Annotated in this window: 42 protein-coding genes, 3 pseudogenes and 1 riboswitch (1 of these 46 running past the window's edge); of the genes and pseudogenes, 14 read left to right on the top strand and 31 right to left on the bottom strand. The window is 71.6% G+C overall.

Annotated features, from left to right (window positions below):
* Positions 1 to 323 precede the first annotated feature (323 nt).
* The 3 genes from add to ACFC79_RS18500 are packed head-to-tail and all read right to left on the bottom strand — an operon-like array spanning position 324 to position 4,682.
* Entirely contained in the window at positions 324 to 1,355 is a 1,032-nt protein-coding gene (gene add, locus ACFC79_RS18510) for an adenosine deaminase (RefSeq protein ID WP_376241306.1), read from the bottom strand.
* Positions 1,356 to 1,379: 24 nt separating this feature from the next.
* Positions 1,380 to 3,152 (bottom strand): adenine deaminase C-terminal domain-containing protein, encoded by a 1,773-nt coding sequence (locus ACFC79_RS18505; RefSeq protein ID WP_376241304.1) that lies wholly within the window; start codon positions 3,150 to 3,152, stop codon positions 1,380 to 1,382.
* 60 nt (positions 3,153 to 3,212) lie between these two features.
* Positions 3,213 to 4,682, bottom strand: coding sequence for a purine-cytosine permease family protein (locus tag ACFC79_RS18500; RefSeq protein WP_376241302.1), 1,470 nt, complete (start codon positions 4,680 to 4,682; stop codon positions 3,213 to 3,215).
* A gap of 235 nt (positions 4,683 to 4,917) precedes the next feature.
* Here ACFC79_RS18500 and ACFC79_RS18495 point away from each other — a divergent pair, with 235 nt between their 5' ends.
* On the top strand, positions 4,918 to 6,015 hold the full coding sequence (locus tag ACFC79_RS18495; protein ID WP_376241300.1) for a LacI family DNA-binding transcriptional regulator: 1,098 nt from the start codon (positions 4,918 to 4,920) through the stop codon (positions 6,013 to 6,015).
* Between the two features lie 52 nt (positions 6,016 to 6,067).
* Here ACFC79_RS18495 and ACFC79_RS18490 read toward each other — a convergent pair whose 3' ends face one another.
* From ACFC79_RS18490 to ACFC79_RS18425, 14 genes and pseudogenes are all read right to left on the bottom strand, one after another.
* Complete coding sequence (locus tag ACFC79_RS18490; RefSeq protein ID WP_376241331.1) at positions 6,068 to 6,844, bottom strand: zinc ribbon domain-containing protein; 777 nt, start codon at positions 6,842 to 6,844, stop codon at positions 6,068 to 6,070.
* A 402-nt stretch (positions 6,845 to 7,246) separates the two neighbouring features.
* Positions 7,247 to 7,309: pseudogene (locus ACFC79_RS18485) on the bottom strand (zinc ribbon domain-containing protein); the annotation flags it as partial.
* A gap of 3 nt (positions 7,310 to 7,312) precedes the next feature.
* Positions 7,313 to 7,876 carry a phage tail protein gene (locus ACFC79_RS18480; RefSeq protein WP_376241298.1) on the bottom strand — a complete coding sequence of 188 codons (564 nt, stop codon included), beginning with the start codon at positions 7,874 to 7,876 and terminating at the stop codon, positions 7,313 to 7,315.
* On the bottom strand, positions 7,873 to 9,828 hold the full coding sequence (locus ACFC79_RS18475) for a putative baseplate assembly protein (RefSeq protein ID WP_376241297.1): 1,956 nt from the start codon (positions 9,826 to 9,828) through the stop codon (positions 7,873 to 7,875). The genes ACFC79_RS18480 and ACFC79_RS18475 overlap by 4 nt, the downstream gene beginning before the upstream one ends.
* Entirely contained in the window at positions 9,828 to 10,250 is a 423-nt protein-coding gene (locus ACFC79_RS18470) for a GPW/gp25 family protein (protein ID WP_376241295.1), read from the bottom strand. The genes ACFC79_RS18475 and ACFC79_RS18470 overlap by 1 nt, the downstream gene beginning before the upstream one ends.
* Positions 10,251 to 10,422: 172 nt before the next feature.
* Entirely contained in the window at positions 10,423 to 12,189 is a 1,767-nt protein-coding gene (locus ACFC79_RS18465; RefSeq protein WP_376241293.1) for a VgrG-related protein, read from the bottom strand.
* On the bottom strand, positions 12,186 to 12,908 hold the full coding sequence (locus ACFC79_RS18460; protein WP_376241292.1) for a peptidase M23: 723 nt from the start codon (positions 12,906 to 12,908) through the stop codon (positions 12,186 to 12,188). The genes ACFC79_RS18465 and ACFC79_RS18460 overlap by 4 nt, the downstream gene beginning before the upstream one ends.
* A gap of 67 nt (positions 12,909 to 12,975) precedes the next feature.
* Positions 12,976 to 13,401, bottom strand: a complete 426-nt coding sequence (locus tag ACFC79_RS18455; RefSeq protein ID WP_376241290.1) for a phage tail protein — start codon at positions 13,399 to 13,401, stop codon at positions 12,976 to 12,978.
* A gap of 50 nt (positions 13,402 to 13,451) precedes the next feature.
* Entirely contained in the window at positions 13,452 to 13,655 is a 204-nt protein-coding gene (locus tag ACFC79_RS18450; RefSeq protein ID WP_376241288.1) for a hypothetical protein, read from the bottom strand.
* Between the two features lie 2,932 nt (positions 13,656 to 16,587).
* The gene (locus ACFC79_RS18445) at positions 16,588 to 16,746 is read right to left on the bottom strand and encodes a DUF6760 family protein (RefSeq protein ID WP_266430796.1); all 159 of its coding nucleotides are present in this window, start codon (positions 16,744 to 16,746) and stop codon (positions 16,588 to 16,590) included.
* Entirely contained in the window at positions 16,743 to 17,237 is a 495-nt protein-coding gene (locus ACFC79_RS18440; protein ID WP_376241286.1) for a hypothetical protein, read from the bottom strand. Before ACFC79_RS18440 ends, ACFC79_RS18445 begins: the two co-directional genes overlap by 4 nt.
* Positions 17,234 to 17,674: a phage tail protein gene (locus ACFC79_RS18435; RefSeq protein WP_376241284.1), complete on the bottom strand. Its 441-nt coding sequence runs from the start codon at positions 17,672 to 17,674 to the stop codon at positions 17,234 to 17,236. The genes ACFC79_RS18440 and ACFC79_RS18435 overlap by 4 nt, the downstream gene beginning before the upstream one ends.
* 39 nt (positions 17,675 to 17,713) lie before the next feature.
* Positions 17,714 to 19,234, bottom strand: coding sequence for a phage tail sheath family protein (locus ACFC79_RS18430; protein ID WP_376241282.1), 1,521 nt, complete (start codon positions 19,232 to 19,234; stop codon positions 17,714 to 17,716).
* 703 nt (positions 19,235 to 19,937) lie between these two features.
* Positions 19,938 to 21,221, bottom strand: coding sequence for a hydrolytic protein (locus ACFC79_RS18425; RefSeq protein WP_376241329.1), 1,284 nt, complete (start codon positions 21,219 to 21,221; stop codon positions 19,938 to 19,940).
* 225 nt (positions 21,222 to 21,446) lie between these two features.
* Here ACFC79_RS18425 and ACFC79_RS18420 point away from each other — a divergent pair, with 225 nt between their 5' ends.
* From ACFC79_RS18420 to ACFC79_RS18405, 4 genes are all read left to right on the top strand, one after another.
* On the top strand, positions 21,447 to 22,175 hold the full coding sequence (locus ACFC79_RS18420; RefSeq protein ID WP_376241280.1) for a response regulator transcription factor: 729 nt from the start codon (positions 21,447 to 21,449) through the stop codon (positions 22,173 to 22,175).
* Positions 22,176 to 22,380: 205 nt separating this feature from the next.
* On the top strand, positions 22,381 to 22,935 hold the full coding sequence (locus tag ACFC79_RS18415) for a hypothetical protein (RefSeq protein WP_376241278.1): 555 nt from the start codon (positions 22,381 to 22,383) through the stop codon (positions 22,933 to 22,935).
* Entirely contained in the window at positions 22,932 to 23,633 is a 702-nt protein-coding gene (locus tag ACFC79_RS18410; RefSeq protein WP_376241276.1) for a DUF4255 domain-containing protein, read from the top strand. The genes ACFC79_RS18415 and ACFC79_RS18410 overlap by 4 nt, the downstream gene beginning before the upstream one ends.
* Positions 23,630 to 25,807, top strand: coding sequence for an ATP-binding protein (locus ACFC79_RS18405; RefSeq protein ID WP_376241274.1), 2,178 nt, complete (start codon positions 23,630 to 23,632; stop codon positions 25,805 to 25,807). Before ACFC79_RS18410 ends, ACFC79_RS18405 begins: the two co-directional genes overlap by 4 nt.
* Positions 25,808 to 25,991: 184 nt before the next feature.
* Here ACFC79_RS18405 and ACFC79_RS18400 read toward each other — a convergent pair whose 3' ends face one another.
* Genes ACFC79_RS18400 through ACFC79_RS18390 form a run of 3 tightly spaced genes read right to left on the bottom strand, consistent with a single transcriptional unit; the run spans position 25,992 to position 30,034 of the window.
* Positions 25,992 to 27,782 carry a glycoside hydrolase family 3 protein gene (locus tag ACFC79_RS18400; protein ID WP_376241272.1) on the bottom strand — a complete coding sequence of 597 codons (1,791 nt, stop codon included), beginning with the start codon at positions 27,780 to 27,782 and terminating at the stop codon, positions 25,992 to 25,994.
* Positions 27,783 to 27,823: 41 nt separating this feature from the next.
* Positions 27,824 to 29,158, bottom strand: a complete 1,335-nt coding sequence (locus tag ACFC79_RS18395) for an MFS transporter (protein WP_376241270.1) — start codon at positions 29,156 to 29,158, stop codon at positions 27,824 to 27,826.
* 54 nt (positions 29,159 to 29,212) lie between these two features.
* Positions 29,213 to 30,034 (bottom strand): tyrosine-protein phosphatase, encoded by an 822-nt coding sequence (locus ACFC79_RS18390; protein ID WP_376241268.1) that lies wholly within the window; start codon positions 30,032 to 30,034, stop codon positions 29,213 to 29,215.
* A 186-nt stretch (positions 30,035 to 30,220) separates the two neighbouring features.
* On the opposite strand from ACFC79_RS18390, the gene ACFC79_RS18385 reads away from it, so the two are divergent.
* Complete coding sequence (locus ACFC79_RS18385; RefSeq protein WP_376241266.1) at positions 30,221 to 31,069, top strand: GntR family transcriptional regulator; 849 nt, start codon at positions 30,221 to 30,223, stop codon at positions 31,067 to 31,069.
* Positions 31,070 to 31,141: 72 nt separating this feature from the next.
* Here the strand turns inward: ACFC79_RS18385 and ACFC79_RS18380 are convergent, their stop codons facing one another.
* The 4 genes from ACFC79_RS18380 to ACFC79_RS18365 form a co-directional block, all read right to left on the bottom strand.
* The gene (locus tag ACFC79_RS18380; protein WP_376241264.1) at positions 31,142 to 32,731 is read right to left on the bottom strand and encodes an ABC transporter substrate-binding protein; all 1,590 of its coding nucleotides are present in this window, start codon (positions 32,729 to 32,731) and stop codon (positions 31,142 to 31,144) included.
* Positions 32,732 to 33,163: 432 nt separating this feature from the next.
* Entirely contained in the window at positions 33,164 to 33,937 is a 774-nt protein-coding gene (locus ACFC79_RS18375) for an ABC transporter ATP-binding protein (RefSeq protein WP_376241262.1), read from the bottom strand.
* Positions 33,934 to 34,986, bottom strand: coding sequence for a FecCD family ABC transporter permease (locus tag ACFC79_RS18370; protein WP_376241327.1), 1,053 nt, complete (start codon positions 34,984 to 34,986; stop codon positions 33,934 to 33,936). Before ACFC79_RS18370 ends, ACFC79_RS18375 begins: the two co-directional genes overlap by 4 nt.
* 62 nt (positions 34,987 to 35,048) lie before the next feature.
* Positions 35,049 to 36,095, bottom strand: a complete 1,047-nt coding sequence (locus ACFC79_RS18365; RefSeq protein ID WP_376241260.1) for an ABC transporter substrate-binding protein — start codon at positions 36,093 to 36,095, stop codon at positions 35,049 to 35,051.
* A 30-nt stretch (positions 36,096 to 36,125) separates the two neighbouring features.
* Positions 36,126 to 36,312, bottom strand: a riboswitch (cobalamin riboswitch).
* 231 nt (positions 36,313 to 36,543) lie between these two features.
* On the opposite strand from ACFC79_RS18365, the gene ACFC79_RS18360 reads away from it, so the two are divergent.
* The 5 genes and pseudogenes from ACFC79_RS18360 to ACFC79_RS18340 form a co-directional block, all read left to right on the top strand.
* Positions 36,544 to 37,686 (top strand): alpha/beta hydrolase, encoded by a 1,143-nt coding sequence (locus ACFC79_RS18360; RefSeq protein WP_376241325.1) that lies wholly within the window; start codon positions 36,544 to 36,546, stop codon positions 37,684 to 37,686.
* A 186-nt stretch (positions 37,687 to 37,872) separates the two neighbouring features.
* Positions 37,873 to 39,111, top strand: a complete 1,239-nt coding sequence (locus ACFC79_RS18355) for a sensor histidine kinase (RefSeq protein WP_376241258.1) — start codon at positions 37,873 to 37,875, stop codon at positions 39,109 to 39,111.
* Entirely contained in the window at positions 39,083 to 39,778 is a 696-nt protein-coding gene (locus ACFC79_RS18350; protein ID WP_376241256.1) for a response regulator, read from the top strand. Before ACFC79_RS18355 ends, ACFC79_RS18350 begins: the two co-directional genes overlap by 29 nt.
* 791 nt (positions 39,779 to 40,569) lie before the next feature.
* Complete coding sequence (locus ACFC79_RS18345) at positions 40,570 to 40,932, top strand: hypothetical protein (RefSeq protein ID WP_376241255.1); 363 nt, start codon at positions 40,570 to 40,572, stop codon at positions 40,930 to 40,932.
* 95 nt (positions 40,933 to 41,027) lie between these two features.
* Positions 41,028 to 42,329: pseudogene (locus tag ACFC79_RS18340) on the top strand (ATP-binding cassette domain-containing protein); the annotation flags it as partial.
* Between the two features lie 143 nt (positions 42,330 to 42,472).
* On the opposite strand, the gene ACFC79_RS18335 reads toward ACFC79_RS18340, so the two are convergent.
* Together ACFC79_RS18335 and ACFC79_RS18330 are read right to left on the bottom strand one after the other, a co-directional pair.
* Positions 42,473 to 43,426: an aldo/keto reductase gene (locus ACFC79_RS18335; RefSeq protein WP_376241253.1), complete on the bottom strand. Its 954-nt coding sequence runs from the start codon at positions 43,424 to 43,426 to the stop codon at positions 42,473 to 42,475.
* Entirely contained in the window at positions 43,423 to 45,321 is a 1,899-nt protein-coding gene (locus tag ACFC79_RS18330; RefSeq protein ID WP_376241251.1) for a hypothetical protein, read from the bottom strand. The genes ACFC79_RS18335 and ACFC79_RS18330 overlap by 4 nt, the downstream gene beginning before the upstream one ends.
* A gap of 153 nt (positions 45,322 to 45,474) precedes the next feature.
* On the opposite strand from ACFC79_RS18330, the gene ACFC79_RS18325 reads away from it, so the two are divergent.
* The 3 genes from ACFC79_RS18325 (at position 45,475) to ACFC79_RS18315 (ending at position 48,227) form a co-directional block, all read left to right on the top strand.
* Positions 45,475 to 46,302, top strand: coding sequence for an amidohydrolase family protein (locus ACFC79_RS18325; RefSeq protein ID WP_376241249.1), 828 nt, complete (start codon positions 45,475 to 45,477; stop codon positions 46,300 to 46,302).
* Positions 46,303 to 46,399: 97 nt separating this feature from the next.
* Positions 46,400 to 47,386: an acetylxylan esterase gene (locus ACFC79_RS18320; protein ID WP_376241247.1), complete on the top strand. Its 987-nt coding sequence runs from the start codon at positions 46,400 to 46,402 to the stop codon at positions 47,384 to 47,386.
* A gap of 106 nt (positions 47,387 to 47,492) precedes the next feature.
* Positions 47,493 to 48,227, top strand: a complete 735-nt coding sequence (locus tag ACFC79_RS18315; protein WP_376241245.1) for a GntR family transcriptional regulator — start codon at positions 47,493 to 47,495, stop codon at positions 48,225 to 48,227.
* A gap of 195 nt (positions 48,228 to 48,422) precedes the next feature.
* Here ACFC79_RS18315 and ACFC79_RS18310 read toward each other — a convergent pair whose 3' ends face one another.
* From ACFC79_RS18310 to ACFC79_RS18290, 5 genes and pseudogenes are all read right to left on the bottom strand, one after another.
* Entirely contained in the window at positions 48,423 to 50,408 is a 1,986-nt protein-coding gene (locus ACFC79_RS18310) for a right-handed parallel beta-helix repeat-containing protein (RefSeq protein WP_376241243.1), read from the bottom strand.
* 47 nt (positions 50,409 to 50,455) lie between these two features.
* Positions 50,456 to 51,367, bottom strand: coding sequence for a carbohydrate ABC transporter permease (locus ACFC79_RS18305; RefSeq protein WP_376241241.1), 912 nt, complete (start codon positions 51,365 to 51,367; stop codon positions 50,456 to 50,458).
* 9 nt (positions 51,368 to 51,376) lie between these two features.
* A complete protein-coding gene (locus ACFC79_RS18300; RefSeq protein ID WP_376241239.1) occupies positions 51,377 to 52,303 on the bottom strand; it encodes a carbohydrate ABC transporter permease in 927 nt (308 codons plus the stop codon).
* Positions 52,282 to 53,526: an ABC transporter substrate-binding protein gene (locus ACFC79_RS18295; protein WP_376241237.1), complete on the bottom strand. Its 1,245-nt coding sequence runs from the start codon at positions 53,524 to 53,526 to the stop codon at positions 52,282 to 52,284. The genes ACFC79_RS18300 and ACFC79_RS18295 overlap by 22 nt, the downstream gene beginning before the upstream one ends.
* A gap of 443 nt (positions 53,527 to 53,969) precedes the next feature.
* Positions 53,970 to 55,128, bottom strand: a pseudogene (locus tag ACFC79_RS18290) (alpha-L-fucosidase); its annotated part runs 110 nt beyond the window's last position; the annotation flags it as partial.

Below are 55,128 nucleotides of genomic sequence, written 5' to 3'. Positions count from 1 at the left end.
CGGGGGGCTGGGGCGGGGGGGGGTCGCCCGCGGGGGCCGGCGGGCGCACGACCACGCGACCTACCGGAGGTTCGAGCAGTGGTACACGCTCGCGTTGATCACCGCGATTGTCGTGTTGTGAGGGCGGTGACCGTCCGGGCGGCGGAGAGGGAACGGTCCGCAACCGGCCTGTCGAGGGACGGGGCGGCCGGGCGGACCGTCCGGTCCCGATCGGGCCGGGAACGCGCCGGGCGGTGCGATCGGTCGTCGGTCCGGTGGCGTAGCGGCGGGGGGGGGGGTGTGCCGCGCGAAGCACCGCGGCACACCCCCCACCGGACGACCCGTCAGGCGCTGTCGCGCGCCGCGTAGGCCGCCAGCTCCGCCAGGAACTCCTCGCGCACGGCCGGCGCCGCCCAGGAGATCTCGATCGCGTTGCGCTGGAGGCGCACCAGGTCGGCGTCGGACAGCGCGGCGGGCCCGCGCAGGGCGGCCAGGTTCTCCGCAACGTAGCCCGGGAAGTAGGCCGGATCGTCGGAGTTGACCGTCACCTTCACGTCCTGGTCGAGCAGGGCGCGGATCTCGGCGGCCTTCATGCCGTCGGTGACGTGCGCGTTGGAGATCGGGCACACGGTGAGGCCGAGGCCGCGCTCGCGGATCCGCTCGATCAGGGACGGGTCCTCCAGGGCGTTCACCCCGTGGTCGATGCGGTCGACCCCGATCTCCTCGATGACCTGGCGGATGTGCTCCGTCGAGTTCTTCTGGTCGACGTCGCAGTGCATGGTCAGCCGGAAGCCCTCGGCGCGCGCCCGGGCGAAGACCTCGCGGAACTTGACCGGCGGATTGCCCGCCTCGTCCGAGTCCAGGCCGACACCGGTGATCCACTCCTTGTAGGGAAGTGCCTGCACCAGCGTGGTCATCGCGAACTCGGCCTGGAAGTCGCGCAGGAAGCACATCACCAGACGGCCCTTGAACCCGGTGGCGCGTTCGGCGTCGTCGAGCGCGCGGGTCAGGCCCCGGATCACGGTGTCGAAGGCGACTCCGCGGGCGGTGTGCGCCTGCGGGTCGAAGAAGATCTCCGCGTATCGCACGTTCTGCGCGTGCGCCTTGGCCGCGTAGGCCGCCGCGAGGTCGTAGAAGTCCTGCTCGGTGCGGAGCACGGTCATTCCCTCGTAGTAGACCGTGAGGAAGCCGGGCAGGTCGTCGAAGTCGTACGCGGCGCGCAGTGCGGCCTCGTCGGCGTACGGCAGCTCGATGCCGTTGCGCCGGGCCAGCGTGAACTTCAGGTCGGGTTCGAGGGTGCCCTCGATGTGCAGGTGCAGTTCGCACTTGGGCAGGCCGGCGATGAACGCGTCCACGGTCACGGGTGCGGTGGTCATGGGTGAACTCCTCGGTGGACGAAGTCAGTTGGCGGCCGGGTTCAGGATGTCGACGACGTCCTGGGTGTGGTAGTTGACGACACCCAGGTCGGTGACGGCGTACTCGGGGATGGCGGTGATCTCCAGGAAGATCAGGTACCCGAAGGCGGAGGGCAGCGCGCAGCCGAGCGCACGGGCGGCGGCCTCCAGGCGGTCCTCCGCCGCGGCCATCTCCTCCGGGGCGAGGTCGGCGACGATGCCGGCCACCGGGAGGGGCAGGAACTCCTTGATCTCGCCGCCGTCCACGACGACCTGGCCGCCGCCCCGCTCGGCGAGGTGGTTCACGGCGAGGGCCATGTCGGCGCGGTCGGCACCGACGCAGACGATGTTGTTGTCGTCGGGGGCGGCGGAGGACGCGATCGCGCCGGAGCGCAGGCCGAAGCCGTTGATCATCGCGGTGACCGTGCCGCCGCCGGTCTTCCCGTAGCGCTCGGAGACGGTGACGTAGAGGGCGTCCCGGTCGAGGTCGGCGCGGACCGTGCCGCCCACCACCGGCAGCGTCATCTCGACGCCCTTGCGCACGAACGGCACGGTGCGGTCCATCTCGACGACCAGCACGCGGGCCTCGTCGCCATCGGCCGCGACGCCGATCGAGCCCGCGGCCAGCGGGGCGACCTCGAAGGCGGGGGAGAGTGCGGCGGAACGCTCGGGGGCCTTCGGCGCCTCGACGGTCCGGCCGTCCCGGGCGACCAGCCGGCCGCGCGAGAACACCCGCTCGACCTGGAACGACTCGGGGGAGTCGACGATCAGCACGTCCGCGTAGCGACCCGGCGTGAGGGAACCGACGAGGTGGTCGATGCGGTACATCTCGGCGCAGTTGAGCGTCGCCATCTGGATCGCCTCGACCGGCCGCACGCCTGCCGCGATCGCCATCCGCACCAGCTTGTCGAGGTGCCCCTCGCGCAGGATGTCGGCGACGTGCATGTCGTCCGTGCAGAAGCCGACGCGGCGCGACTGGGCGCCGAACTCGGTGACGGTGCGCACGTTCTCGTTCATGAAGTGCGCCACCGACGACTCACGGATCAGCAGCGACATGCCCGCGCGCAGCTTCTCCAGGGCCTCCTCGGCGGTGTAGCTCTCGTGGTCGAGCCGGACACCGGCGGCGGACAGGGCGTTGATCGTGGTCGTCGCGGCCATGGGCGCGCAACCGAAGATCGGCAGACGGTTGCGGTGGGCGAGTTCGAGGGCGCGCAGCACCTTCTCGTCGCGGTTGAGGACGAACTCGGCGACGGTCTCCCACACCCCGAAGCACTCCGCCCACCCCTGCGTCTCCGCGTGCTCGTCGGGCCCGAAGGCGAAGCCGACGGTCGTCTCGGGCAGGGTGTACGGCGTCTTGAACGGCGCACCCCAGAAGATCTTCATCGGGCTCGCGTCGGCCTCGCGCAGCGCCTCGCGCACCCCGTCCAGGCCGGCGACCACGAGGAACTGGTCGAGCCCGGAGACGACCGAGGTGGTGCCGTACCGGACCACGGCGTCGGCGAACATCGTCACCGACAGCTTCGAGCACTCCAGGTGCAGGTGCCCGTCGATGAGCCCCGGCGTCAGGTATTTGCCGGTCGCGTCGACGATCTCGGTGTCCGGACCCTCGTACGCCGCCACGTCACCGGTCGCGGCGATCCGGTCGCCGGTGATGGCGACGTCGGCGGGGTAGATCTCGCCGGTGCAGACGTTGACGAGCTGCCCGCCCCGGATGATCCGGTCGGCCTTGACGACGCCCTCGGAGGCGTCGATGAGTGCGCGGAGGCTGGGGTGGTTCATGGGGTTCGGCTCCAGAAGCTGGTACGGGACGGAGAGACGGAACGAAGCGGAGGGCGCGGATCAGGCGGGGGGCGCGAGCGCGGCCTCGGCGCGGACGGTGCGGCGGGCGAGCAGCCAGTACACGACCCCGGCGACGAGCGCGCCCGCGAACACCGAGAGGTCCAGGCCGCCGGCGGCATCGGACAGCGGGCCGACGAACACCGAGGAGTTGACCCAGAGGATGGCGGCGGCGAAGCCGAGCAGCACCGCGAGCAGACCGGCGGGACGGACACCGCCCCGGTGCCAGTAGATGCCCTTGCGGCCGGTCTCCTCGGGGAACAGCGACGGCACGTCGTAGCGGCCCCGGCGCAGGGCCCAGTCGGTGAGGTAGACGGCGGCCCACGGACCGAGCCACAGCACGATCAGGCTCAGGAAGTTCGACAGCAGGGTGTAGAAGTCGGCGGAGAACACCGCCCACAGCGTGATGGCGGTGCACAGCGACAGATCGATGAACACGACCATCCAACGCTTGATCGGCAGGCCCACGGCCAGCAGGTTCAGGCCCGAGGAGTACATGTCCGTGGTGTTCACGGCGAGCAGCGAGACGATCGCGAGCAGCAGGTACGGGGTGGTGAACCAGCCGGGCAGGATCTCCGGCAGGCCGGAGATGGGGTCGGTGGCGTTGGTGGTCGCGGTGGCGACGGCCGCGCCCAGGATCTGCAGGAGGATGTTGGGCACCATGCCGCCGAGCGCGGCGCACGCGAACACCTTGCGGGGCGCGGAGTCGGCGGGCAGGTAGCGGGAGTAGTCACTGCCCATGTCGGCCCAGGACAGGCCGCCCGACGCGGTGACCATGGCGAGGACCAGGGAGACGGTCACCAGGGACGGGGCCCCGCCGTGACTGCCGAAGTCGGCCTTGGGCACGACGAGGAACGCCATGACCGCGAACATCGCGGCGAAGATCCAGGCGAAGTGCTTCTGCACCTTCATGATCAGGTGGTACCCGGACAGCGGCAGGAGCATCTGGAGGCCCGCCGCGACGGCGATGACCAGCAGCTTCACCGGCGTACCGGTGGTGACGCCGGCCTGGTCGAGCAGCGCCAGGCCCGCGAGCACGATCAGCACCATGCCGCCCGCCTCGAACCCGACGAGCATCACCCAGCTCAGCAGCGCCGGGAGCCGCCCTCCGCGCGGCCCGAAGGCGGCCCGGGAGACGGAGTGCGTGGAGGTGCCGGTGCGCGGGCCCTGGAGGCTGGTCAGACCGGTGACGGCGAAGCCCAGCACGTTGCCGGCGACGATCAGCGCGACCGCGTACCAGAAGGACAGGCCGAAGGAGACGACGAGCGCTCCGTAGACGACCGTGAAGACGGTGGTGTTGGTTCCGGCCCAGAGACCCAGCAGCCGGGTCGGTCCGCCCTGGCGCTCCTCGGCGGGTACGGCGTCGATGCCGCGCTGTTCGACCGTGAAGACGGACGCGGGGGACGCGTCGGACACGGCGGATGGGGCGGGTCCGGTGGATCCGGGCGGGGCGGCGGTGGTGGCCTCGGCCATGGTCGGCAGGCGTCCTTTGCGGACTCGCGTCCCGGCCCGGAGGGGGACGGGGCGGCTGGTGTACGGGGAGGTCCGGCGGGGCCGGAACGAGAGGTGCACGACGGTGTGCGAGGGGGTGGCCGCCCGCAGGGGCACGTCCCCGGGAAGGTCCGCGGGAAAGGTGCCCAAACGTTTTGGCAACGTTGCGGACGGTACTGCCTAAACGTTTTGGCAGTCAACCGGTAGGCTCACCGTCATGTCAGACGTCACAGAGCCGACGGGCCGTGCCGCCCCGCGGGGAGCGCGTTCCGCCCCACGCGCGCCGGGCGCGGCCAAGGGCAGCGGCGGGCTGCGCGAGGTCGCCCGCCGGGCCGGTGTCTCCGTCACCACCGCCTCGCACGCGCTCAACGGGGTGGGCCGGGTCGGCGCCGCGACCCGCGAGCGCGTCCTCGCCGTCGCCGCGGAGCTCGGCTACCGCGCCAACCCCAACGCGCGCGGGCTGCGCGGTGCCCGCACCGGGTTGCTCGGCCTGACCCACCGCACCGCCGTCGAGGGCGGCATCACGGACATCGAGTACTTCGTCAAGATCGTGAACGCGGCCACCTGGACGGCGATGGCACACGACTACTCGCTGGTGCTCGTCCCGCCGTCGCTGGACGGACGCCCCTTCGAGTCGCTGCCGCTGGACGGCACGATCGTCATCGACCCGCTGACCGAGGACCCGCTGCTGGGCCGTCTCGCCGGCATGGGCGTCCCCGTCGTCACCACCGGCCGCGACCTGTCGCGCAAGGACTCCTTTCCCTGGGTCGACAACGAACTGTCCACCTGTGCCGTCGCCGCCCTGGATCATCTCGCCGCCACCGGCGCCCGCCGCATCGGGCTGCTCACCGGCTCGACCGGCCAGTCCTACGACGAGGACGCGGCGAGCGCCTACCGCGACTGGTGCGAGCGCACCGGACGCCCGGTGCTCATGGACCGTGCCGAGTCCGGGACCGACTCCACCGCCGCCGCGCGCCGCCTGCTCACCCGGCCCGACCGGCCGGACGCGCTGTATGTCGTGATGGAGAAGTTCGGCTTCGCCACCCTCGCGGTCTGCCGCGAACTCGGCCTCGGCGTGCCCGACGACGTGCAGATCGTGGTGGGTGCCGACGGCGAGTTCGCGCGCAGCGCCCGACCCGCGCTCACCGCACTCGACCTGGCGCCCGAGGAGATCGGCAGGCAGGCGGCCGAGCTGCTGATCGACGTGATACGGCGGCCGCCGGAGGCCGGAGCGGGACCCGAGCACCGTCTTGTCCCCGCGACGTTGCTGCCGCGTGCCTCCACCCGGCCGGTACGGGCGGGGAAGGGGAACTGAGGACGGACCGGGGGCGCCCGGCCGCGATCCGTGCGCGGCCGGGCGTCCGGCCTCAGGTGCGCTTGAAGAACTCGACGTCCCCGACCGCGATGGGCCGCCCCTCGCCCTGGCCGGACGCCGCGCGCAGCACGAACTCGACGGAGACGACATCGCTGATGCCCAACCGCTCGGTGTGCGGTTCGGGCTTGTCGGTGAACGTCAGCTCCCTCTTGTGGACATCACCGTCCGCCGTGGTGACGATCATGTCCGCCCGGGTGGGCCGTGCTCCTTGTCGGAACTCCTGGGGCTCCTTCGACACCCCGGTGTACACGGTGACGCCCACCAGCCGGAACGGCTTGTCGAAGAAGCAGGTCAGCGACGCGCCGAGCGCGGGCGCTCCCCAGTACGTGTTGGTCACCCCGTCGATGGCCGCGGTCGCCGGATGGCCGCGGGTCGCGGAGCTCGCGGTGGCCCTCACCGGGCTGATGCCCTCGGTTCCGCCTCTTTTGTCCCGCACGTCCTCGATGAGGAGGCGCCCGGCCGGCAGGAGCAGGTAGCCCACGAACAGCAGCCCGACGATCAACAGCACCAGCAGGGACCGCCGCAGCACCCGGCCCGTTCCGCCGCCCCGCACCCGGCGGCGCAACGGCCACATCGTGCGCCACCAGGGCAGTGGCTTCGGCCCTTCCCGGGCCTGCAGCGGCGCGGCGCAGCGACGGCAGAACCGGCGTTCCGGCAGGTTCGGGGTGCCACATGCCGGGCACGGTGGCCCGTCGGGCTCCTCGTCGGTGTCCACGGGCCTGACGACGGGACGCCGGGCGATCGGCGCGGCGGGCTGCACGGCGCCCACGGGCGCGTCCGGGGCAGGCGGCACCGGGGCCGGTGCGGGACGGCCGATGGGCGGTTCTGCAGGTTCCGGGGTGCCGGGGCGCACGGGCTCGACCGGAGGAACAGGACGTGGGGCGGGCGGGGTCCGGGACGGGGAACCGGTGCTTGCCGGGGCGGCCCCGTTCGCCGGAGCGGCCGGAGCGGCCGGGGCGGCCGGGGCGGCCGGAGGGGCCGGAGCGGCCGGGGCGGCCGGAGGGGTTGAAGGAGACGGAGCGGCGGCTGCCGGCGTCGTCGCCGGACCGGCCGGTGCCGCGGGTTCCGTCGGACCGGCGGGTTCCGTACGCTCCGTGCGTTCCGCCGGGGCGTCGGGTTCCGCCCCGGCCGGAGGCTGCGACGGCCGGGATGACCAGCCCAGGTAGGAACCGCAGTTCCCGCAGAATTCGTCGTCCTCGCGGTTGGACGCACCGCACGCCGGACACGGGCGCATGGCTCAGCCTCCTGTCTCTTCCGGCGGGCCCGGCAGGATCTCCACCCGGCACCCGAGGTGTACGGGGCACGAGGCCGTGACGACGTCCAGGACGCGGTTCGCGTCCACCGGCCGGTCGTGCGCCGGCCAGACCCGCACCAACAGCTCACCGGTCGGCGCCGGGGGCAGATCGGTTCCGGGCGCCGACGACCACGCGACACCGCCGCCGTCCCGGATGTCGGCGTGGACGTCGAAACACAGCCGGAGGTGCTCGACCAGCCCGCGGCGGGTGCCGCGCCACCGGTGCAGTTCGACGGCACGGGCGACGACGGCCCGCCGCAGTTCCTCGGGCAGGGCCGGATCGAGGTCGGCGCCCACCCAGGACGCCAGCCAGGGCAGGAAGTCGGCAGGGGCAAGTGCCGGATCCACGTACGCGGGAAGGTTGTCCAGGGTGGACAGGACGGGCGCCAGAACGGTGTCCAGACCTGCGGTGAACCGCTGGGCCAGATCGTCGTCCGCGTACAGCGCGGGCAGCAGCCCGCCGATCGGATAGCGGCTGGGAAGTCCCGGCACCGCGGCCCTGGTCATGAGCCGTCACCGGCCGCGGTGACCACGACCTGGTGCTGGTGCGAGAAGACCAGGGCGCCCGGGGCGACGTCGATCCGCTCCTGCGCCGACCCGCGCCGGCCGGTGATCGGGTCGGCCGGGAAGAGCCGCACCTCCTCCACCAGACCCACCCCCGGCACGCCCTGGAGCACCGCGAAGACCTCGCCGTACTGCACCGCCCTGCCGAACGGCCACCCCGCCCCGTCCGCCCCGCCCCGCAGCGGGTCGATGTGGCGGAACAGCGCCGCGAGCGCCTCGTTGCGCACCCGGTCCACGTCGCGACCGCCCGCCACCAGCCTGGCGACCACGGTCACGCCCTGGTACGCGGGCGGCTCCACCACCAACCGGGTCCCGACCAGCCGCCGTTCGTCGAGCCGGGCCGCGACCGCCGAGAGCACCGAATCCGGCGGGATCAGCTGCTCGAACCGCAGGTGGCCGCCCTCGTCGGGGACGGCGTCGGGCACCACCAGGACCCGCACCGCGCCGCCCTCGCCCGCGACGGCGGGCAGGCACCGGACCCTGCGCAGGGAGGGGGCGGCCTCGCGGGCGATGATCTCGTGGTCCGCGGCGGTGACCGCCCGCTCCTGCACCCGCAGGATGTTGGGCGCCCGCACCTTGGCGTTCGCCACCGTCTCGCCGTCGACACCGCCCCTGGCCGCCTCGCGGTTGTCCACGCTCGCCACGTACGGCACCGAGCTGCGCAGCACGTTGATGGCGCCCCGGGCGACGTTCCCGGCCGCCCCGCCGCCCGTGCGGTAGCGGGGGACCCGCAACTGCGCGCCCTTCTCGGGCACGGCACCGCAGGCACGTATCGTCCCGTCCGGTTCGCGCACCTCGGGCGGGAACGCGAACTCCCCGGCGACCGCGTCGATCCGCACGTGCCGGTCGTCCGGCCGGGAGGCACCGAAGTGCTCCACGACGCTCCACACCTGCCAGCCCTCCCCGGAGGACACCTGGACGACCGGCGGCTCCCCGTCCAGCAGCAACGGCGCCCTGTTCACGGTGAAGCGCTGCCCGGCGACGCCCTCGGAGACGCCGAGCGGAACGTCCAGGACGGTCTCCGCGTGTTCGACGTCCGCGGTGCCGCCGACGGTGAACACCTCGGCCTCCCGGATCGTCGGCGACTCGGAGTAGAACGGCTGGCCCGGCTCCGGCGCGGTGACCCGGCAGCGCAGCCATCCCGCCCTGGTTCCCGCCGCCACCGAGGCGGTGTGCCCGGCGGGGACGAACACGGTGACCTCGCCGGGCCTGTTCAGCCCGCCGGTGCTGTCGGTGCCGGTCCGGCACGTCACCCAACGGGCACCGTCCCACGCCTCCCACACCAACGGCGGCTGCCGCGGATCGACGCCCACGCCCTCCACGCGGCTGTCCAGGCGCACGGCGACGATGCACCGGGGGACGGCGGCGGGCAGCCCGAACAGCACTGCGTCGCCCGGCTCGGGCCGGGACTGGAAGCAGGGAATGTCCTGACCGGCGCCGAGCGGGGCGCTGCGATCGGTCTGCTCGCCCGACGCCGGCGCGGTCACCAGCCGGACCAGCGAACTCGGCACGATCGGCAGGTCGTCGAAGGTCGAGAACACCACCGCCTCCTCGGCCTCGCCGCGCGAGGTGGCGACCTCCGTGCCCGCCGGGAGCAGCACGGTCTCCGGCTGCGGCGCGGACAGCCAGAAGTCCACCTCCGCCCGTGCGGCCGTCGGTGGGAACAGTGTGACGCCCAGCAGGTCGAGGAAGGCCGAGTAGTTCTTGTCCGGCACCCGGTTCAGCCGGTACAGCAGCTGGTCGACCATGTACGCGAAGGTCTCGATGAGGGTGACCCCGGGATCCGACACGTTGTGATCGGTCCATTCGGGGGAGCGTTGCTGGACGTAGCGCTTGGCCTCGTCGACGAGTTGCTGGAAGCGCCGGTCGTCCAGGTTGGGCGAGGGCAGGGCCATCAGCGCACCCCCGCTTCCGCGGAGCCCTCGGAGGACGGAATGGTGTAGAAGGGGAAGACCAGGTTGCGCAGGTCGTTGGTGGCCCGTACGGAGTAGTGCACGTCGATGTACAGGGTGCCCTCATCGACGGCGTCGAACGCGATGACCACGTCGGTCACCTCGATGCGCGGCTCCCAGCGCTCCAGCGACGTACGGACCTCCTGCGCGATGCGCCCGGCGGTGGCGCCGTCACCGGGGGCGAAGACGTAGTCGTGAATGCCGCAGCCGAACTCCGGGCGCATCGGACGCTCGCCCGGGGCCGTGCCGAGGATCAGGCCGATCGCCTCCTCGATCTCCTGGTCCCGCTCGACCATGCCGATGCCGCCCGTGGGGCCGACCCGCAGCGGGAAGCCCCAGCCGCGTCCGATGAATCCGCCGCTCACACCGGGCCTCCGATCGGCGCGGCGGCGGCCGCCGCCGCCGGGGCGCCCGGTGGCGGGGCGGCGGGGAGACCGCGGTGAACGGTGGTGCCGCCGGTGCGGGTTGCAGGGGGCATGGTGGCTGTTCTCCTTGCTGCGAAAGGGACGTCGGCCGCCGCACCGGCGGCGTGGGGTGTCAGTTGATCCGGATGAGCCTTGCCTTGAGGACTGCGAGCAGTCCCCCGTCCACGGTCACTCCCGTCCTGCCGTTGACGGTCACCGAGCGTCCCTTCACGTTCACGTCGCCCGTACCGGCGTCGATCGTGATGCCGGACGCGGAGAGGGTCACGGAGCTCAGCACCCGGGTGCCGCCGCGGGCGAACACCTTCAGCGCGATCTCGTTCCGCCGCTCGTCCAATGTGACGTCGAGTCGTCTGTCGCCGCTGGCCAGCCGGACGCCCGAGGTCCCGCGCGGACTGTCCAGCAGCTCCAGCCGGTGTCCGGAACGGGAGACCAGGGAACGGCGGTTGACCTTGCCGCTGGTCGGGTCGACCAGCGGCACGTCGTGGGGCGACGGCTTGTCGACCCCGTTGTAGAGGCCACCCAGCACGTAGGGACTGTCCAGCAGACCCTGCTCGAAGCCGACCAGCACCTCGTCGTTGACCTCGGGACTGAAGACCCCGCCGCCGCCCTGACCGCCCCACTGGACGGTACGGACCCAGTCCGTCACATAGGTGTCGTCGAGCCAGGGGAACTTCAGCCGGACCCAGCCGCGTTCGCCCTTGCCCTCGCGGATGTCGGTGACCACGCCGATGGCGAGACCCGGCATGCGCGGTCCGCGCGAGGGCGCGTCCGAGCCCCCGGTCATTCCCGCCAGGGAACGATCGGGGGCCGCGCTCACCAGTACGGTCGTGCGGTAGCCGCCGTCGGGTTCCAGGACGTGGTGTGCGGCGGTGGCCGTGTAGCGGCCGGAGAACGCGGGTCCGACATTGCCGAGGGTCACCGGCTCGCCCGCCCGCAGACGGGGGTTTCCCTCGGCGACCGCCTCGATCTCCCCGAACCCGGAGCTCACCGAGGCGGCCACCGAACCGGCCACGGCCCTCGCCTCGGCCTGGGTCCGGTACGGGGTGTCGGCGACCGTCATCAGGGCGTTGGGGCCGAACGCCCCGGCCGCCGCCGACGGGCTCAGCCCGGGGGACACGGTGTCGCTGCGCACCGACTGCTCGCGGGCCACCAGCCGTCTCTTGGTCTCGACGCTCCAGCCGCGCACCTCCACACTGTCCGCCCCGTCCGCACCGGTCAGCACCGCCCGCAGGGCCAGCAGATTGCGCCCGTACTCGAGGACCATCGGGTTCCGGGTGGCGGAGGTGGCGGGGGAGGGCGCCGACGCGGCGGGCCGCGGCTTCACGAACTGCAGCAACCCCCGATCGTCCACCCGCACGTGCGCACCGCTCTCCGCCGCGAGGTACTGGAGGAACTCCCAGTCGGAGACATTGGGTTGGGTGAGCTGCTTGTACGTGACGGGTGCGGCCTCGATCCGCCCGCAGGCGAGCCCGGCGCCCGCGGCGACCTTGCGGACGATGTCCGCGGTCCTCATGTTGCGGTAGGCCACCACCTTCCGTCCGCGCTGGAGCCGGTGGGCCCGGGAATAGGCCCGGACGACGGTGAACGAACCGGTGGTGTCGCTGTCCAGCTCCACGGCAGTGACCTCGCCGGTGAACAACCGCTCGCGCGCCCGTTCCCGCACAGTGGTCACGGAGATCTTCAGGGGGGTACCGATGGTCATCCCGGTGGCGGTGAGCAGCTTGTGATCGGGATCCCGGTACATCAGCACGGCGGTGTCCGGCAGGCCGACGTTCTCGTCGACCACGCAGCTCACCAGCTGGGCCGCCCAGACGGCGGGCAGTTCGCCCGGGGCCTCGACGATGGGATCCGCGGCGAAGGAACGTCCGGACGCGCTCACCGGCCGCTCCTCGCGGCGTGTTCGTCCGGTCCGGGCACGACCAGCTCCCTGCCGGGGACCAGTTGCATCGGGTCGTCGATGTCGTTGGCGTGCGCGATCGTGCGCCACGCGGTGGCATCGCCGTACTCCCGCCAGGCCAGCAGCGGCAGACTGTCACCGACGACGACCCGGTGGGTACGCCGTGCCTCCCGCGAGCCCGACGTCGGGTTCTGACCGAGCGTCTCGCTGCTGGCCTCCTCGATCGACAGCGAGCAGGTGGCGCGCAACGGCTTCCCGTCGATGTCGAACAGCGTGTACGAGATGGACAGGCTGGACATCACACCGTCGAACGAGGTCGTCCTCGACGTACCCCAGTCGAAGCGCACCCATGGGCTGGCGGGTGTCTTGCGGGCCAGGCTCTTCGGTGAGGGCGCGCAGGCCAGCATCAGCTGTTCCACCGCCTTCTCCACCGAATTGTCGTGGGTGGCCGTGGCGTCGAGGAACACCTCCATGGACAAGGTCCGGGGCCCACTTCCCACGAACTCCGGCATCGCCGACTCCTCGGCCATCCGGGACGGTGTGCGCCGCCACTCGGTGCTCTTGGTCAGCGACAGCTGCGCGGGGTTGAACTGCAGGGTGATCCGGGCGAGGTTCCCGCCCGGCTTGGCCCCGATGTCCGCCGGTGGTTCCATGATGGTCAGCTGGGCGCGAGCACGGCTCGTGCGGGCAGCGGGTGACATCGCGTTCCTCCTTCCGGTTCTGCACTCTCGCCGGGTCGACGGGCCCGTAAAGAAAATTGACGTTATGTCAGGAAGGTTCCAGGCCCTCGTGCGCGATCTCCAGCGTCTCGATCGCGGGTTGGGAGCTGGCGGGGTCGAAGGAGGGGCCCTCCCAGCGAACCGGCACGATGCCCTGGACCTGCCAGCTGATGATGCGGCTGAGGTCGGGGCGGAGCGCGACGATCTCGCCGTCCTTGCGCTCGACCCGCCGCATCGTGTCGTTCAGCCACCGTGCGATCTTGAGCGTGTCGGCGGTGACCGGACGGGTCAGTGTGATGTTGGTCCAGTTGATCCGTCCCGGCAGCTGCCAGGTGAAACCGTTGTTGCCGCCCTCGGCGTACTGTTCCAGCTCGACCTCGGCGCCCAGGCCCGAGCAGGTGTGGAAGGCCCCCAGATCGCTGCCTGCGATCACCAGCTTGAAGAACACACTCGTCGCGAAGATGTTGTCCGCCATGCTCTCTTCTTCTCTGCAGTTTCCGTGTGCTGTGCCGGGCAGCACCGATGTCAGCGGCGACCGTCGTGCAATCGTCCGGAGCGTTCCCGGCCCCGGCGCAGGTCGGCGCGGATCAGCCGGCTCACCGGGTCGAGCAGACGACGCGCCAGTTCCTCGATGTCCGCCGCGGTCACCCGGGGCGGGGGCGCGGCCTCCGGGCCGGACGGCCCGGTCCGTCCCGCGGAGCCGGAGGTCTTCACGGGGGCCGCTCGCACCGGTACACCGGTGATTCCGGCGCGGGCCGCCGCACGTTGAAGGGCTTGCGCCGCGCCGTGCGAGTCGTCGGCCCCCGCGGTCGGAGCAGGGGTGGGACGCGCAGACCGCGGGACGCGCACCGAGAGGGCCGGTGGCCCGGTGGGCGGAGCGCCCGTCCCGCCCTGCGGGCCGGGCGCCGCCGGCCCGACGGATTCGGGCACCACGGGCATCGCCATGCGCTGCACGGGTACGGCGGCCGGTGTCTGTTGGGCATCCGAGGGCGGATGCGGGCGTACGACCGGAACCGGGGGAGCGGCGGACGGCACGGCACCCGCGACGGGGGACACGGACGCGTATGGGCCGGGCGTCGCGGCTCGTGGTGCGGGGGACGGAGCATCCGGCCGCCGGACCGGACGCCGCCGCACGGGTTCCTGCACCGGTGGGCGGGCGTCGGACCGAGGCGGCGCCGCCCCCGGTCCGCCACGGCCCGAACGCCGCACGAGCCGCAGAAGGGAGCCGCCGACCGTCGGCCCCCGGCCCGCCCGAGCGTTTCCGGAACCGGTCCTCGCCACGCCCGCGCCCGCGGACGCCGGAGCGGGACCGGGGCCACCCGGGGCCGCCCGGTCCGCGGACACCCCACCGGGCGCGGCGCCCGGTACGGGGTTTCCCGGCACGAGGCGTTGAACGATCCCGCCGGGCGTCGCTCCCCGGGGTGCTCGTCCGCCGGGCGCCGGTCCTTCGGGCGCCGGTCCCGCGAGTTCCGGTGCCCGGCTGCTCGCACGGGGCCGGTGCGGCGGCGCGGCTTCGGCCGGACGGCTGCGCGGGTGCGGTGCCGTGTGCCGGGGCGCCGTGCCGGCCGAAGTCCGGAGTTCCCCGGGTGGCGCTCCGCCGGGCTCCGGCGGAGCGGCGGATCTCGACTGCGGTGCGTCACGGCGCCAGGTCGCTGCCACGACCGGCCGGGCCGTACCGCCTGTCGGGGCCGTGGGCGCAGAGAAGCCCTCGGCGGAGCCGGTGCTCACCTCCAGGGCCCTGCGCGGCAACAGCGCCCGCGATCGCTGGACGGCGGGTGCCTGTCCCGTACCGACGAGTCCGGGCGCCGTCCCGGCCACCCCCGCTGGGGCGATCCTGCGGATCCGCACCGGCCCGGTGGGCGAGGAGGGCGCGGGTGCGGCGAGTGTACGCGGAGGCGCGAGTGAGGTGTCCACCGCGCGACGGCCGGCCGGGACGTCCGGCCCGGACGCGGCGGGGCGCTCGGAAGCCGGGAGCGAGCGCAGCGGCATCCCGGGGGGCATGCCCCGCGCCGTCGTCGGTGCGGGGCCGACCGGTGCGGACGGCGAAGGCGCCGCGGGGTCCGCTGCCGACGGCACGCCCCGGTGGGCGTCGGCGGTTCCGCGGTGCGTCCGACGCCGGTCACCGAGCAGCGGAGCGTCGCCCCGGAGTTCGGCCGTCGACGGGAGCGAGGGGAGGGGCGAGCCGATTCCGCTCGGCGGACGAGCCCGTGAACCGGCTCCGTCGGGGTGTGGTGACGACGGGGACCCGGGGCCGCCCGGGGACCGGGGCACTTCGTGCCCGTCGGTGGGCCGGGCCCGTTCCGGTCCGGACGGCGACCGCTGTACCTGTGTCTGTGTCTGTGCCTGCTCCCGCCTCCGCCGCTGTGCCTGTGCCTGCGCTCCCGTCCGTGCCGGAGCCGACGGGAGGGGCGGGGCGGACCGGGGTGTCCGGGGCGGCTCCCGGTGTCCGGCCCGCGGCGTCGGCGGTCGACCCGCCGATGGTTCGGCCGTTCCGGTCGCGCCCGGTGGCACCGGGGCGATCGGGGCGTCCGGCACCTGACGTCGCAGTACCGGCATGCCCGGCTCCTGCTGTCCCGCCGGACCGGACGGCGCGACCGTGCCATGCCCCGCCGGACCGGACGGCACGGCCCCGGAGGGAAGTTCCCGCAGCGGCTTGCCCAGGGCGGGCCGTACCGGTGCGGAGGCGGGTGCGCCGGTGCCGCGGTTCGGTGGCGGTGCGGTGCCGGGCGCAGCGGCGGGCACCTCCCGGCCGGAGACACCCTGCGGATCGGACACGGTCCGCCTGGTGCCGGTGCCGGTGCCGGTGGCGGCGCGGGAACCGGTCGCGGACGGTGCGGGCGAAGCGGCCGGCGGGAGGCCGACGATCCGGCGCAGCGGCATCGCCGGTCGCCGGGCGACGATCAACGGCGGTGCGGTCCGGCGCGGGCGTACCGCGGCGGGGCGGGCCTGCCGCGGTGCCGCCGATGCCCGCACGGCCTCCGCGGACCGCGGTGACGCCGGTGGGGTTGCCGGGCCGGGTTCCGGTTTTGGACCGACGGCCGCCGCGGGGCCGATCACCGGGGCCGCCCCCGCGGTGGCTCCCGGAGAGGCCGTGCCGCTGCCACGAGTCGTCCGCCCCGGCTCGTCGCGTCCGGAGGGGGCGGGAGGCGCCGAGGCGCGCGACCGCTGGACGGCCGTCGGAGTCCGCCCCGAACCAGCCGTGCCGCGGTTGCCCGTGCCGCCCGCCGCAACGGGCGCCGGGCCCGTCGCGGGGCCCTCTTCCCCGTCCGTCCCGGTCCGCGCGGCACGCAGCAGCAGCGGCCCACCGGAGGACACCGGGTGCGCACCCCCGGGGCGGGCGACGCCGTGGATGAGGCCCACCGGTGCGGTCGGCAGCACGGCATGGCCGAGTTCGCCGCCGAACGCGACGTTCTGCCAGGAGGCGAGTCCGGACCTGAACCGCAGTCCGTCGCTCACCCCGATCGACGACCGGGCGACGGTCACCGCAGGCGGTGCCACCTGCCGCCAGCCGCCGTCCCAGTCGCGGCTGTGCCGACCGACCGGGCCACCGTCCACAACGGCCTCCGGCACCGGAGCGCCACCGGTACCGTCCGCCTCGCGGGAGGCCGCGTCGGGCCGCGACCGGTCCGCGCGCCGGAACCAGTTCCCGAACCCCACACGATCACCCGCCTTCGTTGACGCGGGTGTTGATCCGCGCTATCTCCCGGACCCACTCCTGACGTTCGCCGTGGGTGAGGTCGAGAATGTCCTCGCGTTGCCAATGGAAGTGGTAGGCGACGTACGCGATCTCCTCCCGCAGGCGGGGAAGCGCGTACGTCACGATTCCCCCAGGCGCCCACCCGAGAGGTCCACCTCGAACGACCCGTGGCACAACGGACACGTCACCGCGGCATGGGTGTGGCCCTCGCTGTTGATCCGCCGGTAGAAGTCCTGGAGGAACGCCACATCCGTGGCGTACATCCGCTCGACCACCCCGGCGTGCACATCGGTGATGGAGCCGAGCCGGGTGATCACCTGACTCAACAGCACCACGCTCAGATACGCCGGGTTCTCCTTCACCCGCAGGTCGATCTGCGGGCGCAGTTCGTCCCGCGCGGTCGCCAGCCGCATCGAGCCCTGCCGGTGCACCCGGCCCTCGTCGTCGACATAGCCGCGCGGCAGCTCGAACGCGAACTCCGTGCGCATGTCCTGCTGTTCCTGCTGCCGCCCCGGAGGCGTCGGGGCGGCCTCGTCGCGTGCGGCGGGCGCGAGGGCGTCGAGGGCGTCTTCGAGTCCGCCCGATGTACCCGACGTGACGGTCCTGCGCCTCATTCGACCACGATCTCCTCGAAGGTGATGGTGACCGTCTCGGTCGCCGCACTGGACTCGCCGGCCTTCAGCGACGGGCCCTCCCACTTGCTGGCCCAGCCCTGCATCAGCTGGATGCGCCGGACCGTGTCGCCCTTCGAGTCCTTGATCTCGATGGTGAGGTTCTGGCGCGCGGCGTCGACGGCCCCCTTGTTGAGGGTCTCCTTGATCCATTTGGTGAATTCGCTGCTCTTGTCGATCCCGCGGGTGATGGTCACCTCGCCCGCCTGGCGCGCGCCGGGCTGCTTGCGGATGATCTGTTTGCCCTCGGCGGTCACCTGACGGACCTCGACGACTTCCTCCTCGACGGTCAGACCGCTGACCTCCTGGATCGACTCGACGAGATAGCCGCCGAGCTGCACGCCGAAGACGTGGGTGGAAAGAGCGTCGCCCTCTGCCATGACTCTGTGTCACCTGTTCCGCTAGCGGACCCCGCGGGGTCACTCGTTGACGAGGCTGGTGCTGTCGGAGAACTGCGAGAGGCGGAAGACCACGAACTCCGCGGGCTTCACCGGCGCCACGCCGATCTCGCACACGACCTGGCCGAGGTCGATCGACTCCTGCGGGTTGTTGTCGCGGTCGCACTTGACGTAGAACGCCTCTTCGGCCGTGCGGCCGAAGAGGGCTCCCCGGCGCCATTCCTCGGTGAGGAAGGCGGTCACATTGCGGCGGATGCTCGACCACAGCCGGTCGTCGTTCGGCTCGAACACCACCCACTGGGTGCCCAGGAGGATCGACTCCTCCAAGTAGTTGAAGAGGCGACGCACGTTGAGGTAGCGCCAGGCCGGGTCGGACGACAGCGTCCGTGCACCCCAGATGCGGATGCCGCGCCCGGGAAAGGCGCGCACGCAGTTGACACCGATCGGGTTCAGCAGATCCTGCTCACCCTTGCTGAGCCGGAGCTCCAGGTCCAGCGCACCGCGGATGACCTCGTTGGCGGGTGCCTTGTGCACACCGCGCTCGCCGTCGCTGCGCGCCCAGACACCGGCGATGTGTCCGCTCGGCGGCATCAGGGAGTTGTGGCCGCTCGCGGGGTCGAAGACCTTGATCCAGGGGTAGTACACGGTCGCGTAGCGCGAATCGAAGCCGGCGTCGTCATTGCGCCAGGCCCGGACTCGCTGCGCGGTCATGCCCGGTGGAGTGTCCAGCACGGCGACCCGGTCGCCCATCTGCTCGCAGTGCGAGATCAGCGCCGACTGGACGGATTTGACGCCCTCGGCGTCGATGTCCCCGCGCTGGTGGGCACGCATCAGATCGGGAACGGCGACCATGGTGATCTCGTCGATCGCTTCGAGGCCCGATATCCCCGTGCGCTCCGAGGCGTCCCCGATGAATTCGGCAGGGCTGACGCGTGCGGTGCCGGCCCCCGGCGCCGCGGCGGGTGAGAGTGGGAGAACCTGGTTCTCGGGACGGCTCTGGGCCGTGCCGGGCTGCTCGGTGACCTCGATGAGCGCGGACTGGCGGGCCTGGGTGACCAGATAGCCCTTGACGCTCTTGCGGGTCGAGACGTCGTAGGTCTCCACCACTTTGCCGGCCTGTCGCACCAGGAGCCGGAACCGGTCCTCCGGGGGGTTCTCGCCCTCGGCGTCGGCGATTTCCACCGAGAGATCGCCACTCGCGCCGGGCCGTGCGGATACCTGGAACCCACCGAGGGCGGCGGACGGTGCCACCGCGGCTCCCGGCGTCGAGTCCTGCGCGGGACCGCCGACGCGCACGATGTGGGCAGCGCCGCCGCCGTTGGCGAAGTAGCCGTGGACCGCGAGCGTCAGGTAGGTGTCGGGCGCGAAGGTGCCGAAGGTCTGGACGTACTGGTCCCAACTGGTGACCAGCGTCGGTTGGTGGAAGGGGCCCGCCGCCGCGAAACCGACGAAGGCGGCGACCGCGGTGCCGACTCCCTCGATGGGCCGCGCTCCGGACTGCACCTCCTCCACGTATACACCGGGGGTGAGGTACGACGGCATGCTCGCTCCTTCGGGTGGCCATCCGTTCGCCGCTCAGTCTTGCCGGGCCGCACCGGCGGGCAGTAGGCCTCAAAGTCCTGGGCACGGGGCAAGGACGCTGCCTTCCCGGGCACCCGTGCGGCGGGGAATTCTTCCCCGTGCGGACGTGGGCGACAGGCCGCCCGTTCCCCGCCCGGCGGTCTTCGTACCGGGTGTGCACGTCGGGACGCACGCGGGATGCACGGGACGTGAACACCGTTTCACCGGTGGACGGTTCGCCGTGATGTGAATGCCCGGACCCGGGGGAGGAGAGGCGCGGGCGGCCGCCTCATGTCCCGGGGCTCGTGCGGCTCCGGCGAGCGTTCGCGCCGGTCCGAGGCATCGTACCGGTGTGATGACCATCGGCCGGAACGCGCCGCGTGCGACCGGCCGAACGGACGGGTTCCCGCGGCGGCGGAGCCCCGGGCCCCACCGGCCCGCTCTCGTGGCCCGCGTCCCCGGGCCGACGGAACCGGCCGCGCGGGGACGACGGACGCGCGTGGAGCGGATGCTCTTCGCCCGCCAGGGATTGCGGGACAGCCCTGGGGCGGTGTTCCACAGATCCGCATCGTCGGGGCGTGCGGGGGGAAGGGATGCGCCAACGAGCGGCAAGCCGGGTTTCCCCCGGTCGCTGTTTCTGCTGTTCTCGTCGCGTATGGGGAAGCGAGAGGCCCGGTGCTGTGTTCTACGGTGCGAGATCCTTCAGTGTGCCGCTGACGTTGAGTACCTGGTGGCACTTAGAAGCTTGGGTTCCGGTTGCTGGGGTGCCGGGTTTGGCGCAGGTCACGGTGGCTTTGACGGTGGCGTTCTCCGGAACCTGGATGGGGGTGACCCAGTGGTAGTCCTGATTGCGGAAGGTCTCCAGGGCGATCGTGGTGATTGTCCGGTTCCCGAGCGTGATGGTCAGTACGCCCTCGTCGCCCTGGAAGTTCGCCACCACGATGTCCGTGGCATTGAAGACCTTGCCCCGGGGAACCTTGTAGCTGCCGTGGTTCTCGGTGCCGGCCCCGGTCTGCACATCGATCGTCTCCGAGATCTGCTGACCTCCCGCGCCCGTCGTCGAGCCGGGACCGCCCGTGGCGGAGTCCCCCGGCCCGGCGGACCGACTGGGGTTGGCCGCGGGCCCCTGGCCCCCCGAGGGATCGCCCGAGCCCCCCGTCGAGTCCGCGCCCTGTTGCCCGCCGCCCGCCCTCTCCTTCTGCACGGCCTTGGCCGCCGCCTGTTCGGCGGTGTTCTTCACCGCCGGGCGGAAGAGGGTGAGCCACGCGAGCACCAGTGCGAGGAGCGCGGCCAGGACAATCAGCAACCACTGGGGCAGCACGGGGAGTTGCACGAATTCGCCGTCCGACGTCTCCGGCCCGTCGGGCCGTTCGCCGTCGGAACCGGGTTGGGCCCGCTCGGCGGCCTCGACCTCGAACGGCCAGGTGGTCGGCTTGCCGAACCAGATCGGCTTCCGGGTTCGCACGCGCAGACGCATGTCGGCGGACTCGCCCGGTTCCAGGCGGCGTTGGCCCGGGGAGAAGGCAAGGCGGAGTTCCTCCCCGGCCTGCGTTCCGGTGAGCGCGACATCGACCGGTGTGTTCCCCTTGTTCTGTACCGCGGCCTGGAAACGAGCCCCCAGCCAGCCCCGGCGTCGGCGCGGCTCCAACTGTGCCCGGAGCTCGTGAAAGGGCTCGACGACCACCAGGGCCTCGGGCACCGCCACCGACTCGGGACGTTCCGCGGGCAGTACGCGGACGCCCAGGGGGGTCTCCCCGGCCCGTACCTCGTGCGACCGGGGCGGCGCGAGCCGCACGGTCACCACCTCGGACGTGCCCGGATAGAGCGAGACGCGCGCCGGCTCCACGGTGCTCCACGCGGCGCAGTCGCCGACCACTTCGAGCGTGTAGGCCTCGACGATGTCGCCGTCGTTGCGCACGGTCAGTGTCGTCGTAGCCTCGGCGCCGGGCGACACAGTCACCGTGGACATTGCGAATTCGGCAGTTGTGGTCACGATGCGACGTTAAGCCGCCACGGCGGTGGAGCAGCAGAGACCCGAGGGCAACGAGCGGGCAGGGCCGGTGCCCCGAAGGCCCAACGCCATCGCGTCCCCCAGCCCCCTCCCCGGGCCCGCTCCCCCTGTCGAACACCGCGTGATCGAGAACGGAAGGCAACACATCGGGCAGAAATACCTGAGGAAGACGATCACGGAACCATGACGACGACAGACGTGAACAACGGAACGACAACGGCACGCGATCGGTTCCGCAGGCCCAACGCCTCGGAGCGCTCCGCCCGGCACGGTGCGAGAAGGGCCCCGATGGGCAGGGTCTCCGTGGCGGTGTACGCGGAGGACCTGATCCTCCAGACCGGAATGATCCACCAGTTGCGCCCGCGTCCCGAGATTGAACTGGTGGCGGAGGCCGAGGCCGACGGGGCCCAAGTCTCCTTAGTGGTGGTGGACATGGTGGACGAGCCCACCATCCGCCTGCTGTCACGTCTCCAACGCAACACCGCGACCCGCACCGGACTCGTCGTCGGATTCTTCGAGGCGGCCGCGCTCCAGACCCTGATCGAGTGCGGCGTCGCCGCCGTACTCAGGCGCGGCGAGGCCGATCAGGACCGTCTCGTCCACCTGGCGACGGCGATAGCCAACGGCGAGGGTGTGCTCCCGGGCGACCTGCTCGGAAAGCTCCTCGATCACGTCAGCAGCCTTCAGCGCACGGTCCTCGACCCCAGGGGGCTCTCGCTCTCCACGCTCACGACACGGGAGGCGGAGATGATCCGACTGGTGTCGGAGGGCTTCGGCACCGCGGAGATCGCGCGGAAGACCTCGTACTCCGAACGCACCGTCAAGAACGTGCTGCACGAGATGGCGACACGGCTCGAACTGCGCAACCGGGCCCACGCCGTCGGCTACGCCATGCGGCACGGACTCATCTGAGGGTCGGCACGGGCCCCGTGCGGACGGCGTGGGACGCCGCCGCGCGTGGCCCGTCGGCGCTCCCGCGCAGGGCGTCCGGCGAGGACGGCGGCCGCAAAGGGCAGCGAGCCCTTCCCCCGCTCCGGGTACTCGGGGCCTGTTCGCGGCCCCGCGTGGACGAGATGCTGACGGGCGGAGCGTCATCGACCGGACTGTGAGGTGGGCCGTGACCGGCACTGGTGGCACGGCGAGGCAGCCCCGGCTGCACCGACTGGCGGGCGCGGTGGTGCTGTTGGCGCCGCTTCCGGTGGCGGGAGCCGCTTCGGCCCCGCCGGATGCGCCGAGAACCGCCGCCGTCGCGGACGACACCCCGGCGGACGCCGGGCGAATCGCCTTCGCCGGTACCGGACACCGCAGTCTCGGTGCGGCGTCCGACGCCGCGAACCCCGAACTCTCCCCGGACGGGCGGACGGTCACCGTCACCAACCGGGGCCCCGCCCCCTCGCCCGGCACCGTGCTCACCGCCGACCCCCCGCCCGGTGTGCACCTGGACGGGATCACCACCCCGGCCGGTTCCTGCTCCACCGGATCGCCCCAGTGCGGTCTGGGTGTGCTCGCACCCGACCAGAGCGTGGACGTCACCGTCCGGCTGACCGGCGTGACACCGGGGGACCAGCGGATCAGCCGGTCGGTCGCCGGATCCGTGCTCGACCCGGTCACCACACCCTTCCTGGTGGTCGGCGGCACCGTCGTCCCGCCGGACGAGGTGGGGCGCCGGTGATCCACGAAGTCGACGAGGGGCTGCGGCTGTTGCTGGAGGACGGCCTTCGGGAGAGCGGCGTCGACCTGGTGTTCGACGCGCCGACGAAGGAGTGGTCGGCCCGGCGCAACGCTCCCACGGTCAGCGTCTTCCTGCACGGCATCCGCGAGGACGCGACCCGCCGCCGCACCGGCACGGCCGAGGAACACGACGAACAGGGCATGGTGGTCGGTTGGCGGACTCCGCCGCGCTGGTTCGAGCTGACCTATCTGGTGACCGCCTGGACCAACCGCCCGCAGGACGAACACCGGCTGCTGTCCGAGGTGTTGCGCCGCCTCGTGCGGACGGACGTGCTGCCTGCGGGGACCCATACCGGCAGCCTCGCCGAACTCGGGCTGTCCGTGGAGATGGAGGCGGCGGGCCCGGGCCACGACCGGCAGGCCACCGCCGATGTGTGGTCCGCCCTCGGCGGTGAGCTCAAGGCCGCGATCGACCTGCGCGTCTGGGCCCCACTGGCGGGCGACCGGACGTCGGCGGGCCCGCCGGTCACCGAGGGACTGGTGGTGAGGACCGCTGCCGCACGCGACGGGGAGACGCCGGGTCCCGGACGCCGGCTGCGCTACGAGGGGGTGTCCGACCCCGGAGAGCAGGGCTTCGCCGCGGAACGCCAACGGCAGCTGCCACCGGGTCGGCGCAGGCGCGGGAGCGCGGCTCGATGACCACGGCACAGGGCACCCGGCCCGCCCCCGAACTGCCCGGCGCGCCGACGGCCGTCGGGGAACTCTGGGAGCGGCTGGTCCACGTCGAACAGCGGGTCAGGAACGCCGTCGCGGCCCGACGGGCCGCCGACCCGCAACCGGACGATCCGTACCGGGGGCAGTACCTCACCCCCGAGGGGGCCGAACGCGTCCTGGCGGCCCGCGACGCGTTCGGGCCCGTGCCGCCGTACGGATCCCGGCCACCGTCGGACTCCCCGCCCGGGAGCCGGATCGGCCGGCTCGCCGAGAACTTCGGACTGACTCCGCTCGACGTCGACCTGCTGCTGGTCGCGATGGCACCGGACATCGACATCCGCTTCGAGCAGCTCTACGGCTACCTCAACGACGACCTCGGCCGGCGCAGGGCCACCATCGGCCTCGCCCTCGAACTGAGCGGGCTGCCCGCCGCGAGCGCCGGACGCTTCCGGTTCTCCCCGTCCGCGCCCCTGGTCGCGGGCGGACTGCTGACGGTGCTGGAAGCCGACCGCCCACTGCTCTCACGGGTGCTGCGGGTGCCGGACCGGATCACCGCTCATCTGCTCGGCGACGACGAACCCGACGGGAGGCTGCGCGGTCTGCTCCGGGCGGCCCGTCCCGACGAGGGCCGGGACGCGAGCCCCGAGGCCCTGCGAGTCGCGTCGGTACTGGGCACGGGCAGCGGTCTGGTGCATCTGCTCGACCGGGGCGGCGACCCCGGCGGGCTGGCCGTCGAGGCACTGCTCGCCGCTGGGCGCCGTCCGCTGCCGGTCGATGTCGCGGCCCTCGTCGGCGCCCCCGAACCGGCGGAGCTCGTCCGGATCCTGGCGGCCGAGGCCCGACTGAGCGGCGGCGGTGTCGTCCTGGGGCCGATCGAGGGGCTCACCCCCGAGCGGCCCGAGGGAGCCCGGCTGCTGGGCGGCCTCTGCGCGGCCATGGCCGGCACGCCCCTGGTCGTGCACGGCAAGAAGGACTGGGACCCCCGGTGGAGTGCGGAGAGCCCGGTTCCGATGCCCGTCGTGCCCGCCGGCCCCGAGGACGTGGCGCGCCGGTGGAGCCGGGCGCTCACCGAGGCCGGCGCCGCCGTCGGACTGCCCGCCGAGAAGGTGCGGGCCGCCGAGGGACTGGCGGCGGCCACCACGCCCTACCGGCTCGACGCCGAGCAGGTGCGCAGGGCCGCCACCGTCGCCTCCCGGCTGGCAGCCGCGCAGGAGCGCCCGGTGGACGCCCGGGACCTGCGCACGGCGGTCCGGGCACAGAACGCCGCAGGACTCGAACGACTCGCCCGGCGCATCGAGCCGACCGTGGGCTGGGACGACCTGGTGCTGCCCGCCGCGACCCGTCGGCAACTGTCCGAACTCGCCCTGCGGGCACGCCATCGCGAGCAGGTGCTCGGCCGGTGGCGGATGCGGCCCGGCGGCGGCCGGGGGCGGGGGGTCATCGCGCTGTTCGCGGGCGAGTCGGGGACCGGGAAGACCATGTCCGCCGAGGTGGTGGCGTCGGAACTCGGCATGGACCTCTACGTGGTGGACCTGTCCATCGTGGTGGACAAGTACATCGGCGAGACCGAGAAGAACCTCGAAAGGATCTTCGTCGAGGCGTCGGACGTCAACGGCATCCTGCTGTTCGACGAGGCGGACGCCATCTTCGGGAAGCGTTCACAGGTCAAGGACGCGCAGGACCGTCATGCCAATGTCGAGTCGGCCTATCTGCTGCAACGGATGGAGTCGTTCGACGGGATCGCGGTGCTCACCACCAACCTCCGCGCCAATCTCGACTCCGCCTTCACCCGCCGCCTCGACGTCGTCGCGGACTTCCCCCTGCCGGACGCCCGGCAGCGCCTCGCCCTGTGGCACCGCTGCCTGGGCACGGAGATCCCCCGTGACGAGGACCTCGACCTGGAGTTCTGCGCGGAACGTTTCGAACTGGCGGGAGGGTCGATCCGCGCCTGCGCGGTAACCGCCGCGTACCGGGCGGCGGAATCGGGGAGGCCGCTCGGCATGGAGCAGATCGTCTCGGCCGTGCTCCAGGAGTACCGCAAGCTCGGACGACTGGTCCTGGAGAGCGAGTTCGGCCCCTGGCTGGACCGCCCGCGGGACAGCGCGTCCGGTGCCGTGACCGGCACCGGCGCAGGCGGAACACCGGGCCGCGGGGAGTGAAGGGGAACGAAGCGCCCCCGGGAACGAGGCGGGTGTGCTCGGGGCGCACGCGCTGCCCGGATCCCGGACGCGCTGTCCGGGACGGGCCGGAACCGTCGTCGTGCCCCGGCGCCGCCCCGCCCCGACCGCCGCGCCGATGCCCACCCGACCGGTGACGTGGGGCGGCCGCATGCGCGGGTCGGGGTCAGCGCGCGGCCCCGTGACCGCAGCGGAACAGCGGGGCGCGGGTGTCGAACGGGACGTCCTCCCGGGATTCCTCGACGGCGCGCATCGAGGACGGCAGGTCGAAGGGGAGGGTGCCCCCGGCGGTAGCACGGTCGAAGGCGACATCGAGCAGCAGGTCGTCGTCGGCCCCGAAGCTGCCGATCAGCAGGGCCGCTTCGGTTTCCAGCCCGGTGAGGACGGCGGGCCGGTCGAGGTGGACGTCGATCACCGTGGGCACCGTCGCGCAGAGCGCCCGCAACCGTTCCAGCTCGGCGGACGGAAATTCCAGGGAGCCCGCGTGGAAGTGCTGCTCCAGGAATCCTTCCCGCTGTTCGTACGGGGCCCGGAGGCGCAGCACGGCGAGGTCCGCCTGCTCGGGGGTGTCGACGAGACGGCCGTAGCGGGCGGCGATGCCGGGGGACACGTTCTCCACGTAGAGGGCGGGCCGCTCGGGGAGTGTGCGCGGCGCGTCCTGGCGAGCGGCGAGCCGGACCAGTGAACGCAGTTGGACACGTCGGCCCAGCGCGCGGGTCTCCGGGGCGCCGACCAGGGTCTGCGCGGCCTCGACGTCCACGTACGGGTCCTCGAAGAGGCCGAGACGGAACTTGTCCCGCAGGATGCGGCGTACGGAGGCGTCGATCCGGTCCTCGCCCACCGCACCCGAGCGGACCGCGTCCACGATCCAGTCGGGGCGGGTCTCGCCGCCGAGCTGGTCCACCCCGGCGTCGAGCTGCATGAGGACCTGTTCGGCAAGGGTGAGGTGCTCGACCCCCCAGTTGCGGGCCGGGAGCCGGACGACGCCGGGGATCTCCATGCCCGTGAGTGAGTTGAAGTCGGTGCAGACCACGCCGTCGAAGCCGTGACGGCCACGCAGCAGACCGGTGATCACCTCACGATTGAAGTTGGCGGCGACCTCGGGCAGTCCGCTGCCGGAGGGGATCGAGTAGCACGGCATCACCTGGGCCGTCCCGGCGGCGAACGCCGCCTTCCAGGGCCTGAGATGGTATTCGAGGTTGTTGCCCGGGAACGCCTGGTGCCTGCCGTGGGAGAAGTGCGCGTCCTCGCCGCCGGCCTGCGGACCGTGGCCGGGGAAGTGTTTGGTCATGCAGGCCACGCTGTCGGGGCCCAGGGCGTCGCCCTGCATGCCCCGGATGTAGGCGCCCAGCATGCGTGCGGCGCGGTCGGCGTCCTCGCCGAAGGTGCCGCTGATGCGGGCCCAGCGCGGTTCGGTGGCCAGGTCGGCCATCGGGTGGATGGCCACCCGGATGCCGACGGCCCGCAGCTCACGGGCGGCCGCCGCGGCGAACTCCTCGACGAGCGCGGGATCGTCGGTCGCCGCCAGGCCGATCGGCTCGGGGCCGGGGCTGAAGCCGCCGTCGGTGTGGGCGGTCATCGGGTTGGCCGTGAATCCGTGGCGCGGGTCGGAGGAGAGTGTGACCGGGATGCCGAGCCGGGTGGCCGCGGCGAGATCCTGGACGTGGTTGTTCCATGTGGCCATGGCGCCGGGGGACGGCACCTGCATCATCGCGAAGTGGGTGAGGTGGCGTTCGGCGATGAGCTCGGCCCCGGAGGGCATGAATCCGCCGTCACCGGCGACCATGCGGCCGTGGCACATCTGACCGGCCTTCTCCTCCAGCGTCATCCGGCCCAGCAGGTCCTCGACACGGTCGTCGACGGGCAGCCCCGGGTTCTCGTACGGCTCCATGGTGCCGTTGTGGTTGAGATCGCGGAACGCTGCGCCGTCGTGGTGCCGGAGCGTGCGAGTGGTCATGGGTGAACCTTTCGTGGGACGGGGTGTGAGGGAGGCCGCGGTCAGTCGCGTACGAGCCGGGGGTGCCGGATCAGCGGCGTCAGGACGACGGCGAGGAGCGCGGCCAGCGCCCCGCCGAGGTAGAGCGCGAAGTAGTTCTCGCCGTCCGCGGCGGACCCGATCGGGTCCGTGCCGAGGGCGAGCAGCAGCGGGGCGACGGCCGGGGCCATGGACTGCGGCAGCGACTTGGCGATGTTGAACACCCCGAGCCAGCGGGCGGAGTCGGCGCTGCTCGGCATCACCCGCAGCACCAGGGCCATGTCGACGGCGTAGAAGGCGCCGAGTCCGATCGCGGCGACGAAGGTGGCGAGGTAGACGGGCCACACGGATGCGGACACCATCTTGATCACCATGGCGGCGGTCATCAGCACGCCGGAGGCGACGACGAAGGCGCGGTAGGCGCCGGTGCGGGAGGCGAGCCTGCCGAAGACCGTCGCGGCGACGACGTTGCCGACCGCGGAGAGCATGCCGGTGGCCGAGAGCAGCGCCGCGGCCTCGGCCGTCGACATCTCCAGCCGGGACATCAGGTAGTAGAGGCCGAACGTCCCGATCAGCGCGTTGGCACCCTGCAACAGGAAGCGCTGCACCCACACCACCGTGAACGCCGGGGCGGTGCGCGGGTCGAACACCAGGCTGCCGAGAACGGAGCGCAGGCTCACCGGGGCGTGCCCGGTGGGAGGAGTCGCCGGCTCGCCGCGCAGCAGGAACCAGGAGAGTGCGGCTCCGGCGGCTCCGGCGATGCCGGGGATCACCAGCAGCGCGGTGGTGGCGTGCGGTATCAGGCCGACGAGGAGGAACGCGGGGAACACGGAGGCGAACTGGGCGGCGCCGAACAGACCGGAGACGGTCGCCTGTTGTGCGGCCGGCACCCGATCCGCGATCACGGCGGCCAGGGCGGCGAGCGCGGCGTTGTAGGCGGCCTGGGCGAGCACCCAGCCGAGCACCAACTGGACGACCGAGTCGGCGGTGGCCATCACCACGGCGGCCGGCAGCCCCGTGGCGAGGCCGCCGAGGATCCAGGGCCTGCGCCTGCCGAAGCGCCCGGTGGTGCGGTCCGACAGGTGACCGAAGACCGGGTTGAGCACGAACGCGGTGACGGCCCCGATCGCGGTGACGACACCCAGCACACTCTCCTTCTCGTGCGGTGCGATTTCGTTGACCTTGAGGCCGAGGGAAGCGACCAGGGGCATGGCGAAGCCGAACCCGATGAGCAGCTCGGTGAGGACCAGGCCCACCACGACCCTGCGGGGAGCGCGGGTGCGGCCGTCGGATATCCGGTCGTCGCCGGGGCCCCGGTCGAGTGGTGGGGACACGGGGTCGGTCAGGACATCGGGCATGAGGGGGTGCTCCTGTCGTGCGGCGGCGAGGGCGATCGTGGGAGAGGGGCGGGATCAGTCCGCGGCGGTGGTCACGGCGGTGGCGACCGCGGCATCGGCGACGGAACCGTCGGGTGACGCCTTGGTGCGGAACGCGGCGACGGCCTCGGGCCCGACGCCGCAGCCGAGCAGGAAGCCCTCCGCGCCGCCGTGGTCCGTGCGCACGGTCTCCAGGAACACCCGCATCGCCTCGGGCGGCGCCTGGAGCAGCGGTGCGGGGACGGCCCGGCCGCGCTCGCCGCCGGGGTCCGAATCGCCGTGTGCGCTCGTGTGCCCGGCGTTCAGCGCGATGCCCCGGTGCGAGGCCAGCGCCGCGAACACCTGGGGGAGTGCCTCGGCGGTACGGGCGTAGTCGGCGACGATGCCCTCGACGGGCACACCGGCAAGGTCGAGCAGGAGCGCCACCAGCAGCCCGGTACGGTCCTTGCCCGCGGCACAGTGCAGGAGCGTCGCCCCGGGGGCCGCCGCGGCCCGAACCGCGTCGGCCACCGCTTGTGGCGCCGAACGCGCCAGTGCGACGTAGAACAGACCGAGATCGGCCGCGGTGCGCAGGGAGCCGATGCCGGGACCGGCGATGGCGTCGTCGTTCTCCGGGTCGAGTGGTGCCCGCACCACGCGGATGCCCGCCGCCTCGGCCGCGGCCCAGTCGTCGGGCGACTGTTCGGCGGCACCGCGCAGGTCGACGACGGTGGCCACGCCCTTCGCGCGCAGACTCCCGACGACATCGGTCCCGGCGGAGGGGAAGGGCTGGGCGGACCGGAAGAGGATCCCGGGGCGGATCCGGTCACCGCCGGGGTGGGCGGAGGAGGCGGGGTCACGGAAGTTGAGCAGGGGCATGGGAAGCTCTCCAGGTCGGGGCATCCACCACGGGAGGTAGACATCTAGATGTCTACCTGTCTCAAGGTGTGTTCCCGCCGGATCCGGGCGACGATGCGTTGAATTCCTGATGAACGCTCGCTCCGCCCGCTGCCCCGCGAGCGGGACCCGTCCTGCGGCGGCCGAACGGGCTCGTAGGATCCAGGGGTGTCAAACCGTCGAAGGGCCGCACCCGTCTACCTGCAACTGGCCCGGCAGATCCAGGAGCGGATCGACGCCGGGGAGCTTCCTGCGGGCTCCCGGCTGCCGAGCGAGCCCGAGCTGTGCGCCGAGTTCGGTGTCAACCGCCTGACGATTCGTCAGGCCGTCGCGGAGCTGGAGCGTGCCGCGTCCATCGAGATCCGTCGTGGTGTGGGGACGTTCGTACGCCCCCCGGTCACGCGCGTCTCGATCACGGTCGACCCGCTGAGCCAGCGACTCGACGTGGGCAGCGTGACCATGGCGCTGCCCCACACGGGCGCGCCGACCCGCGGCGAGGGCGGTGGGGATGACAGGGGCGGTGTGCCCGGCGAGGGCGGGGAGCGCGTCATCGCCGTCGCACCGGCGTCCGACTCGGCGGTCGATGCCGAGGCGGCGCGTCATCTGGGCCGTCCGCTCGCGGAGTTGTCACGGGTGGAGACGGTCGTCCTCATCGGTGCGGAACCGTGGGGTGTCAGCAGCTACTGGATGGAGTCCGCGCTCGTCCCCCGCGAGTTGTCCGTGCCGGGGGAGGCGGACAACGTGGTTCGGGTACTGGCCGAGGCCACGGGCATCGTCCTGGAGTACGACTGGCGCGCCTTCAGTGCGGTCGGTGCCGACATCGGCGACGCGGACCTGCTGGGTGTGCCGACGGGAAGTCCCCTTCTCGTCCGCGAGGGGGTGAGCTGCACCCCCGACGGGGAAGCGGTGCTGTACGTGCGACGCCGCATCAACGGTGAGCGCGCCCGCTTCGTTCTCAACTTCCGCCCCGAAAAGGAGCGTTCGGACGCGATGCCGTCCACCGCCGAGGACGGCTGAGTCCGCGGGGCGGGCGCGCCGCCCCGCGACCGCACAGTGGGGCGGCACCGGCCGCCGCGGGAGGGGGCCCGCTCACGACGCGATGCCGAGTTCCCAGAATCGGAAGACCGTCGAGGTGTCCAGGCAGTTCTGAAGACCGCGCACCTTCTCGTGGGCGACCGCGTACTGCTTGCCCTGCCAGAGCGGCAGCAGCGGCAGTTGCTGCGCCACGATGTCCTGCAGTCGGATGAAGTCCTGCCGGGTGTTCGCACGGTCGGCCACGGAAGCCGTCCGAGGGATGATCCGGTCGCTTATCTCAGTGTTTTCGTAATTGTTCGACAGGACGTTGTTCTCGCCGAAGAACGGCTGGGTGAAATTGTCGGGGTCGGGATAGTCCGGTACCCAACCCTTGACATAGACACCGTACTTGCCCTCGGCGATGCCCTTTTCGTATTGGTCGAACGGGACGGACTTCATCTGTGCGTCGAAGAGCCCGCTCCGGTTCAACTGATCCGCGATGGTCCGCAGTTCGTCGTCGGTGGCCGGCCCATATCGGCTCGGGGTGGACCAGAGGGTGAGCTTCACCTTTTCGGTGATACCGGCGTTTCGCAGGTCGGCCTTCGCCCGATTCGGCTGAGGTGTGTCGCCGTAGGCGTCGAAGAAGGAGGTGCCGTGTCCGGTGATGCCGACCGGGACGATCGAGTACAGCGGAGTCGCCGTGGACTGGTACACCTCGCTGACCAGGGCGTAGCGGTCGACGAGATGGGCGATGGCCTTGCGCACGGCCATCTTGCCGACCACCGGGTCGTCCAGGTTGAAGACCAGGTGCTGGACCTCCGCGCTGTTGCCCTGGACCACCTCCAGGCCGTCCTTCTTCGTGGCGGACGAGGTGTCGAGGGCGGCCACGGCCTTGGCGGTGAGGCCGCGGTACGCGATGTCGACATCGCCCTTCTCCAGGGCCGCCCGGAGTTCCTGCTGGTCGCCGCGGAAGAGCCGCAGGGTCACACCGGAGTTCTGCACATCGGCGGTCCCGTGGTAGTCGGAGTAGACCGAGAAGACCGCCTTCGACTTGTCGATGGAGTCCAGCTTGTAGGGGCCGGAGCCGACCGTCTTGCCGTCCTCCAGCAGGGCGTTCTTGGGGTAGACCCGACGGTCCACGATGGAACCGGCGCCCGATGCGATCTTGCTCGGGAATGTCGCGTCCGGCACCTTGAGGTGGAAGACGACGGTCTTGTCGTCCGGGGTGTCGATCGACTTGAGGGTGGAGAGCATCGGCGCCGGCCCCGCCGGGTCGTCGATCTCGATCGTCCGGTCGAAGGAGTACTTGACGTCGGCCGATGTGAGGTCGTTGCCGTTGCTGAACTTCAGTCCGTCACGCAGCGTGCAGGCGTACGTCTTGCTGCCGTTGGAGAAATTGCACTCCTCGGCGGCTTCCGGCACGGGCGTGGAGGAACCGGGCGGGAAGCTCAGCAGGGACTGGAAGACGTTGTTGAACAGCAGCCAGGACCCCGGGTCGTAGCCGGAGGCCGGATCGGTCGCGACGATGCCGTCGGACATGCCGACGACCACTCCCGACTTCGACTCGGACGGCCAGATCTGATCCTCGGAGCCGCAACCGGCCAGCAGTACCGTCGCCATTCCCCCGGCCACCAGGGTGCTCGACAGCCTCGTACGAACCTTCACGGGATGTGCCCCATACTCTCGGCCGGCCGCGGGGTGTCCCCGGACAACCGGAACAGGTCAGAAAATACTGCGGACGCCTCGGCCATTCAGTCCTTTTGGACCCGGTCGGGCGTAAGGGGACGGACCGACGGACTTCCTGAGCTCGGCGTTCGCGAGGGATCCTGTGCATGATGACAGACGGTCAAATTCCGATCGGTGAACGGCAGGAGACAGGTCGTGGTTGATCCGATGGTGATGTTGGACATCCCAGTTGTACACCGAGAGGAGCCGTTGCACACCGTGCGGTGAGGAATCCCTCGTTCAGTCGGTTCCGTTGGCCTGGAATGCCTGAAATCGGATCGTGACGGTTCCCGGTCCGGCCCCGCCATGAATCCGCCAGGCCGCTCTCTCTCCCGTGGGAGCGGTTCGCGGCATTCGGGGCCGGCCGTCGGATTACGAGGGAAGAAAGGTCACATGAGGCGCCCCGGTCCGGGGATGAATGACGACTTCCCCGGTCACTCCGTACACCTCGTGGAGAAGTTCCGCGGTGAGCACCTCGGCGGGCGGACCCGACGCGATGACCTCGCCGTCGCACAGGACGTAGAGGCGGTCGCAGTAGTACGCGGCGAGATTGAGGTCGTGGAGCGCGACCAGGACGGTGGCGGGGATCTCGCGCAGTACGCCGAGGACCTCCAACTGGTGCCGTATGTCCAGGTGATTGGTCGGTTCGTCGAGAACGAGCAGGGCGGGCTGCTGCGCGAGGGCACGGGCGATGAGCACCCGCTGGCGCTCGCCGCCGGAGAGCCGGTCGAAGGGGCGGTCGGCCAGTTCCGTCGCGTCCACGGCTGCCAAGGCCGACGCGATCAGACGGGCGTCATCGGCCGTGTCACCGGCGAACAGGCCCTTGTGCGGGGTGCGCCCCATGGCGACGATCTCCCGCACGGACAGGTCGAACCCGGCGGCCGACTCCTGCACCACCGCGGCGAGTGTCCGGGCCAGTGTGCGCACGGGCAGCGACCAGGCGTCCGCGCCGTCGACCCGCACCTGTCCGGTGTCGGGGCGCAGGACGCGGTAGACGGCCCGCAGGAGGCTGGACTTGCCGCTGCCGTTGGGGCCGACCAGGCCGATCACCTCGCCGGCCCCGGCGTGCAGTGACACGTCGCGGACGAGGTGGCGCGCGCCCGCGGTCAGCGTGACGCCCTCGACGGTGAGTTCGGTCGCGCTCATGCCACTCCTCGGTCGGTGTTCCGTCGGGCGTCACGGCGCATCAGCCACAGGAAGAACGGGCCTCCGCACAGCGCGGTGAGCACTCCGACCGGGATCTCCATCGGCGCCGCAACGGTGCGGGCGGCGATGTCGGCCCAGATCAGGAAGACCGCTCCGGCAAGTGCGGCCGTGGGCAGCACGCGGCGGTGATCGCCGCCGACCAGGAGACGCACGACGTGCGGCAGCATCAGTCCGACGAAGCCGATCGGCCCGGCCGCGGCGACCAGGATGCCGGTGATCAGGGACAGCATGACGAACATACGGGCCCGGAACCGGGCCACGTCGAGTCCCATCGTCGTGGCGGCTTCCTCGCCCGCCAGCAGCAGGTTCAGGTTCCGCGACTGCACCAGGAGGATGCCGATGCCGAGCAGCAGGGCCGCGGCGGGCAGCCACAGCGTCTCCCAGTCCACACCGCCGAGGCCGCCGAGGGTCCAGGCGAGGACGGCGCGCGCCTCGTGGCCCCGGCCGGCGGTGAGCAGCAGCAGATCCATCACCGCGGTGAGCATCGCCGCGATCGCCACACCGGACAGCACGAGCCGCACCGAGGTGATCCGTCCACCGGTGCGGGCGGTCGCGTAGACCACCAGCAACGCGCCCAGGGCACCGGCGAACGCCGCGGACGAGAGCGTCACCGGGCCGGCCACGCTCACCCCGAAGACGATCACCGACACCGCCCCGAGGGACGCACCGGAGGAGACCCCCAGCAGATACGGCTCGGCGAGCGGGTTGCGGATCAGGGCCTGCATGGCGGTGCCCACCACGGCCAGCCCGGCCCCGGTCACGGCGCCGAGCAGCACGCGCGGCGCCCGCACCGTCAGGACGATCGTCTCCCGGGCGCGCGACCAGGTCGGCTCCGCCCCATCGGCTCCCAGCGCGTGCGTCACGATGCCCCACACCTCGCCGGGCGGCACGTGCACCGAGCCGATGGCCAGCCCGGCCGTGACGGAGAGGACCAGCAGCACCGCGAGGACGGTGAGCGTGACGGCGAGGGTGGCCCGGCCCGACCGGATTCCGCGGCGCGTGCGCGGCCCGGCCGATGCCTCGGCCGGGCCGTCCTCCACCAAAGTCCGCGTCACCGGAAGCTCTCGGGATGCAGCCCGCGGGCCAGGCCGTCGACGGCGTAGGCCGACCGGATGCCGACCAGTGTGTCGGTCAGCGGCAGAACCACGAACCGTTCATTCCTGACCGCCGGGACGTCGGCGAGAGCCGGCTGGGAGAGGAGGAACTTCTTCTTCTGCTCGACGGTGCCGGTCCCCGCGTAGTCGTAGATGGCGATGACCTCCGGCTTGCGGGCCACGACCTGCTCCCAGGAGACGTCCCCGAAGACCTTGTCGAGGTCGCCGAAGACATTGCGGCCGCCGGCCAGGCGGATCAGCTCGCTGCCCAGGCCCTTGCCGCCCGCGGTGAACGCCGTCTTGTCGCCGCTGTCGTACACGAAGACGGGTACCGCAGGGGCGCTCCCGACCGCGGCGGTGGCCTTGTCGACGCGCCCGCGGAGATCGGCCACCAGAGCGTCGGCGCGCTTCGGTATGCCGAAGATGCTGCCGACCGTGCGGATCTCCTCGTAGGTGTCCCGCATCGTCACGGGCTTCTTCCTGTCGCAGTACTCGCGGTTGAGGTAGGTGTCGATGCCCGCGTCGGCGAACGCCTTGCGGGAGCGGCCCTCGTTCTCGGCGAAGGCGCTGCCGTAACCGCCGTAGACGAAGTCCGGCTCCACGTCCAGGATCGATTCGAAGGACGGCTCCTTCCGCGCCAGTTCGGGGATCGCGTCGAAGTCCTTCCTCAGCTCGGGCAGGACTGCCGAGTCCGGGAACGCGGTGCCCACCATGCGATCCTTCAGCCCCAGGGCGAGCATCAGCTCCGCCGGGTGCTGGTGGATGGTGACCACGCGCGAGGGCGGCTTGTCGTACGTCGTCCGCACGCCGCAGTTGTCGACGGTGACCGGGAAACCCTGGGCCGTCGCCCGCGCGGCGGGTTTCCCGCCGTCGGAGGAGTCGTCGCCGGCACCGCAGCCCGCGGCGAGCAGGACGGTGGACAGAGCGGTGGCCGCGGCGACGGCGCGCAGCGCACGACGGCGGGCGGGCGGGAAACCGGGGCGGCGGGGAATGCCGAAATACACGTGGAGCCTCCTGGGGAGTCCGCGCTCCCTCATGACGGGCCCGCGACAGGGCAGTGTCCTGACTCCCGGATCGACGTTCCCCCCGCCTTCCCGCGCCGTGCGCAGTGGCATGTCGAAGGGTTGCACTCCCCGGTCACAGTGGCGGGACCGTGCCGGAATTGCGCCGGCTTCCTGTGGTCCGTCGCGGCGATGACCTGCCGATATTATGTTTCCTTGAGGCTGTGGCACAAAGGCTGCCGGTGTGAGTGATCGCACGCCGTCGACCGGATCCGCCTCCCACCCCCTCGCGGCCGACGCACCCGTCCGACACCGGCGGCGAGAGATCGGCGGCCGGGACCGCAGGACGGCCCCGACGTCAACATGCCGCTCCCGGTTGTCTCGCATCCGACGTAAAAAGGCGGAAAGGCGGGTAAACCATTGCGGTGTGTGAGGCATCCTCCCTGGCGTGATGAGCCTGACGGGGACACCCTTCTTCCTGGCCACGGTCGCGCTGGCCCTGGTCACCGTGCTGATTCCGCTCCTGCTGTGGGGCCGCGTGGGCGGTCCCGCCCTGGTGCGCGGTGCGGCACGTCTGGTGATGGTCGTCCTCGCACAGGCGGCGGCCGTGCTGAGCGTCTTCGTGATGGTCAACAACGCCAACGGCCTCTACGACAGCTGGGCCGACCTGCTGGGCACCGGAGAGCACGTCGTCGCCGCCCCGGACCTGGGGAGCGACGGGCTCGGCACCCACAAGCGGCTGGCGGACGAACCGAGGACCGTCCAGCACTTCGGCCCGACCCACGACGCCCGGATGGGACGGGGCGTGCGCGTGACCCAGTTGCGCGGCCGGGTGTCCGGGGTGCGCGGCGAGGTGTACGTATGGCTCCCGCCGCAGTACGACGAGCCGTCCTTCCGGCACCGCAAGTTCCCCGTGGTCGAACTGCTCGGCGGCTTCCCCGGATCGGCAAAGGCGTGGTTCGCAAGTTTGCGCGTGCAGTCCCAGCTGGAGGCCGGGATGCGGAGCGGGAAGATCGCCCCGTTCATCCTCGTGGAGCCGCGGACCAATCTGCTGGCGGGCAAGGACACCGGGTGCGCCAACGTGCCGGGCGTCGTCGACGCCGAGTCCTGGCTCAGCGTGGACGTCCGGCAGATGGTGATCGACAACTTCCGTGCGGAGAGCCGCGCGAGCCGCTGGGCCGTGGCCGGATACTCGGCCGGCGCGCACTGCGCGGTGAAGATGGCACTCGCCCACCCCGACCGCTACCGGGCCGCCGTGGGCCTCTCCGGATACAACGACCCGGCTGCCGAGCGGGCCTCCCTCACGGCCCGTGATCCGCATCTGCGGAAGGTCAACAATCCGCTGTGGATCCTGCGCCACGCCACCACTCCGCCGCGCGTCTCGCTCTACCTCTCGGGTTCCCGGGACGACGGCTACCGTGACGGTCTCGCACTCCAGCGGGCGGCGGTGCTCCCGACGCGGGTGGCGGTGGCCGCGGTCAGCGGGCCGCACACCACCGGACTCTGGGAACGTCAGGTGCCGCAGGTCTTCCGCTGGCTCACGGCCGAACTCTCCCCCCACGAGGGCCGGACCGCTCCCGCCAAGGGCGTCTGACCGGCGAAGCCGTCCGCCCGGGCCCACCCGGCCTCCCGGCCGCCGCGCCGGGACCGTGCGGGCCGGACCGTTCCGCCGAGGCCGGAGCACAGGCGGACACGGCCCGCCGCGCGGGCACGGACGGGTGCGGTCCGACCGGTCCTGCGACACGATGCCCGATGCGGCCGGCGACCCTACGGTGGTGGCATGGCGGTGATCAGCGGATGGAGGCGGCGGGACCGGGGCCGCAACGGCGTGCTCGACGCACTGGGCGTGGCGGCGCTGTTCCTGCTGTCGGTCGTGGCCGCCTCGGTGGTGCCGCACGAGCACTACTTCTCCCTGCGCTGGCCCGCCGTGGTGCTGGCCGGAGTGGGCTGCGCCGCGCTGCTGCGGCGGCGCCGTCACCCGATCGGCGTACTGGCCGTCGCGGTCGGCTGCGGAGTGGCGTTCCAGGTCCTCGGGTTCCGGGAGAGCCCACTGGTCATCAGCCCGGTCCTGGTGTCCGTCTACACCGTCGCCGTGCTCACCGACCGGCGCGTCACCTGGGCCGCGGCGTCGGCATCGGCCGCCGTTCTGGTGGGAGCCGCGGTGATCTGCGACCCCCACTCCTGGATGGCGCCCGACAACGCGGCGATGCTGGCGTGGACGGCCCTGCCGGCGGCCGTGGGGGACGGGGTGCGCTCACGCCGCGCCTACATCGCCGCGGTGGAGGAACGCGCGGAGCACGCGGAGCGCACGCGCGAGCAGGAGGCGGAGCAGCGGGTGGCGGCCGAACGGGTGCGGATCGCACGCGAACTGCACGACATCGTCGCGCACCACATCGCCCTCATCAACGCCCAGGCAGGTGTGGCCGTCCACCTGGTGGAACGGCGGCCGGAGCAGATCCTGGCCGCGCTGGAGGACATCCGGGACACCAGCCGGTCGGCCCTGGACGAACTACGGGTGACCGTGGGCCTGCTGCGGCAGTCCGGTGACCCGGTGGCACCGCGCGATCCGATGCCCGGGCTCGCCCGCGTACCGGCGCTCCTGGCGTCGTTCGAACGCGCCGGGCTGACCGTCAGCCATACCCGGCGGGGCACCGCGGAACCGCTGGCGCCGGCGGTCGACCTCGCCGCGTACCGCATCGTGCAGGAGGCCCTGACCAACGTGCACAAGCATGCCGGGGCCGACCACGCCCGGTTGTTCCTGCACTACCACCCCGAACGGCTGACGATCACCGTCGAGGACGACGGACGCACCGGCGGGAACCACACCCGCCCGGGAACGGGCCACGGGCTGATCGGGATGCGCGAGAGGGCCTCCACGGTCGGTGGCCGGCTGCACGCGGGAGTGCGCCCGGAGGGCGGCTTCGTCGTGACGGCCGACCTGCCCCTGCGTCCCGGCCAGGCCATGGGCGAACCACCGAGGAGAGACGGGCATGACGATTCGCGTACTGCTTGCCGATGACCAGGCCCTGCTGCGGGGCACCTTCAGGATGCTGTTCGACTCCACGGACGACATGGAGACGGTGGGGGAGGCGTCCAACGGGCAGGAGGCGCTGGAGCTGGCGCGTGCGCACCGTCCCGACGTGGTCCTGATGGACATCCGCATGCCCGAGATGGACGGGCTCGACGCCACACGGATCATCAGCGAGTCCGAAGACCTCGCCGGGGTGAGGGTGCTCATCCTGACCACCTTCGAGGACGACGAGCACGTCGCCGAGGCCCTGCGCGCCGGTGCGAGCGGATTTCTGGGCAAGGGGGCCCGGCCCGACGAGCTTCTCGACGCCGTGCGTACGGTCGCGGCCGGTGAGGCGCTGCTGTCCCCCTCGGCGACGAGAGCGCTGATCGGGCGTTTCCTGGCCCAGCCGGACCCCTGCCCGGCGGGTGTGCACGAGCGGCTGGAGTGCCTGACGCCGCGCGAACGCGACGTGGTGGGGCTGGCGGCACTCGGGCTGTCGAACGACGAGATCGCGGAGCAGCTGTTCGTCAGCCCCCTGACCGCGAAGACCCACGTCAACCGGGCCATGACGAAACTGGCGGCCCGTGACCGGGCCCAGCTCGTCGTCATCGCCTACCAGTGCGGCCTGGTCAGCCCCGTGGGCGAGACGCAGTCCCCGCAGGCGTCCGTGTAAGGGCTGTCCCGCCCATCCCGGTGGATCGACGCACGGCGTCGGGCGTGGTGCGCCGCGAGACGGAGGGGCGCCCCCGCACCGGATGCATGCGGGCGTTCCGGCAATACGGCGAGAAGTAGGGCCTTCCTGCCCGAGCGCAGCCGAGAGCTCGGGGAAACGGCTGCCGCCGGGTGCCCGCCAGCAATTGCGGGACAGCCTCGGGGCGCCGACGCGGTACGCGCGGGCCGGCCCGGTCGTAGGCGGCGCGAACGGATACCGCAGTCGTGGTAGGCGGGAATCGCTCCGGGGGGACGATGTGCGGGGGGCCGCGTCCGGGCGATGGTGGGAGGACGAACGGAGGTCTCGCCATGAACGAGTCCCGTGGTCCCGCCGAACGGTTCGCCGGCCGCCCGGCCGGGCGAACGGCCCGCCGCCCCACCGGCGGCGAGGTCCGCCTCCCCGCCGGGCCGATCGGCACCGAACCGACCGGAGCGACCCGAGCCCCCGCGACGCCGGGGACGGCCCGTCGCGTCACCGATGCCGGGGACACGGGGAGCCGCTCGGGCCACCCGGTCCGGCCCGTACGACGCGAAGCCCCCTGATCGCGGGCGTCGGCAGCCGGTACGGGCCCGCCGATCGGGGCAGTACGCCCCAAGCGGAGCCCCGGTTCCACCGAATCCCCGTACCGCTCCGGCAAGGGGCGGCGAGACACACGTATCCCGGCCACTCGGCCATGCCCTCCCGGGCTCGCCTCCGACGCCCTCGGCGCGACGCCCCGTGACGGGCGCCGCCGTACAGGAAGGACCCCTCCCATGCTCACCGCGACCGAGAAGCGCAGCACGATCGGTGAACGACCCGCCGACGAACACCCCCGCACGTTCCCCGCAGCCGAGGAGGCGGTCACCATGGGAACCCACCCCACCACGCGCCCCACCCACCGGGCGGCCGAGGACGGCCGTACGGCCCTGCCCGCGCACCTGTCCCTGCTGCGCCAGGCACTCGCCGAGAGCACCGGTCGGAACCGAGGGACGGGCAAGGACGCGGGGGACCGTGCGCAGGCCCCCCGGCTGCGTCCCGACCGTACGGCCCGGACCACCCAGCTCACACTGGCGCAGTGGGTCAGCCGGACCGCGAGGATCGGGAACGCGGGCGACGCGCGGCTGACGGCCGGATGAGGCCGGACGGGGCGGGGGGACGAGGGACCGGCATCGCTCCCGGGCCGGTCACGGCCCCTCCGCCGCCGCGCGCGGCCCCTACGAGGCCACCGGTGGACCGGCTGCTCGACGAGAACAAGTCGCTGAACGAGGGCGCCATCGACTTCCCCTCGTTCGCGGTCGGCACCGCCCAGTGGCAGCTGTACGCGGAATCGGGGCTCTTCGACCCCGACATGCCGGTGGGCCGCTTCACCGAACGGGAGCGCGAACTTCTGCTGTACGGGAGCGGGTTCCGGGTCGACCGACGCAGTCGCCACAGTGTCTGCAAGAACGCGTACGAAGGGGTCGTCACCCGCTTCACCCGCCGCTACCTCAAACGCGACGCGCAGACCTTGAGCGACCGCGACCGGGATGCCGTGGCCCGGGTCGTCACCGAGGGGCCCTGCCCGGAATGCGGGGGCGCCCGGCTCAACGCGGCGGCCCGGCGGTCGAGGATCGGGGCGCACAGCATCGCCGACTGCGCGGCCAATGAGGTCGGCGAGCTCGTCGAGGTACTCGCCGTCATCGACGACCCCGCCGCCGAACCCGTCACCGGCGTCGCCGGATCGGGCAAGAGCACACTGATCTCCGGCGTCCTCGCCGCCCGACGACCCGACGCGATCGTCGTCGACCAGTCGGCGATCGGGATCTCGCCGCGCTCCACACCGGCCACCCACCTCGGCATCATGGACACCATCCGCAGACTGTTCGCCCGGGCCAACCGGGTCGACGCGGGCCTGTTCAGCTTCAACTCCACCGGTGGCTGCCCCGCGTGCAAGGGGCGCGGCCTCATCGAGAACGATCTCGCGTTCCTGGACCCGGTCACCACGGTCTGCGAGGTCTGCGAGGGCCGTCGCTATCGGCAGGAGGCCCTCGCCCACCGCCTCGACGGCCTCGACATCGTGCAGACGCTGCACCTCACCGCCGAGGAGGCCCTCGGCCGCTTCACCGATCGGACGGTGCTGCACCGGCTGGGCATGCTCCGCGAAGTCGGCCTGTCCTACCTCACTCTCGGTCAGCCCCTGTCCACCCTCTCCGGCGGCGAACGGCAACGGCTCAAACTCGCCGGACGGCTGCATGATTCGGGCGGTCTCCACATCTTCGACGAGCCGACCACCGGACTCCACATGGCGGACGTCGAGGAGCTCCTCGCCCTCCTCGACCGGCTGACGGACGGCGGCAACACCGTGGTCGTCATCGAACACGACCTGGACGTGATCAGACACGCCGACTGGGTCATCGACGTCGGCCCCGGGGCGGGCCGCCGGGGCGGCCGGATCGTCTTCGAAGGAACACCGGAACAACTGAGCACGTTCCAGGGCTCGTTCACCGCCGAATACCTCAGGCGGGACCTCGTGCGGACCGCGACGGAGGGCTGACCTTCTCGGGGCGGCCGACCGCGGGAGCCGAGCGGCACCGGCCGGTCCCGCAAGGCGGCTTCCGCATGACGACCGCACCCCGGGGCGGTCCGGCACCTTCGTCCCGGCGGGCGTCGCGGGCCGGGACGAAGAATCCGGTCACGTCACCCCAGCAGATGCGGCGGGACGAAGCCCGCCTCCGCGAGTCGGCGCCACAGCCCGTCCGGTATCGGGAACCGGTACGCGGCGGCGTTCGCCGTCACCTCGGCAGCGGACCGGCAGCCGACGACGACCGAGGAGACCGCCGCGTGCAGGAACGGGAACTGGATCGCCGCCGCGGCGAGCGGAACCTCGAACTCGGCGCAGATCTCGCCGCACCGTCGTGCCCGGGCCAGCATCTCCCCGGGAACCGGGCGGTAGTTGAACATCGCCCCGGGCGAGGGATCTGCGAGCAGACCGGTGTTGAACACCCCTCCCACGACCACCGCCGTGCCGGTCTTCGCGCACAAGGGCAGCAGGGTCTCCAGCGCGTCATGGTCGAGCAGCGAGAACCGGCCCGCGATCAGGACGACGTCCACGTCGAACTCCGCGACGTAGGAGGCGAGCGGGCCGCTGTGATTCATGCCGAACCCGATCGCCCGGACCAGCCCCTCGTCCCGCAGTCGGCGCACCGCCGGGTACGCCGTGCGCCGGACCTCCTCCGGGTATTCATCCGCGTCGTGCAGGTACAGGATGTCGACCGACGAGCGCCCCAGACGCGCCAGGCTCGACTCCAGCGACGCGCGGATCCCGCGCTCCGTCCAGTCGGTCACCACGGTCCCCGGGGAGCCGTCCGGCTCGGGCCGCAGCAGCCAGCCGGTCTTCGTGGAGATCACCGGATCGGTGATCCCGGCAGGCGCGAGCAGACGGCCCAGCCGCTCCTCGGCCTGACCGTGGCCGTACCGCGGTGCCGTGTCGAAGTAGGTGATGCCGGCCCCGGCCGCGGCCTCCAGCGTCGCGGCGGCCTCCCGTTCGGTCACTTCGCGGAACAGCCCGCCCAGCGGGGCGGTGCCGATCCCGAGCCGTGGCAGGGCGAAGGGCAACCGGGACCGGGCACCGGATGTCGGCGAACCGTTCATCGGGTCACCTCCCACGGGGTCCGGTAGCTCGGCCGGGCCGCGCGCAGAGTCATCGTCAGGGTGAGCCGGGCGCGCGTGTTCCCGGGAAGTTCGACGGCGCACCAGGACCCCTCGACCTCGCGCACAGGGCCGTCGTCGAGGCGGACGGTGTGCACGACATGCTCGGCGAACGAACCCGCCTGCACCACCACCGAACGCGGGGCACCGCCGAGGTTCACCAGCTCCACCACGGTGTGGTCGGGCCTGATGTCCGACACGAGCGCGGCGACGTCCGGGGGCAGCCCGGGCCGCCGTTCCGCGGCGTCGTGGTAGCGCAGGTGCAACTGTGCCAGGCCGCCGTTGTAGAGCACCTGCGGGGACCCGGTGGTCAACTGCAACAACGCCTCGGTGACCACCGGATTGCGCTGCTGCCAGTGATGGATGCCCAGGGTGTCCGGGCCGACGGCCGGGTCCACCGTGTCGTCCTCGATCGAGGCGACCCGCTCGGCACAGACGTCGAGGGCGCCGCGCAGCATCCGCTCGGGGAAGTCCGGATTGCGGCCCGCCAGGTACTCGTACCACGGCTCCTCGTGACCGGCCTCGTCCTTGATGCGCTGCGTGTGCACCGCCGTCCAGTCCCAGTCCGAGGCGGACCGGAGGTGCTCGATGCGTTCCAGGTCCACCGTCTCGCGCCCGAAATGCCAGAGAGCCATGGGAAGTTGGGTCGGCATGACGGTGTAGTCGAACCAGCCGGAGTCGCTGTACCGCTGGGGCACCATCAGGGTCCGCCCGCCGGGGGTCGCGCGCAGATGGGGGTGCCAGCGCTCGCCGAGGGTGCCCATGCCGTCGACGCCGCGCCGTTCGGCGTGCCGCAGCACCGCGTCCAGCGGGTTGCGGGCCAGATCCAGGAAGCCCGTGTCGCCGGTGAGCAGCGTCGCGTTGGATGCCCCGATGATCGTCGCCGACCCGACGGGGGAGAGCCCGTGCGGCCACGTCCACCCGTAGTGCCCGCCGTACCAGCGGCCGTCCAGGTACTCGCCGACCACACCGTTCAGGCCGGCGTTGTCGGGCACGACGTCGTGGTCGGCGAGCCGCTCGCGCCACACACCGACGTACTCGGCCACCCAGTCCGCGTACCGTTGTTCGCCGCTGAGAAGATGGGCGTTGACGGCGAGTCCGGTCGCGGCCAGGTTGACGATCGTGTCGCCGCGGCCCATGCGGTCCCACATCTCCCGGCCGTAGGCACGGGCCCGTTCCGGGGACGCGGCCAACTCGTCGAAGGGCGCGGCGTCGGCGATCCAGTCGAGCGGCAACCCGTACGGGCGCAGGGCGTCGCTCCACGGGAAGTACATGTCGTGGTCGCTGAATCCCGGGCGCGGGCCCGCGGAGCCGTTGTGCGGCGCGCGGATCACCCGGTGCGCGGGATCGTAGTTGGGCCCGCCGGGAAGATAGAAGTCGGCGAATCGGCAGGCCAGTTCCCGTAGTTCGGCGTCTTCCGGATCCGCGAGGCACAGCCCGTAGAACAGCAGCATGCCCTCGCCCTGGTGGAACCAGTCGTAGCCGCGCTCCAGACCGGCCTCCAGCATGCCCATCTCCGTGAGCTGCGCGCCGACCCCGCGCCAGTGCCGTCGGGACGCGGTGAGCAGGTCCGCGCTGCCGCCCAGCAGGTACAGCGTCGGCCAGTTGAAGAACGGTTCGTAGAAGTCGTCCACGCCGTCACGGCCGTCCAGACCCTGCCCGAGCGTGTCGCGGAAGACCAGGCGGCCATCGCGCTCGGTGTAGCGGTCGGCGAACGTGCGCCACGCCTTCTCCTGGGCGGCGAAGAGCTCTCGTTCGAGCACCGCCCACCGCGGCAGGTCGGTGATCCGCCGACTCGCCCTCAACTCCGGCATCCGCACGGTGTCCTCGGTCGTCATCGGCCCGCTCCCGCCGCGGACTCGACGTCGGTTCGTCCGGTCATGAGCACCAGGAACACCCGGCCCTTCACAATCGCCCATCGATTACCGATGGCTAGACTCACCGGCAGGGGTCGGCGTGTCAATACGTCGGCGACGCTCCCGTGGAGGGTGATGTCCGTGATCGACTGCCATGCCCATCTGTGGAACCCGGGGGAGGGGTTCGGCTGGATCCGTCCGGGATCCGCGCACCATCGGACGTTCTCGGTACCCGACCTGGAGCGGGCGGGCGCCGAGTGCGGTCTGACCGGAACGGTCCTGGTCGAGGCGTCCCGCGGCGACGCGGGCGAGACCGCGGCCCTGCGCGACCTGCGGCTGCGCCGACCGGACCTGGTCGCCGGATACGTGGCGAACCTGCACGTCCACGGCGAGGACGGGCCGCACCGATTCCGGGCCCTGCTCGACGAGTTGGGTGAAACCCGGCCCAACGGGATGCGGCTGGGCGGCGGGACATGGGCGGACACACCGGAACGGGCCCGCGCGCTCGTCCCCGTGCTGGCCGGTGCGGGGGTGGTGCTCGAACTCAACCTCGGCACCGGTGCTCTGCGGACCGCCTCCGAAGTGGCATCTCAGCGGCCGGAGTTGACCGTGGTCGTCGACCACCTCGGCAACCCGCCGAATCTCCGGACGGAGCCCGCGCAGTGGTACCGGGACCTCGAACGCGCCGCCGCGCTGCCGAACGTGGTGATGAAGATATCCGGCCTGCTCACCCAGCAGCACGGCGTCGCCGCCGCCCGGGTCGCCCGCCTGGTCCGGCACGCCGTCGACGCCTTCGGCCCGGCCCGGTGCCTCGTCGGCTCGGACTGGCCGATCTGCCTGCCCCGCGGCTCGCGGGCCGATTCGCTGGCCGCGGCCGGGTCGGGGATCGCCCATCTGCCCGACCGGGAGCGGCAGGAGGTCCTGCACGGGACGGCGGTGCGCGTCTACGGGCTGCGTGGTTGACAGTGCTCGGACAGCACTGTTTCGATTCATTGATCGATAGGCGATAAGTGGTAGCCCATGCCGGCCGAGCCGGCCCCGACCTTCGCGGAGACCCGACATGGCTTTCTTCGACCTGCCTCTGGACGAACTCGAGAAGTACCGACCCACCACGGCCGAACCCGCCGACTTCGACGCGTTCTGGAAGAACACCCTCGCCGAGCAGCAGGGCCTCGGCCCCGCCCCGACGTTCACACCGGTGCCCAACGGACTGGCCACCGTCGACACCTTCGACGTGACCTTCGCCGGCTACGGCGGACACCCGGTCCGCGGCTGGTTGCAGCTCCCCGTGACGCGGACCGGCCCGCTGCCGGCCGTCGTGGAGTACCTGGGGTACGGCAGCGGCCGCGGCGCCCCGCACGAGAAGCGGCTGTGGGCGTGCGCGGGCTACGCGCACTTCATCATGGACACCCGCGGCCAGGGGGCGCAGACACCCGACCCCGACCCGGCCACCGGCGACATAGCGGCCGGGGGCTTCCTCACCCGCGGCGTCCTCGATCCGCACCGCTACTACTACCGCCGCCTGTTCACCGACGCCGTGCGCGCCGTCGAGGCGGTCCGCACGCACCCGGCCGTCGATCCGGGGCGTGTCGTGGCCACCGGCACCAGCCAGGGCGGCGGGATCGCGCTGGCCGCGGCGGGCCTCGTCCCGGACCTGGTGGCCGTCATGCCCGACGTGCCGTTCCTGTGCCACTTCCCGCGCGCCACCACGGTCACCGACCACCCGCCGTACGTCGAGATCCAACGGTTCGTGAAGCAGCATCGTGAGCACGCGGACACGGTGGCCCGCACGATGTCCTACTTCGACGGGGTGGCCCTGGCCCGCCGTGCGAACGCCCCGACGCTGTTCTCCGTCGGCCTGATGGACCACATCTGCCCGCCCTCCACGGTGTACGCCGCGTTCAACCACTACGGCGCACTGCACCGGGTCGCCGACACCGACAAGCGGATCAGTGTGTACCCGTTCAACGATCACGAGGGCGGTGGTTCCGCGCACGAGGTGGTGAAGCTCCAATGGCTGGCCGAGCGGCTGGGGAGCGCCGATTGAGCGACCCCAACCGCCCATCCGGCCGATCTGCGGGATTCGTCCATCGATAGACGATGACCGCGTATCATGGCACAACCGGCTCCCCACATCGCAGGATTGGGATTTCATGGCATCTAACGCGTCGGCTGGGTTCGTCTCCACGCTGGCCACCAACAAGGACCGGTTCCGCAAAACCCTGATCTCCGACCAGGTGTACGAACTGCTCCGCAAGGCCATCGTCGAGGGAGACCTCGCGCCGAACGACCGGGTGGTCGAATCGGAGATCGCCAGGCGTCTGGGAGTGAGTCAGGCCCCGGTGCGGGAGGCGGTGAAGCAACTGGCGCGGGAGGGCCTGCTCATGCACATCCCGCGCCGCGGCCATTTCGTCGTCGAGATCTCCTCGAAGGACGCGGAGCACGCCCGACAGGTACGGGAACCGCTGGAGCGCCTCGCCGCACGGCTCGCCACCGAGAACCTCACCGACGAGCACCTGAGCGAACTCGACGATCTGGTGGAGCGGATGCGTACGGCTGCGGACGCCAACGACGTCAGCAGCTTCCGCGACGCCGACATCGAGTTCCACACCACAGTCGGACGGATCTCGGGCAACCCCTTCCTCGTCCGCATGTGGGAGGTCCTCGAACCGAGTCTGCGCGCGCTGCGCGCCATCTCCGACCCCCTTTTCGAGGGGGACCGGCAGGCCATGGCCGACGAACACGGTCGCCTCGTGAACCTGCTGCGCGCCGGCGACGCCGACCGGGCCTCCGACGCCTTCGCCGACCACGCGGCGGGCCGCGGACCGGTTCCGGACGCGCGGGCGGCCAAGAAGCCGCGCACGTCCGCCACCACGGGGAAACGCTGAAGACCGTTGCAGTACGAGTGCCGCTCCCGGCACCGGTGCTATCAGCCGGGCAAGGACGGCGTACCCGGGGGCGGCGAGGCGTTCGGCAGCGCAGTCCGCTGACGGTGCCGTCGGGGCCTCGCGCACGGCGGCCGCGGAACGACGGGTGGCCCGAGCCGGAACCCCGGCTCGGGCCACCCGTCGTACGCCAGTGTTCTAACGGCGGGCGCCCGCCGTCCACCCGGGCGCTCCGTACTGGTACGCGCCGAGGCTCGGGGCCGGGTCGGTGGACCCGTCGTTGATGCCGGGCAGCGCGATTCCGACGTTGCGTGCGGGGGATTTCTCCGACAGGCGGTAGTCGTGTCGCGCAGCGTCGACGAACAGCGGATCGACATCGGCCGGGAGGTTGGCGGACAGCACGAGTCCGCCGTCGGTGGCGCCGTCCAGACCGCGGATCGGGCCGACGTTGTTGTAGATCTTCGTTCCGGTGGACTGCCCCGGTTCCTTGACGTAGAACAACGTCATTCCGCCGGTGTTGTTGTACACGCGGTTGTCGTGCGATCCGGTGCCCAGGCCGTTGAGCATGACCGTGCCCTCACGGTTCCCCCAGCCCACGTTGTTCGCGATGACCAGATCGCTCTGGCCGTTGTCCGCGTAGATGCCGGAGATCCCGAACGTGGTGAGCGTCGTGGCCGGTTCGGGGTCGTGCAGCACGTTGTGGTCGAGGGAGGACCCCATCATCCAGGCGCTGCAGCAGGTGTAGATCGCGGCCACGTCGAGGCTCAGCCGGGCGTATCCGGAGATGTCGTTGTACGCGATCCGGTCCGGGCCGGGGGCGAGGCCGTCCACGGTGTTCCACTGCAGGTTGATGCCGCTGCGGCCGACCCGGGAGATGGTGTTGTGCGTGACGGTCTGGCTGTTGCCCTGGACCGCGATGCCCGCCGCGTACGTGCCCATGTAGTCGACGTCGTGGATCACGTTGTCCGTCGCGGTGTTGTTCTGGCCGCGCAGGGCGATTCCGTTCCCGGCGCTGAACGACAGATCGCTGTTGACGATCCTGTTGTGGGTGCCGTCCAGGACGATGCCGGTGTCGGCGACGCCGCGGGTCACCGTGGAACCGCAGTCCGTCGCGCCCTGCGTGATGTCCGTGTAGTGCGACAGGTACTTCCCGTTGATGCCGTCCAGGGTGACGCCCGTGCTGGACGGGCCCGTCCTGATCGTCGAGGCGAACAGGCCGATCCCGGCGACCGTGGTGTGACTGGTGCCGGTCAGGTCGAAGGCCAGGGTGCGCGACTTCGCCTCGATGGTGTGGCGAGCGGGGTCGTCCTCGCTGTAGACGTACAGACGCCTGGCCATGGGGTCGTAGAACCACGTGCCCGGATGGGCAAGTTCACCGATCTTCCCGGCCAGGGCGTAGCGGGTCTCCTTGGGCACGACCTTGTGCACGCACGGCGGCGCCGCGTCCAGTGTCACCGAGCCGACGGCGGAGCTCCGTACCTTCCCTGTCGCCGTTATGTACCAGTAGCCGGTCAGCGCACGCGCGCCGTCCCAGTACCCGGCCGGCCGGGTCAGGTCCGCGTCGGCGATCGTGGCGTCCGCGCTGCCCGCCCCGGCGTACCGCAGGGTCGGGGCGAGCAGGTCGGGGCCGGGGTGGGGCCACTGGGCCTCGACGTCCATCTTCCTGTCCGTGAACACCTGCACGGTGGTCACGTCGGAGCCGAGGTCCGCGCGGGTGCTGTAGATCCGTCCGGCCTTCACGGCCTCGCCGAACGGCGAGTCGGCCGCGTACGGGTCGGACCTGGCGATCCGGGTGACGTCGCCGCCGGTGACCTTCGACCAGCCCCGCAGCGGGGTGGTGCCGTTCAGCGTCACCTCGGCGCCCTCGGCGGCCCGGTAGGAGATCGGCCGATCGGCGGTGCCCGACCGGGCCGGTACGACCGTCTCGTCGTAGGTGCCGGACGTGATCAGGCAGGTGTCGCCCGGACCCATGACGTCCGCGCACCGCTGGATGTGCCGGAAGGGCGACGTGGTCGACAGGCCGTCCGCGGAGTCCCGGCCCGAGGGCGCGACGTAGTAGGTGCGTCCTTCCGCGGACTGCGCGGCGGTGGCCGGAACGGCTGCCGCCACCACGGACAGGGAAGCGAGCAGGGCACCCGCCGACAACGTGCCCCCGCGGGAGCGTGACCACCAATTCCTCAGCACTGCATGTCCTTTCTCCTTCGACGGACGGTTCACGAACGGTCGGCGACTCATCCCTTCACCGCGCCGACCGTGAGGCCGCTGATGATGTGGCGCTGCATGTAGATGAAGAAGATGATCACGGGGGCGACCGCGAGCAGCAGATTGGGGAACACCTTCGTCAGATCCGTGGAGTACTGACTGATCCCGGCGTAGATCGCCGTCGTCACGGTGTAGTGCCCGGACGACGGACTGAGCAGGATCTGCGGGCTGACGAAGTCGTTCCAGATCCCGATGGAGTTGAGGATCAGCACCGTCACGACCGCCGGGCGCATCAGCGGGAAGATGATGGTCCAGAAGGTCCGGTACCTCCCCGCGCCGTCGATGGTCGCCGCGTGGTCGATGTCCACCGGGATGGTGCGGATGAAGCCGACGAACAGGAAGACGCTCACCGGCAGGGTCGACGCCACGTCGTGCGCGATCAGGCCGGTCACGGTGTTCGCGAGACCGATCTCGCGCAGCACGTAGATCACCGGGATGATCACGGCGGCGCCGGGGATGAACGTGCCGGCCAGGAAGTACAGCAGCACCAGCTGCGTACGGCGCTTGAGACTGCGAGCGATCGCGTACGCGGCCGGACCGGCCAGCAGGATGCACAGCACGTCCACGACCACGACCAGGAAGAGCGTGAACCCGTAGCCGCCGATCACGTTGTACTGGGGGCTGCCGACGGCCGCGGAGAGGTGCTCCAGCGTCAGGCCGCCGAGCGGCAGCGAGAACGGGCTGTCGAGGATGTCCTGCTGCGACTTGAACGCGTTCACGACCAGCAGGTACACCGGCACGATCATGACGACGAACAGCACACCGAGCAGCACCCAGCGCAGTGGCGACCGGGGTTCCCGGCGTTCCTCGCGCCGGACCCGCGGTCCGGGGTCCGGCGGCGCCGTCCGCTCCTCGCGGACCTTCGCCTCAGTTACGACCACCACCTGCTCCTAACCAGCCGCGGCTTGATCTTGACGGTTGCGCAGCGCCGTCACGAGGAGGGCGAGCACGGCGGACACGACCATCAGGAAGACCGCCTGAGCGGTTGCGTAGCCCACCTTGGTGCCCTCGAAGGAACGGGCCAGGATGAGATAGGTGAACGTCTGCGTCGAACCGGCGGGCCCGCCGCCGGTGAGGCTCACCACGATGTCGTAGGCCCGGATCAGACCCACCAGGTTGAGCACCGTCGCCACGGTCACCACCGGCGCGATCATCGGGATCACCACACGCAGGTTGGTCTGGCGCCGGGTGGCACCGTCGATCGCGGCGGCCTCCAGCAGCTCCTTCGGTACCGTCTGGAGGGCGGCGACGAACAGTACGACGTTGAACCCGAAACCGGCCCAGACGATGACCGCGATCAGGGTGATGAGCGCGAGTTTCTCGTCGAAGAGGAACCCGATCGGCTCGACGCCGAACTTGGCGAGGGTGTTGTTGACGGCGCCGTTGGTGCCGAGGATCGCCGCCCACAGGTACCCCAGGATCAGCGCGCTGATCACGTGCGGGAAGTAGGCGACGGCCCGGAAGAACGAATTGCTGCGCGACCGTCCCTTGAGCACCAGCGCATACACCAGGCCCGCGCCGACCATGAGTACGGTACCGGTCCCGGCGATGAGAGCGGTCACGTACCAGGCGTCGGTCGAGCTCGGGTCGTCGAACAGATGCCGGTAGTTGTCGAGGCCGATGAACTCGGACGGCGAGAAGCCGTCCCAGTCCGTCAGGCTGAGGTACACCGCGACGCCCACCGGGATCACGGTCATCACGGTGTAGAGCAGCACGGCCGGCCCCATCAGGCCCAGCGAGACCGCGGTCTCCCGCAGTCGCACGCGCCGACGGGCGGCCGCCTGATCCCGCCTGGTCAGCTCTGCGAGTTCCACCACTTGTCCAATCCTTCGGCGGCGTCCGCGGCGGACGCGCCCGTGTACAGGGACTGGACCTGCTTGTTGAGTTCGTCGCTGAAGCCGGCGATCGGCTGGGAGGGGCCCGACTTGACGATCACCGACGGTGCCGTCTCCAGGATCTTCTGCACCGAGGTGCCGAGGCTGGACATCGGGTAGCCGAAGCCCTCCCGCAGATTGCCGTCGGCGGCGAGCTGGCTCTTGATCGCGGCAGGGTCGGTGACCAGCCACTTGACGAACTCGATGGCCTCGGCCTTGTGCCGGGACTTGTTCACGACGACGTACGGGTTGGAGATGTTGCCGAACTGACCCGAGGGGTACGCGCCGTCGGTCGGCATGGTGAACACGCCGATGTCGTCGCTCTTCTTCGCGGCGTCCGCGGCCGGCACGAAGTACGAACCCATGATGTACATCGCGGACTTGCCGTTGAGGAAGGAGGTCTGGCCGTCCGCGTAGGTGAGACCGAGGGAGCTCTTGTCGAGGTAGCCGGAGTCGATCCACTCCTTGTACTGCTCGAAGTAGGGCACGTAGCCGCTGTCGGCGAACGAGACCTTTCCGTCGTTGCGCTCCACCGTCCACTTCGGGTTCTCGGTGAGGACGCCCGCGTCGGCCATCATCGAGAACTGGGACCCCGTCACCCACTGGCCCGCGGTCTGCAAGGGCTTGTATCCGGCGGACTTCAGCTTCGCCATGGCCGACGTGAACTGATCGAGTGTCCGGATCTGTGTCGCGTCGATCCCGGCCTTGGTGAAGGCGGACTTGTTGTAGAACACGAGGGACTGGATCTGCTCGCCGACACCCACCACGTAGCGCTTGCCGTCGATGGCGTACTGGTCCGCCAGCGGGGTGTCGGCGGTCCAGGGCTGGTCCGACAGGTCGGCGAAGAGGGAGACGTTCTCCGCGGTCGGCGTGATCTGCTGGGCGACGTCCGGCGGGTCGCCCGCCGCCAGGTCCTGGGTGAGCTTGGCGTTCGCCGATATCGTGCCGGTCAGCTCCAGCTTCACCTTCACGCCGGGATGCTTCTTCTCGTACGTCGCGAAGAGGTCGTTCCAGTACTTCTCGGTGAGGTTCGGCGAGATGTTGACGATGACGCGGAGGGTGGTGCCCCCCGCATCGTCGTCGGAGCCGCCGCCGCAGGCGACGGCGGAGGTCATCACCAGCGGAGCCACGGCGAACGCGCAGACCCGGCGCCAGGTATTTCTCATTCGAGACACACTCCCTTGCATGGTCGTGAATATTCGATAGCCGGTTCTTTCCCACCGGCTCGCAGGCAGGGGGGTGGCGGGTGCGCTGCCGGGTGGCACGGGAGGCTCGCCGACGCGCGGTGAGGGCGGGTCCGACGTGTGGTAGGACGCCGCGTGGGCCTCGTTCGAAGAACTATCGTCTATCGATTACTGATGCTATGGGTGGCACCCCGGCATGTTCAAGGGTGCTGCAGCCAATCCGCCGCCCGATCCGGCGAGTTCCCACCGCACGACCACCCGGACCCGGGGGCGGTGCCGTCGTCAGGACGGGCCGGCCGGGCCCGTCGCCCCAACTCCCCCTCGGCGAAGGGCCGACGTGCTCGCACCGGCAACCGCCGGGGCCGGTCCCCGGCACGCGGACCGGGCGGCGGCGTCGGCCGCCCGCCCGAGGACTCGCCGCGTCCTCACTCGTCGTCGAGTTCGAGCTCGATCACCGGCAGCAGCACGTCCGGCGCGGCGATCGGGAGCGTCAGCGTCAGCGTGCCCGGGGCGCGGCCCGGCGGGGCCATGTTGACGTGCTCGTGCTGTGTTCCGTCGAGTTCGTGGAACCGGATCTCCGAACCGTCGTGCAGCAGTTGGGCGTAGCGCACCCTGCCGGCGAGGCCCGGCAGGTGGAGGTGCTTGAGGGGCCATGAGAGCAGGTGCAGGTAAAGATGTCGGCCGGATTGCGTGTACAGCGCGTTCGGCGGGGCCTCGAAGGCGCTCGGCCCCGCGCCCTGCACGGAGCGCGCGTGCAGGGACATCCACGCACCGAGATCCCGCAGTGTGCCGCGGGCCCGCGGATCCAGGGCGCCCCGGCCGGTCGGCCCGACGTTGAGCAGCAGATTTCCCCCGCAGGCAACGGACTGCACCAGCATCCGGACCAGCATCTCGGGGTCCTTGTACTCGTGGTTGTCCCGGTCGTAGCCCCACGAGCCGTTGAGTGTGTGGCAGGCCTCCCACCGCACCGCGACACCGTCCCGCTCCAACGGCCGGTCGGGCTGGTACTGCTCGGGTGTCACGTAGTCGCCGGGGATGCCGAGCCGGTCGTTGACGAGGATGCCGGGCTGCAACGCCCGGACCATGGAGACCAGTGCCTCCGCACCCCACTCGGAGGGTCCCTTGCCGGGATAGGAGAAATCGAAGAACAGCAGGTCGATCGGACCGTAATCGGTCAGCAACTCCCTCACCTGGCCGTGCAGGTACGCGCGATAGCGCTCCATGTCCCGGGGCTCCTCGGCCGCGTCCGTCGCGCGCAGCGGGTGGTGCACATCGACGGTGAAGTCCGGGTGGTGCCAGTCGAGCAGCGAGTAGTACAGGCCCACCCGCAGCCCCTCGGCCCGCATCGCCTCCACGAACTCGGCCACCAGGTCCCGGCCCGTGGCGCCGACCGAGGTGTAGTCGGTCAGGGACGAGTCGAAGAGGCAGAACCCGTCATGGTGCTTGGCGGTCAGCACGGCGTAGCGCATGCCGGCCTCCCGGGCCGCGCGTGCCAACTCCCGTGCGTCGAACAGGTCTGGGTCGAATCGCCGCAGGTAACGGCCGTATTCCTGCTGCGACATGCTCTCCCGGCTCTGCACCCAC

Source organism: Streptomyces sp. NPDC056061 (assembly GCF_042266885.1).
GTDB lineage: Bacteria > Actinomycetota > Actinomycetes > Streptomycetales > Streptomycetaceae > Streptomyces.
Note: the sequence above shows the minus strand (reverse complement) of the source record. Positions and strands in the feature narration are given on the sequence as shown.

Coding starts and splice junctions, on each gene's coding strand:
- add (WP_376241306.1), bottom strand. CDS start 1,355: ATGACCACCGCACCCGTGACCGTGGACGCGTTCATCGCCGGCCTGCCC.
- ACFC79_RS18505 (WP_376241304.1), bottom strand. CDS start 3,152: ATGAACCACCCCAGCCTCCGCGCACTCATCGACGCCTCCGAGGGCGTC.
- ACFC79_RS18500 (WP_376241302.1), bottom strand. CDS start 4,682: ATGGCCGAGGCCACCACCGCCGCCCCGCCCGGATCCACCGGACCCGCC.
- ACFC79_RS18495 (WP_376241300.1), top strand. CDS start 4,918: ATGTCAGACGTCACAGAGCCGACGGGCCGTGCCGCCCCGCGGGGAGCG.
- ACFC79_RS18480 (WP_376241298.1), bottom strand. CDS start 7,876: ATGACCAGGGCCGCGGTGCCGGGACTTCCCAGCCGCTATCCGATCGGC.
- ACFC79_RS18475 (WP_376241297.1), bottom strand. CDS start 9,828: ATGGCCCTGCCCTCGCCCAACCTGGACGACCGGCGCTTCCAGCAACTC.
- ACFC79_RS18460 (WP_376241292.1), bottom strand. CDS start 12,908: ATGTCACCCGCTGCCCGCACGAGCCGTGCTCGCGCCCAGCTGACCATC.
- ACFC79_RS18455 (WP_376241290.1), bottom strand. CDS start 13,401: ATGGCGGACAACATCTTCGCGACGAGTGTGTTCTTCAAGCTGGTGATC.
- ACFC79_RS18440 (WP_376241286.1), bottom strand. CDS start 17,237: ATGAGGCGCAGGACCGTCACGTCGGGTACATCGGGCGGACTCGAAGAC.
- ACFC79_RS18435 (WP_376241284.1), bottom strand. CDS start 17,674: ATGGCAGAGGGCGACGCTCTTTCCACCCACGTCTTCGGCGTGCAGCTC.
- ACFC79_RS18430 (WP_376241282.1), bottom strand. CDS start 19,234: ATGCCGTCGTACCTCACCCCCGGTGTATACGTGGAGGAGGTGCAGTCC.
- ACFC79_RS18425 (WP_376241329.1), bottom strand. CDS start 21,221: ATGTCCACGGTGACTGTGTCGCCCGGCGCCGAGGCTACGACGACACTG.
- ACFC79_RS18420 (WP_376241280.1), top strand. CDS start 21,447: ATGACGACGACAGACGTGAACAACGGAACGACAACGGCACGCGATCGG.
- ACFC79_RS18405 (WP_376241274.1), top strand. CDS start 23,630: ATGACCACGGCACAGGGCACCCGGCCCGCCCCCGAACTGCCCGGCGCG.
- ACFC79_RS18400 (WP_376241272.1), bottom strand. CDS start 27,782: ATGACCACTCGCACGCTCCGGCACCACGACGGCGCAGCGTTCCGCGAT.
- ACFC79_RS18395 (WP_376241270.1), bottom strand. CDS start 29,158: ATGCCCGATGTCCTGACCGACCCCGTGTCCCCACCACTCGACCGGGGC.
- ACFC79_RS18390 (WP_376241268.1), bottom strand. CDS start 30,034: ATGCCCCTGCTCAACTTCCGTGACCCCGCCTCCTCCGCCCACCCCGGC.
- ACFC79_RS18375 (WP_376241262.1), bottom strand. CDS start 33,937: ATGAGCGCGACCGAACTCACCGTCGAGGGCGTCACGCTGACCGCGGGC.
- ACFC79_RS18360 (WP_376241325.1), top strand. CDS start 36,544: ATGAGCCTGACGGGGACACCCTTCTTCCTGGCCACGGTCGCGCTGGCC.
- ACFC79_RS18355 (WP_376241258.1), top strand. CDS start 37,873: ATGGCGGTGATCAGCGGATGGAGGCGGCGGGACCGGGGCCGCAACGGC.
- ACFC79_RS18350 (WP_376241256.1), top strand. CDS start 39,083: ATGACGATTCGCGTACTGCTTGCCGATGACCAGGCCCTGCTGCGGGGC.
- ACFC79_RS18345 (WP_376241255.1), top strand. CDS start 40,570: ATGCTCACCGCGACCGAGAAGCGCAGCACGATCGGTGAACGACCCGCC.
- ACFC79_RS18335 (WP_376241253.1), bottom strand. CDS start 43,426: ATGAACGGTTCGCCGACATCCGGTGCCCGGTCCCGGTTGCCCTTCGCC.
- ACFC79_RS18330 (WP_376241251.1), bottom strand. CDS start 45,321: ATGACGACCGAGGACACCGTGCGGATGCCGGAGTTGAGGGCGAGTCGG.
- ACFC79_RS18325 (WP_376241249.1), top strand. CDS start 45,475: ATGTCCGTGATCGACTGCCATGCCCATCTGTGGAACCCGGGGGAGGGG.
- ACFC79_RS18320 (WP_376241247.1), top strand. CDS start 46,400: ATGGCTTTCTTCGACCTGCCTCTGGACGAACTCGAGAAGTACCGACCC.
- ACFC79_RS18315 (WP_376241245.1), top strand. CDS start 47,493: ATGGCATCTAACGCGTCGGCTGGGTTCGTCTCCACGCTGGCCACCAAC.
- ACFC79_RS18295 (WP_376241237.1), bottom strand. CDS start 53,526: ATGAGAAATACCTGGCGCCGGGTCTGCGCGTTCGCCGTGGCTCCGCTG.